Source organism: Chryseobacterium sp. DZ-32 (genome assembly GCF_059587025.1).
In genome coordinates this window covers 230,687-283,859 of the sequence record NZ_JCAIOM010000006.1, presented here as the reverse complement: position 1 = coordinate 283,859, position 53,173 = coordinate 230,687, and the positions used below count along the sequence as shown (strand labels likewise).

Genomic DNA, 53,173 nt, shown 5'->3' with positions numbered 1-53,173 from the left:
TCAGAATAGGAAAATTCCTACTCTGATTTAAGTATATTTGAAATATTAAACTAGTCAACCTTTTTCAGGACTAGTCATATTCAAAAATTTTAGATTACGCTAAAACTTCTTTTACTTTGTTTGCAGCTTCTTCTAAAGTAATTGCAGAGTGTACCGGAAGACCAGACTCGTCAATTAATTTTTTAGCTTCTACAGCGTTAGTTCCCTGTAATCTTACGATCAATGGAACCGGAAGGCTACCCATAGCTTTGTAAGCATCTACAACCCCCTGAGCAACTCTGTCACATCTTACGATACCTCCGAAGATGTTGATCAAAATAGCTTTTACGTTTGGATCTCTTAAGATGATTCCGAAAGCAGTCTGTACTCTCTGAGCATCTGCAGTACCACCTACATCAAGGAAGTTTGCAGGGTTACCACCAGATAATTTGATGATATCCATAGTCGCCATTGCAAGACCAGCTCCGTTTACCATACAAGCAACGTTACCATCAAGTTTTACGAAGTTAAGACCTGCTTCACCAGCTTCTACATCCATTGGATCTTCTTCTCTTGTATCTCTCAGTTCAGCTAAGTCTTTGTGACGGAACAATGAGTTGTCATCTAAAGTTACTTTAGCATCTACAGCGATAATTTTGTTATCGGAAGTTTTTAATACAGGGTTGATTTCGAAAAGAGATGCATCAATACCTGTGTAAGCATTATAAAGAGAACCGATGAATTTTACAAATTCTTTGAAAGCATTTCCTTCAAGACCTAGGTTGAAAGCAATTTTTCTAGCCTGGAATCCCTGAAGACCTAAAGCAGGATCAATGATTTCTTTGTGGATCAAATGAGGAGTTACTTCAGCAACGTGCTCAATATCCATACCACCTTCAGTAGAATATACGATTGTATTTTTACCTTCAGCTCTGTCTAATAGAATAGAAACATAAAATTCTTTAGTTTCTGACTCACCTGGATAATATACATCCTCTGCAACCAAAACAGAATTTACTTTTTTACCTTCAGCAGAAGTTTGTGGAGTAATCAACTGCATTCCGATGATGTTCTGAGCGTTTTCTTTAAGCTTATCCATGTTTGGAGAGAACTTTACACCACCGCCTTTACCACGACCACCTGCGTGGATCTGAGCTTTTACTACCCACCCTTGAGCGCCAGTTTCAGCAGTTAGTTTTTCAGCAGCAGCTACAGCTTCATCTACATTGTTTGCAACGAAACCACGTTGGATAGCTACTCCATACTTTGATAAAATCTCTTTTGATTGATACTCGTGAAGATTCATATTATTTTTATTATTTTATTTTAATATTTAAAGGTTGACAAATTTACTAAAAAGACACGGAAGTTCAAGTTTATTGACTTAAAAATTAAAGTCTGGCTGACTTGATTTTTAACATATCTTCCTGTTTTCCCTTATTCTTTCGCTAATTTCTCAGATTGAACAGGTTGAATGTTCGTATGAGCCGTCTTCTTCTGTTAATTTTTATTTCCTAAATTCTGTTTTTGGCAAAATATAAGATCAGCATTCCCCAGCTCAAGATCATCATCAGACCTCCAAGCGGAGTGATAGGGCCTAAGAATTTAAGATTCATTCCCCAATAATCCTGCATACTTAAGAAATAGATGCTTACTGAGAATAAAAATGTTCCTGCAATCATTAAAATGGAAGTCCATTTTTCAGCAGATGTTTCGAATTTTAAGATATACCCGATGATCAACAGGAAAAAAGCTGCATACATCTGATATCTTACTCCTGTTTCAAAACTTTCCAGTCTTTCCACAGCTAATATTTTCTTTAAAGCGTGTGCTCCGAAAGCACCCAGGATTACAGAAACCATTCCGTAAACTGCTCCAAAAATTAATGTGATTGTTTTCATTTTATAACTCTTCTAATTCTAGGGTTAAATATTTTTTTGTTTTATCATCCTGCCAGGTTCCTGAAATTGTATTTCCATTCATATCTGCTTCTACAAAAGCTCTTGGGATCCATTTGCCCGCAGCTTCATCATAATGATCATTCTCAATAATGGAAATATGATTTCCTTTCATTTTACCGTCCCATGGGATCAGCTTTTTATTTTTATCATACCAATACAATGCAGTAAAGGAGCTTGTATCGTTTTCTCTTTCTCCTTTATATAAACGGCTGATAAAAACAGTGACAGGATATTTCCCATCTATTTTCCCTTTGTACAGCTTATTTCTGAAACTGGTTTTTTCTGTTTTTTCAGAACCTGAGATTAAATTTCTCGCGTAAGGACTCCAGTATTTTTCCAATTCCTTAAAAGAAAATTCTATTTCATGGCTGTCAAGATCATCCAGAGCTCTCATGGCATGGTTGGAACATCTTCCGGCAATAAATGTCAGTTTATCTTTTACAAAGAAATATCTGATATCTTCTAAAGTATGTTCTGTAAAACAGTCTTCATACATTGCAATCTGATCTTCAGTTTCCTCAGATGGATTTTTTTCTGCTTTCAGCTTGACCAGAAAGTCGGCAATTCTTTTCTTTACTCTTTTCTGAATGATACTTTCAACCATTTTCACGGAATTAGGTTGAAATAAATCTTCAGCATTGATAAAATTTCCTGTTCTCAGATCAAAGTTTTTCCAGATTAAAAACCCTTCCGGATAAGCACCTGAAGCTTCGCCGTCTATGGCAATGCTCAGGATATTTTCAGGAGTTTCAATTTTATCCCAACTATAAAAATAAAGATAGTTGGAATAGGAATTGGTTGCTGTAGATGCCAGTTTAAAAGGGTTTCCGCCAGATCCGGGAACATATTCCAGCTGATCCACCTGCAGAAATGTATTGATTTTATTTTCTACCCGTGGATTTTCAGGATAGGAAACAACCGGAAAAACGGTATCTTCAGTTTTAGGCTGCAGATTGCTGACTTTCACTTTTTGCTGCTGTGAAAAACTTAACCCGGAAATCAGTAAGAAAAATACAATACCCTTTTTCACTATTTTGATTTTAAGTACATTAAAATGAACTTGGCAACCAGTGTAGAAATCCCCAGTATGATAAACATATTGGCGAATTTTTTGGAACTTCTGAAACCTTCATTGTTTGTTTTCTTCAGAAAGAATCCAAAAAGAAGGAATACGATAGGCAAAATGATCTGTAGCATTAGTTTCCTCTCATTCTGTTAAATTCATTGATCACCTCATGGTGGCTCACCGTCTTATCTTTAAAATACGTTACAAAGTGCTGTTTTTCTTCTTCAGTAGCGCCCAATTGGTTCAGAATATTCAATAAGTGCATCTTCATATGTCCTTTCTGGATTCCTGTGGTCACCAGAGAGCGTAAAGCCCCAAAGTTTTGTGCAAGTCCTGAAACTGCCATGATGCTCATCAGCTCTTGTGCGGAAGGTTTCCCAAGAAGTGCCAGTGAGAATTTTACCAAAGGGTGAAGATTGGTAAGTCCTCCCACAACTCCAACAGAAATAGGAAGATCAATCCAGAATCTGAAGATTCCGTTATCTGTTGTACAGTGTGTTAAAGATCTGTATTGGCCATCTCTCGCAGCATAAGCATGTGCACAGGCTTCCGTAGCTCTGAAGTCATTTCCGGTAGCAATTACAACGGCATCTACTCCATTCATTACTCCTTTATTATGAGTAGTCGCACGGTAAGGTTCTATTTCTGCAATGGTAACGGCCTGCTTGAATTTAGAAGCAAATTCTTCCGGAGAAATTCCACTGTCATCTTTTAAATCTTCCATTTTACATGAAACCTCAGCTCTCACAATACAGTCAGGGGTAAAGTTGGAAAGAATATTCATCACAATCTGTAGTGAATTCTTTTCTTCCTGAGTAAAATCTTCGCTGGTAGCAACTTCCTGTCTCAAAGTTTTTCCAAACTGCTCAAGACATGAGTTGATAAAGTTCGCTCCCATTGAATCCACAGTATCAAAGCTTGCTTTCAACTGGTAATAATTCGGCATTTCTGCTGTTTTATCCACCAGGCTGATGTTTAAAATACCTCCGCCGCGTTTTCTCATATTCGCAGTGATATCTTCTGTAGCTTCAAATAATTTTTTCTTTAAACTGAAATTAAAGAAATGCAATAATTTATGGGGTTCTACATTAAAAATAAAGTGGGTGTGCCCTAGCTTTTCAGTGTTGATAATGGTTGTTTTAAAACCTCCTTTATCGATCCAGAATTTGGCAGCTTTGGAAGCAGCCGCTACTACTGAACTTTCTTCAACTGCCATTGGAAGCGCCAACAGTTTTCCATCGATTAAAAAGTTCGGAGCAATTCCGTACGGCATATAAAAATTGGAGATGGTATTTTCAGAAAACTCTTCGTGAAGCTTCTGAAGATCTGCATCATCATTCCAGTATTGTTTTAATATATTTTGATATTCCTGGTTTCCTTCAAGATATTCGTTTACGAGCCATTCGATTTTCCCCTGCTTTGGAAGCTTGGAAAAACCTTCGATTGGTTTATGATTCATGATATAAACTTTAATGAGCCGTAAATATAATGATTTTGAGACTCTTTTTTGTGGATAACTTACATGAAAAAAGGTTGACTTTTATCAATTTTGGAACTAATTTTGAACAATATTAAATTACAATTCAGATACAAAACATATCAAATCATTTTAAATATGAATTTTGACCGTCTTAAAGAAAAGCTTGAAATCCTTGCTGATGCAGCGAAATATGATGTTTCCTGTTCATCAAGCGGAGGTACAAGAAAAAATAAAAAAGGAGCATTGGGAGATAGTTCTGCAAGCGGGATCTGTCATACCTATACAGAAGACGGAAGATGTGTTTCTCTGCTTAAAATCTTATTGACCAATCACTGTATTTATGATTGTGCTTACTGCGTTTCCAGAAGTTCCAATGATATCAAAAGAGCTGCTTTTACAGTAGAAGAAGTGGTAGACCTTACCATCAATTTTTACCGCAGGAATTATATTGAAGGGTTATTTCTAAGCTCAGGAATTTTTAAAAACGCAGATACCACAATGGAAAGACTGGTAAGAGTTGCCAAAAAGCTGCGCCTGGAAGAAAATTTTAACGGATATATTCATTTGAAATCTATTCCGGGAGCAAGTGATGATCTGATGCAGGAAGCTGCGTTGTATGCAGACCGTTTATCCGTTAATATTGAAATTCCTACGGAGAGTGGATTAAAATTATTGGCGCCTGAAAAAAACAGACAGGATATGATCAGCCCGATGCGGTATATTCAAAAAGGCATCATTCAATATAAAGATGAAAAGAAAATCCTTAAGAAGGTTCCGAAGTTTGCTCCGGCCGGACAGTCTACACAAATGATTGTGGGAGCAACCAATGAAAATGACTTACAGATCATCAAAGTGGCCGATCATTTTTATAAAAATTTTAATCTGAAAAGGGTGTATTATTCCGGATATGTTCCGGTTCTGGAAGATCAAAGACTGCCCTCTTTAACCACAGAAGTCCCTATGCTTAGGGAAAACCGACTGTATCAGTCGGACTGGCTGATGAGATTTTATGGTTTTAAAGCAGAAGAAATTTTAGATCCCAATGTTCCTTTTCTTGATCTGGAAATGGATCCGAAATTAAGCTGGGCATTACGGAATCTGGATCAGTTCCCGGTGAATCTCCAGACTGCCGAATACCGGATGATTTTAAGAATTCCCGGAATCGGAGTGAAAACAGCGCAGAAAATTGTGAGTGCAAGACGTTTTCAGATTTTAACGATGGATCATTTGAAAAAACTCGGAGCGGCTGTCAACCGGGCAAAATATTTCATCGATTTTAATGCTGGGAATGCCTACCTGAAATACTTAACGGATAAAAACTTCAGAAAGCTGCTCATAGGCGGAAGCTCATCCAAATTTCATAACCAGTTTTCGCAACAGCTGACTTTGTTTTGATTTTAAACACAAATGACACCATATTTTCACAAATGGACACTAATTTATAATACAACACGACTGTCATTCTGACGAAGGAAGAATCTCTAGATTCTTCACTTCATTTTATTTCGTTCAGAATGACAAGCACACACAAATTTTAATTCAACACATGACAACTCTACTCTACGATGGAAGTTTTGACGGTCTTTTCACAGCAGTATTTGAAGTTTTCGAATATCGTTATAAAGATGTAGAAATTATAAGCAGGGAAAGGTTTCATCAGGAAAATATTTTTGCTGAGATTCACGAAGTCATTACCCAAACAGATAAATCTGAAAGGGTTTTGAATAAATTAGAACAGAATATTGGAAAACAGGGCGTTTACAAACTTTTAAAAGTTTTTTTATCGGAAGATCCGGAGCTGGAAAGCCTTATTTTATCTGCGGTAAGACAGTCAGTGAAGAATCCAGAAAATAATATTCTTGAAAACTTTGCCGATAATGATGTTTTAAAAATTTCAAAAATCTGTAAATCAGTAGACCGGGAAAGACACAGAATGACGGCTTTTGTCCGATTCGAAAAAATGCAGGATGGTGTTTTTTTCTCCAAAATAGATCCTGACTTCAATGTTCTTCCTTTAATCAGAAAACATTTTCACGACCGATACCAGGATCAGAAATGGATGATCTACGATCTCCGGAGAAACTATGGACTTCTGTATGATCTGAACGATTGTGAGTTTTTCTATCCTGATGAAAAAATTAATCTCCATAATTATCAGCAGAAATTTCATGATGAAGAAAACAATTATCAGATACTCTGGCAGCGATATTTCACAAAAACCAATATCGTGGAAAGAAAAAACATGAAACTCCATATTCAGCATGTTCCCAAAAGATACTGGAAATATCTGACTGAAAAATGGTAGCCGTAATTCCATATTGTGGATAACTTTTTATTTGGATGATAAAAGCTGCGATTTCAAATTATTTTTTGACCCATATTTTTTAATCTCTTCATTTTACGGAAGATAGAATCCACATTAATAGAAAACCCATATTGTGGATAACTTTTTTGAGTTAACATACCGTTAACATTGAAAATAGTTCAACATCAATTTTCTTATAAAAATGGAGGAAATAAAGCCAGTTCCAGGAAGTAAAGGAATATAAAAATATATTATAAACCCATGTAAATCTGTGACCTACAGATTCAAAAACTAAATCAACATTTCCAGTTTGTGGATAACTCTCACTTTCTGATGGTCCGTAACGCTTTTTTTACAATATACTGCGTTTCTTTTGTCGGACTTTCCCGAAGCCATTCATCACAGATTTCCACTACAAATTCGGGTTGTGATTTGCTGGCATCATTCAGCCAGTTGCCTACGCTGTCCTGTACATATCTGGAGGAATCTGATCGTAAAGGTTCCAGAATTTCCAGTCCGAGTCCCGGATTTTGTTTTAAAGCATCGATATGTTCACACCATACCCCTCTCGGTCTTGTAGATTCACTGGCAAAACGTCTTACGTTCTCATTGTCATGTATGGTCCACGTTGATAATATGGATACACTTTCTTCCAGGTTTCTGGAAATATCCGGACGCACTGTCATCCAGCAGATTTCCCTTACCCCAAAATGAGAGTCAAAAGCGAAAGGCTGAATTTTTTCTAATTTTTCTCTGAGTTTTAAATCGTTGTTTCTTCCAATCGTATAAGCTGCCCAGCACCGTACCAAATCTGCGGGATGAACTGACAATTTAAAAAGAAATTCGTCATCCTTATTTTTCAAAGCCAGATTAAGAAGCCCAACACCAATTGCTTCATTAATGGTATTGACAGTTTGCTTTTTCAGCTGGTTTACATTTTCTAAAACGGGTGTCAAATATTCCTTACGATCATTCTGTAAAAGCAGATTTTCCAACAGCAATCTTTGATCTACAGCCAGCCATTCCGTAAGATTGGCGGTTTCAATTTCTCCTCTGTTCAGCTGATCCAGAATATCCGCTGGAATATCTTTGATGGAGCGGGCTCCTTTTCGTTTTTCTGTCATACTATTTAATGATTACCTTTACAAAAGTCTGAAAGTGGGCGGAGAAAAACAATACCGCACATTTTTACCACATAGGGATAAAAAAGTCAATTTTATGGAAACAAAGGGAAGAGCTGAAGAAAATAAAATATGTCCGTTGGAAGTTGCTGTCAATACTATCAGTGGAAAATGGAAAATTCCCATTGTCTGGCAGATTAATGAAGGCAAAAAACGTCCCAGTGAGTTTTTACGCGGGATTGCAAAAGTGGACCGCAGGGTTTTGAATCAGCAGCTGACTGAAATGGTAGATGATGGCATTTTAACAAAACAATCCTTTAATGAACTACCTCCAAGGGTTGAATATACCTTGACAGAACTTGGGGAAAAACTTGTGAAGATCCTCTGGCAGCTGAATGATTGGGGTAAATTGTTGATTCCTGGAAAAGAGGAGTCGTTGAACCGATAAATTTTCAAATAAGATATTGGCGGATAGGTGAAAAAAAATGATATTTGTGTTCACTAAAACGCATGAAAAAAGTTATCACAGGAATCATTGTTATTCTCATTTACATAGGCTGTACAAAAGAAAAAATATCAGACCGTTTATTACCTGAACCAGATAAAAATGAGCATTTAATTGCTGAAAATGCTTTAAAAATCAATAAAGGTAAAAATACCATCAGGCAAAGATTTTCACCTCCGGAAGGGTATGAGTGGATGGAAGAAAAACCTGGCTCTTTCGGGCATTTCATTGAGAATTTCAAACTCAAACCTTACGGCAGCCAGATTGTAAAATATGACGGGACACCTATTTCTACCCAGCATCTTCATGAAGCGGTTTTTGATATTGATACCGGAAATAAGGATCTTCAGCAATGTGCTGATGCAGTCATCCGAATGAGAGCTGAATATCTTTATAAGGCAAAAAAATTTAACGAAATTAAATTTCATTTTACAAGCGGTGATCTTTTCAGCTGGAATGATTATAAAAACGGAACGAGAGCTTTTGTCAGCGGAAATTCTGTCAACTTCAGAAGAGCTGCGTCTTTTGATGATTCTTATCAAAGTTTCAGAAATTATCTGGATGTCATTTTTAATTATTCAGGAACGATTTCATTAAATAAAGAAACAAAACCGGTCAATAAAAATTCAGATCTGAAAACAGGAGATATTTTAATCACACCGGGAAGTCCCGGACACATTGTTTTTATTTCCGGTGTCTGCCGGAATAAGGAAGGAAAAAGATTATTCTTATTAAGTGAAGGATTCACCCCGGCGCAATCAGTTCATGTACTTTCAAATCCGTTTAATCCCTATTTTACGCCCTGGTATGACCTTGACATCCATGCTGAGGAGACCAAAACTGCACGATATTTTTTTAAACCTACAAACTTCAGAAGCTTTTAATAATTTATATTCAAAACTATTGGAAACTTACTACGATAATCTGAACTTGTTTTTGTAAATTTGTTTTCGAAATTTTTTACTTGATGAAAGAGAGTGCTGTAAAAAAAATTGCAGTTCTTACTTCAGGAGGTGACTCTCCGGGTATGAATGCGGCGTTAAGAGCGGTAGTAAGAACCGCCAATTACTATAATATCGAATGCTACGGAGTGAGGGAAGGTTACAACGGCCTTATCAATAATGATTTCCTGAAAATGGGAGCCCGTTCCGTAAAAAATATAATCAACCAGGGTGGAACCATTCTAAAATCTGCCAGATCTGCTGAGTTCAGAACTAAAGAAGGCCGTCAGAAAGCTTACGACAACTGTATAAAGCTGGGAATTGACGGATTGGTATGTATCGGAGGTGACGGAACATTTACCGGTGCCAAAATCTTTAATGAAGAGTTCGGAATCAGAGTAATCGGTATCCCGGGAACGATCGACAACGATATTTTCGGAACTGATAATACGATCGGATACGACACTGCATTGAATACGGCAATGGATGCCATTGACAAAATCCGTGACACGGCAACTTCCCACAACAGGGTTTTCTTTGTGGAAGTAATGGGTCGTGATGCTGGTTTTATTGCTTTAAACAGTGGATTGGCAACAGGAGCTTTGGATATTTTAATTCCTGAGAAAAAAGACAGTATTGATGAGCTTTTCACGAAATTCAGGGATGCGGAAAAAACCGGAAAGGCATCAAGCATTGTGGTGGTTGCAGAAGGTGAAAAACTAGCCAATGTGTATGAACTTGCAGAAAAAACCAAACAGACCTTCCCTGATTATGACATTCGTGTAGCGATTTTGGGACATATGCAGAGAGGTGGTTCTCCAAGCTGTGCAGACAGAGTTTTGGCAAGCCGACTGGGCTATGGAGCCGTAACCGGATTAATGGAAGGACAAACCAATGTAATGGCAGGAATGCGTTCCAACGATCTGACGTATACGCCAATTGAAGAAGCCATTAAAAAACATAATGAAATCAATAAAGACCTTTTACTGATTTCAGAAATTTTAGCAATCTAATTATTTTTATAATCTAATAAAAACAAACTATTATGTCAACAATTAAAGTAGGTATCAACGGTTTTGGTAGAATTGGACGTCTTGTTTTCAGAGCAATGACTGAAAGAGACAACATTGAAGTTGTAGGAATCAATGACCTAATCAATGCAGAATACATGGCTTACATGTTAAAATATGACTCTGTACATGGTATTTTCCCAGGTGAAGTTTCTGTAGAAGGAAATGATCTTGTAGTAAACGGGAAAAAAATCAGAGTAACTGCTGAAAAAGATCCAAGTAACCTAAAATGGAATGAAATCGGTGCTGATTACGTAGTAGAATCTACCGGTTTATTCCTTGATAAAGACAGCGCTGCAAAACACCTTGCTGCAGGTGCTAAGAAAGTAATCCTTTCTGCTCCTTCTAAAGATGACACCCCAATGTTCGTAATGGGGGTAAACCACAAAGAGCTTACTGATGATATCAAAATCTTATCAAATGCTTCTTGTACTACAAACTGTTTAGCTCCTTTAGCTAAAGTAATCCACGATAACTTCGGAATCGTAGAAGGTTTGATGACTACTGTACACGCTACAACAGCTACTCAGAAAACTGTTGACGGTCCTTCAATGAAAGACTGGAGAGGTGGTAGAGCTGCTCTGAATAACATCATCCCTTCTTCTACTGGTGCTGCTAAAGCAGTAGGAAAAGTAATCCCTTCACTAAACGGAAAATTAACAGGTATGTCTTTCAGAGTACCAACTGTTGACGTTTCTGTAGTAGATTTAACAGTGAGAATTGAAAAAGCGGCTTCTTATGAAGAAATCTGTTCAGTTATCAAAGCTGCTTCTGAAGGTGAATTGAAAGGTATCCTAGGATATACTGAAGATGCAGTAGTATCTCAGGACTTCGTAGGAGATAAGAGAACTTCTATCTTCGACAAAGATGCTGGTATCATGCTTTCTCCTAACTTCGTGAAACTTGTTTCCTGGTATGACAACGAAATGGGTTACTCTAACAAGTTAGTAGATATGCTTGTACACGCTGCTTCTTTATAATCAATAATGAGCGATAAGCAATAAGTAATATAAAACCTTCCCGATGGGAAGGTTTTTTTATAAATACTATATTTGTCATTTAGTACTTTTCCTTTCCAATTGTTTAAAAGTTTGTTGAGATTTATTTTTTTGTATTGTCATTGCCATTAGAAAATAAATTATAAGTTACAGCAAAGAAAATAGCTGGTTTATACATTTCAGAATAGGAAACATCTAAATAATTAGGATTAATAAAATTATCATTAGCATCTAAATTATTTCTATTAAGTTTTTTTACATTTACAAAAGAAAGGCCTCCTGTAAAAACAAGTCTGTTCTTTTCTAAAAATGCAACAGAAGGTCCAGCATAAAAATTGAGTTTAGCATCCGTATTAATACTAATTCCCGATGAAATACCAAACATTGCCGTTTTTCCAAAATCCCAAAATACATGAGCTAAAACTCCAACTGCATGTGTAATACTATTTTTTTCATTTTCGTAAACACCACTACTTTTACCATCACTACTATATTTTAAAAGATAATTATCATCTCCTATAAAACTTAACATATAACCAGTACTGAAATTAACTTTTACTCCACCAAATGTTGTAATTTTTATAGGCTCAAATTTCTCTAACTCTTTATTATCTTTTCCTAAAAGAACAGGAGTTATCACTATTTCATCATCTGTTAATTGAGTTGCCTTAGTAAATGTAACGAAATCATCATTTTTTATAGTTTCATATGTTTTTCTCCCCACAAACGCTTTATTTATTATTTCATTTTTTTTCTTTTCTTCATTAACTATATCGATAATATTTTTTGCAGAGTTCATTTCTTCTTCAAACATAACATTAGTAGAACTTACCTTTACATCATTAATTTTTGCTTTAGAACCATTAACACTAATTGTACCTAACAAAGAAATATTATCGGTTCTTGAATTAACATCTTTATAAAGTTTTTTCAATTCCAAATATGATTTCTGTAATTCCAATATGTCTTTTTCTATAGGAGTATCTATTTCATATGTGTTTTCATATATTTTTTTTGCAAGAGCTTTAACTGAATCAACATTCTTTATAAAGTTATTATCTCCAAGTAATTCAACCAAAATATTATTTAGATTTGCTTTTCTCTCTATATTGGATGCTTTTTCTATTAAAACCTGATATTCAGCAATAAAATCTTCCTTAGGATTAAAAGAACTTGAAGCAGGATTTCTTCCTTTATTCTTATTTTCTTCACTTTTCTCTTCATTTCCTATAAAACTATCACTTATCGACTTTGGAATTTCAAATTGAAAATTTTCACCTTTAGCTTCTATATTACTACCTATTACTTTTAAAGGATTAACATTACTAATAACAAATTTTATAGTACTTCCTTTTTTTAATTTAAATCCAGCAGGATAATTATCCTTATTAAACGGTTTAATAAATATTTCTAGAGAATTTCCATTTTTTTCGGTAGAAGAAACCGAACAATTTTGTCCAAAAGCCATCCCCACCCAACCGAGCAGAAACAGTAATACAATTTTTGTTTTCATGATTATATATTTTTTAGATTAACCCTTTAGTTATTAATTTTATATAAAGCTACAATGGCTTATTATGATCTGAAATAACCCAAAAGGGTAATTTTTAAGCTTAAAAAATCGAAATCAAAAAGAATTTTTAATTGATGCCGCTTCCTGACAAATCTCACCAAAATATTTCAGCATAAAACTTGTATTTTTATAGGGAAAGGAATGAACATGATACAACCCCGTTTTAAAGACGCTCCCCATTTCAGGAAATTTTGGGAACATGGCAACGGAAAGCAGCTTATAGAATTTTCCGGGGCAGAAGTGAGTTTTGAAAAATTTGAAAAATTTGCTCCCTATTTTCATCATACGGATGAGATCGGTGACGAGGTGGTAAAAGATATTTATTTCACTAAAAAATTTCATGAGGCTTCCAGGGAAATTGAACTTTACATCAGAAATGGAGTTTCAGAAACTGATGATGTTCCTGAAAGTATAAAAAAAATGTTCAGCCAAACTCAAAAAGTTCCGGACTGGCTGGATTATAACCTGCTCAAAAGCGGAGCTGAACTCTGCATGAGAAGCAATCTTGATTCATTAATTTCATTAAGGGATTACTGTCTGATTGGTGGTTATGATTATGCCTACCTCAACAAACCTTTAATTGTTACAGAAGCTTTGAAGAAAGGAGCTGTGAAAAGGCTTTCTGAAACATTGGACTTTTGGGTGAATGCTACCCGGTACAACGCATTGGAAATCCATGCAAAAGGATATGAATTTGCCATAAAAACCCGTTTGATTCATTCTTACGCAAGGCTTTCCATTAAAAAACATTATAAAGACTGGAACACTGAAAATTGGGGAGAGCCTATCAATTCATGGGACATGATGGCAACGTATATCGGGTTTAGTCTGGTATTCCTTCATAGTCTTAAAAAGCTGGGAAATCGTTTTTCTGTTGAAGAAGAACAGGGAATTTTCCATCTTTGGAAATACGTGGGTTACCTTTTGGGAATTCCGAAGCAGCTTCTTCCCGATGATAAGAAACAGGCAACGGAATATTTTTATTTATGGACTTCCGTTCAGCCGCCTTCTGATAAAGATTCTGTTCTTCTGGCTCATTCTCTGCTGGATGAATCTCTCGAAAATCCTATTTTAAAATTTGAATTTCAGAGAAAAAACTTAAGATATCTGCACATCTGCTGTACATGGTTTTTGTTGGATGACGAAGTGTGTAAAAGATTACAAATTCCGGAAGTTCCTTACAGAAATCTGTTTCCAAAATCGAAAATACTTTTCAACACAATTTATGACAGCCTTATAAGCCGCAATGCCAGAATAAAAAGAGGAAACAAAGATCAGATGAAAGTACTGGAAGATTATCTTGCCATCACTAAAAATTCAAATTTTCATTAAAATCAATTGTTGGAACTCGCAAAGGCGCAAAAATTTCAAGACATTGCAAAAGTTTTTTAGTACGCAAGAAAATCGAAGATTTTCAGCACGGAATATATAATTTCAAGTAAAATTCTTGCAATCAACGATGATACAGGTTTTCATTAATATCTGCGTTATCTGCAAAATCCACGTGGGGTAAAAAATACATATACTACTCAATTTTATCGGAGATAAAATCCTTGCGCCTTAAAGCATAATCTATATTAAAAGAATGGCGCCTTTGCAATTTCCAGCAAAAAAAACTCATCTTAATAAAGTAATAAGCATAAAAAAAATACTTTAGATACAGCATTCCGCATCTGCTTCGTTATGAATGAGATCAGTAATAAAATTTTATCATTTTTTAACTCTTAAAACAGCTTTCAGAAACAAATAATATTAGCTTTTGATCTATAAATTATGTATTTTTGAGAAATTATTTTAATAGAGATGAGTAACATTGATGATAAGAAAAAAGCACTCGCTTTAGTGCTTGACAAGCTAGATAAAACATATGGAAAGGGAACGGTAATGACTTTAGGTGATGAATCTATAGACAATACCATAGAAGTAATTCCTTCCGGTTCTTTAGGTTTGGATATTGCCCTAGGTATAGGCGGATATCCAAAAGGAAGAATCATTGAAATATATGGTCCTGAATCTTCAGGTAAAACAACGTTGACCCTTCACGCTATTGCTGAGGCTCAAAAAGCAGGTGGTATTGCAGCATTCATTGATGCAGAGCACGCTTTCGACAGAACGTATGCTGCGAAATTAGGAATTGATCTTGAAAACCTGATCATTTCTCAGCCGGACAACGGTGAGCAGGCTTTAGAAATTGCAGATAATTTGATCCGTTCAGGAGCTATTGATATCGTTGTTATTGACTCTGTGGCAGCTCTTACTCCAAAAGCAGAAATCGAAGGTGAAATGGGAGATTCCAAAATGGGTCTTCATGCAAGATTAATGTCTCAGGCATTAAGAAAGCTTACCGCTACGATTTCAAGAACAAAATGTACCGTGATTTTCATCAACCAGTTGAGAGAAAAGATCGGTGTCATGTTCGGGAACCCTGAAACCACTACCGGAGGTAATGCACTGAAGTTTTACGCTTCTGTAAGAATTGATATCAGAAAAGCAAGTGCTCCTATCAAACAAGGTGATGAAGCAATCGGTAGCCGTGTGAAAGTGAAGATTGTGAAAAACAAAGTAGCACCTCCATTCAAGCAGGCAGAATTCGACATCATGTATGGTGAAGGTGTTTCTAAAGTAGGAGAAATTCTTGATACCGCTGTAGATATGGGAATTGTGAAGAAAAGCGGATCATGGTTCAGCTACGAAGAGACTAAATTGGGTCAGGGACGTGATGCTGTAAAAGATGTTTTAAGAGATAATCCGGATCTTGCTGAAGAATTGGAAGCTAAGATTAAGGAAGAAATGAAAAACAAATAATTTTTCAGAAAATATAGAAAAGGCAGTCTTCGGATTGCCTTTTTCTGTTTTTAAAGTAAAGATTTTTCTAACGCAAAGGTTTCATCTGTATGCTGTAATATTTTTAAGGGAGCAAAGAGCTGAATCAATTTCATTGATTCTTACTAAGCAAATGCATCATTTACCACAAAGCTCCATCAACGATGCGTTTAAATAAATGAAGGGTCAGAAAATAAAAAAGAGGTCATTCCGTAGAACAACCTCTTTGAGATTTTATATTTTTTAAAAATTATTCAGCAATTTTACCCTGCAGCTGAAGTGCTCCGGTCACTTTCATTCCTTTTGTAAGCGTTTCCATTCTCATGTTCTCTTTGTTCACAAAAGCATCAATGGTGAAGAAATCTTCATTCTCTTCATTCGTGATCAATTTCAACTTCAAAATATATCCTTTAACACTTCTATCTTCAAGCAATTCTGTTTCTTTAAAGTCTACTACCTGACCAATAAAATCGAAACATGCATAATTAGGCAGGTCCTGACTTGGTGCATAGGTAGTAAAATCCTCACTCATTTTGGTTCCATCCGGTAAATCAGTATTGGTTTGAACATCAAGGATGAAAACAATTCCGCTGACATTCACCTTCAGATGAGGCTGAGTCATGTAGGTATTTCTGTTTTCAGCATAATCTGTTGCAAAAAACCAAACACCAAAAGTATCTCTGGCAGGTCCTGCTACAATTGCCTGTAAATTCAATGCATTTTCCCATTCTCTGATTGATCTGGTTTCAAAATCCAGAGTATAATCCGTTTTTACTTCCGGAATTATAGTACTCAATTCATCTGTAACAATGGTTTTAAATCTTACATCCTCAAATTCAGTTTTATTTCTGGCCTCTCCTGTCGGATCAGAAACAGTGGACTGCATTAAAACTGCGCTAAGATACTGCCCGTAATCTTTAGTCTGAAAGTTCTGATGTCCAAAAACGCCACTCCATGTATTCACAAGATTATGAACATTGGATTTTCTGATAATTATCCCAGCTTCATTAGTGGTTTCAGGAGCCGCAATCCCTACTGTATTCTGGAAATAATTTTGTCCCTCAATCAACTGATGGTTCATGATCGCATTATTTTCTTCATGAGAAAACTCTGCAAAACCTTTATACGTAATATTTTGGTTTTCGAAAATATAAGGCAATCCTGTTTTCTTCTTTTCATCACCGGCAAAGTGATAAGCAAGTGAAATTCCCTTAAATTCCCCTTCCTGAATAGCCGGAGTGTGATTACCGTTATGATCAAACTGAGAATGATATAGTATCATATAAGATTTAATCTTCCCTTCCTGAAGCTCACTTTCAAACTTTTCTTCCATCTGTGCAATCGCCTGTTGTGGAGAAAGCGCATAAGCATCTTCAGTAACCATATATGCAAAGCCTTCTACCCCGCCATTTTCTTTTTCAAAAGCAGAAAGCGGTGTATACTCACCTCTTAGCTGAAGGGCTATAGAATACACGATATAATCATTATAGATCCTGATTTTTTCATATTCTTCATTTACTTTTGGTTCTTCTACCGGCTGTGAAGGGATTTCCGGTATTGTTTCCACAACTTCTTCCACCACTTCCTCTACTATTTTTTCTTCCGGCATTTCCATTTCCTGAACCGAAGTACTTACATTTTCCTGACTGTTATTTTTCTTCTTAAAAAAATCAAAGATTCCCATACTGTTATTTATAATTGGCGGTAAATATAATAAAAGTGCTCAACAGACCCATCATAAAAAAAATGCCATTGTGTCAGTGTGCTCCTTATTGCTTTTATAATGAAAAATTCCGGCGGAGCCAAAGGCTCCGCCGGAATTTTGTTAATTAGGTTTATCATCTGTCAGTTCAAATCCCCAATCCTTTCCTTTTTGGGTTGCCGGGATTCCTTTTGTCATCCAGACCGGAGCTTTAGCACCTTTAAGATAATAATCAAAAAACTGTTGTTCGCGGATTTGAATATCTTTTCTGTTCTGACGTTTCATAAGGTTATGATCATCTCCATTATAATTCAGAAGCCATACCGGTTTTCCAAGGCGGCGTAATGCTGTAAACATTTCAATCCCCTGATACCATGGCACAGCTCCATCTTTATCATTACTCATAATAACTACCGGAGTCTGTACTTTATCAATGGTAAAAAGCGGTGAATTTTTAATATAAAGATCCGGTGCTTCCCATAAGTTTTTGCCCAATCTGCTTTGTGATTTTTCATACTGGAACTGCCTGTTCATTCCTGAAGTCCATCGGATTCCTCCATAGGCAGAGGTCATGTTGACAACGGGTGCTCCACTCCATGCAGCTGCATACATATTGGTATGAGCAATAAGATAAGCAACCTGATAACCTCCCCAGCTTTGTCCCTGAATTCCTATTTTTGCACCGTCTACCCATGCATTTTGCTTTAACTTTTCAACTCCGGAATTAATGTATTCCATCGCAGATTCTCCAGGGAAACCATCTGTATATGAAATATCAGGTGTGAAAACCAGATATCCGTTGCTCACAAAATAAGAAATATTTAATCTTGAAGGCGTTGGAGCTGGTGCAACATAACGGTTTAAATTGTCTGACAGTTTTTCGTAGAAATAAACAATCATCGGATATTTTTTATTCGGATCAAAGTTTTCCGGTTTGTATAACACTCCTGTAGAAGTATTTCCTTTTGGTGTTGTCCAGTTTACCAATTCGTTTGTTCCCCAGTTATATTGATTTTGCTGAGGATTGGTATTGCTCAGTTTTTGTTGTTCTGAAAAATCTGATGTTGCAAAAATATTGGGAGAATCCGTGTATGATTCTTTTACCAGAATATATTCCTCAGCTTTTTTTGCTTTTTGAAGGGTTCTGTATCCCCATACATTTTCCACCTGAATCTTTACCGGATCAGCGTTTGACTGAACAGATGTTTTAAAAATTCCGTTGGCCTTGGATGTATTATCAAATGCGGATAAATAAATGACTGATTTTCTGTTTAAGCTTTTATTATCCTTATCCAGATCATAGGTATCAAATGTTATTTTATGCTTACGTCCGAATCCATTGGTCATATTTCTCGGCTTTTTTGAACTGTTCAGGAAAAATTCCCAAAGATCGTAACGGTCTCTGATAATTACAGATTCATCATTATCTGTCCAGGATGCAATACCATAAGAATTTGGAAAATCCGGCATATCAAATTCTTCATCAACGAAGGAAACAGGTAGACCTGTATTCAATGGCAGGGTTTGTTTTGTCTTCACATTATAGCTCAGCCATTTCCCTTTTTCTCTGTCAAAGATCACAACAAATTTTCCCAGCGGAGATACAGCCGCTGCTCCATTGAGGTTTTTAATAATTTCGGTTCTCTCTCCTGTTTTATTGTCAATCAGAAAATAGGTCTTCTTTGTTGCCCCTTCCCATTGTGAAGAAATCCGGTTATTGATACTGGTAATTCCCAGCGCAAATTCTGCATTTCCTTCGTTCACCAGTCGTAAAGTATCCAAATCTTCTCCGTCAATATTGGTGAAGAAATCCGGTTTTTCCGTTTGCATAACTGCAGCGTAGGATTTTTTCAGATCATTTTTCAACTCTTTTAGCTGTACCGTTTGCAGATAATCGTCCTTATAATTCCAGATATCCACAACGGCATGATCATTTGCAATCATGGCAGTATCTTTTGCAATTGGCTTCGGAGCAACACCGAAATACAACTGTTTCCCATTTTTACTAAACAGCGGCAACCGGTTTTCGGAAATTACCCAGTTTCTCTTCATCTGTGCATTCTCATTGGTAACAATTGCTTTTTTGTTTCCTTTAAAATTAAAGTAATATAGCTGATACAACTTCACCAGATCATTCTGTGCAGAAGAAGTTCCTACATAAGCCAGCTGATTTCCTTCTTCGTCAAAAGACAATTGTGAAAAGTCTCCCTCCATTTCAGAAATTGTATTGACGGTTCCTTTTTGCAGATCAACTACCTGCACGGTTTGCAATGCATATTTCTTGGGTTTAGACTTGTCTGTATCTTTTTTATCCGAAGATTTTTCATCTGTTGAATCCTTTCCTTCTTTTTTATCTTTCTTTTCGTCCGGCTTCTTAGTCACAAAAACAAGCTGCTTCCCGTTTTTACTGAACTCGTAGCGTATGACATTATCATATGTTGTACTTTTTCCATCCAAAAGGTTTTTCACCACAAGCTGTAATGGTTTTACATTTTTTTCTTCCTCTTTATTTTCTTCCCCATCTTCTTTGTCGGAAGCATCATCAGAAGATTTATCTTTTATATTTTCAAGAAGATAAGCAACGTAAGAACCTGCTTTTTCGGGAATTTTAAATGATTTTACATTCGGAATTTTCTCTGTTTTATCATTAAAAAAATCAACAATGGCAAGGCTGTCTTTTGTTAATTTATTTTTCTTCAGTTTTTTATCTTTTACCGCTTTTATATCTTTATACTGCGGTCGGATCTGAAAAACAGCAAACCTGGAATCATTGGTAAAATCCACTTTTGCCGCTCTTGCAAACTTCTTTGTTGTCTTATTTTTAACGGAATATAAAGAAAGGTCAGAATTTCCTTCCTGAGCATCTACCGAATAGGCAATCCACTTTCCATCATTTGAGATTTTTCTTGATCCGATATTTTGCCAGCTGTCGTAAACAGAATGGTTTAAAGGCTTCTTCTGCCCATATACCCAGAAGGTCATGATGAGCAGCATAAAAACTGTACATTTCAACTTCATTTTTAAAAATATTTTAAGATTTAAAAGTAAGGCATTTCTTTGACAAATCCATATAACAAGATCTTTTCAATTTGAAAAAATGACATTCTGTCACTTTCTCCTGCATGGTATTTTTTTTGAGAAAGAATTTTAAATTAAAAATCTAAAATATGATGACTAAAGGAAATATTAATGTATCTGTGGAAAACATTTTCCCGCTTATTAAAAAATTTCTTTACAGTGACCACGAAATATTCTTGAGAGAATTGATCTCCAATGCAACGGATGCTACTTTAAAATTAAAACACCTGACAAGCATTGGTGAGGCAAAAGTGGAATATGGAAATCCAAAACTTGAAGTTAAAATTGATAAAGACCAGAAAACATTACGCATCATCGACCAGGGAATTGGTATGACCGGCGAAGAAGTTGAAAAATATATCAACCAGGTCGCTTTTTCAGGTGCTGAAGAGTTTTTGGAAAAATACAAGGATTCTGCAAAAGATTCCGGCATTATCGGACATTTCGGTCTTGGATTCTATTCTGCGTTCATGGTGGCTGAAAAGGTGGAAATCCTTACAAAATCTTATAAAGATGAGCCGGCAGTACGTTGGATCTGCGACGGAAGCCCGGAATTCACCCTTGAAGAAACTACTGATAAAACAGACAGAGGAACGGAAATCATCCTTCATATTGCTGAAGATTCTGTAGAGTTTCTGGAAGAAGGAAAAATCCGTGAACTGCTATTAAAGTATAACAAATTTATGCCTGTTCCGATCAAATTCGGAACGAAAACCCATACACTCCCTTTACCGGAAGATGCTCCTGAGGATGCCGTAGCTGAAACAGAAGAAGTAGACAATATTATCAATAATCCGGTTCCGGCATGGACCATCGCTCCAAGTGAACTGACCAACGAGGATTATATGAAGTTCTATCATGAACTGTACCCAATGCAGTTTGAAGAACCGTTATTCAACATCCACCTGAATGTTGATTATCCTTTCAACCTTACCGGAATTTTATTTTTCCCGAAATTGAGCAATAATCTGAATATCGACAAAGATAAAATTCAGTTATATCAAAACCAGGTATTTGTAACGGATGAAGTAAAAGGAATCGTTCCGGATTTCCTGATGTTATTAAGAGGTGTAATTGATTCTCCAGATATCCCATTGAACGTTTCCCGTTCTTATCTTCAGGCAGACGGTGCTGTAAAGAAAATTTCATCGTATATCACGAAAAAAGTTGCCGACAAAATGGCTTCTTTAATTAACGAAAACCGTGAAGATTATGAGAAAAAATGGAATGATATCAAGGTTGTAATCGAATACGGAATCATTACAGAAGAAAAATTTGCTGAAAAAGCAGACAAATTCACATTGTATCCTACCACAGATGGCAAATATTTCCTTTGGGATGAACTGGTAGAGAAAATCAAGCCAATACAAACTGATAAAGACAACAAACTGGTTATCCTGTATGCTACCAATGCTGATGAGCAGCACAGCTACATCCAGTCTGCCAAAGATAAAGGATATGAAGTTCTGTTATTGGATTCTCCTATCATTTCACACGTGATCCAGAAACTGGAAACTTCAAAAGAAAATATTTCATTTGCAAGAGTAGATGCTGATCATGTTAATAACCTTATCAAAAAAGACGAGCCGGTAATTTCAAAATTGAATGAAACGGAAAAAGAATCATTGAAAAAGAATGTAGAAGAAGCTATTCAGGATTCTAAATTTACGGTACAGCTTGAAGATCTTGACAGCAATGATGCTCCGTTCACGATTACCCAGCCTGAATTCATGAGAAGAATGAAGGAAATGCAGGCTACAGGCGGAGGCGGTATGTTCGGAATGGGAGGTTTCCCGGAGATGTATAATCTTGTGGTGAACTCCAACAGTGAGCTTTCCAGCCAGATCTTAAAGACTGAGAATGCTGAAGAAAAAGAAAGCTTAATCAAATATGCTCTTGATCTTGCCAAGCTTTCACAAAACTTACTGAAAGGAAAAGACCTGACAGATTTTATACAGAGAAGCTATAAGCAGCTTGAAAAATAATTTACAAGAGACTGTTTCATTTTGAAGCAGTCTTTTTTGTTTAAAAAGTATAAATTGTAAATAGATAATCCAAACCTTACAGTTTTTAGAAACCTGTAAGGTTTAAATCTTTCTCTTATCAGAAGTTATTCTGAAAGAAAATTTTCAACAATTAAATCAGATAACCCTTCTGTTTTTAAATTTAGTTTCATTTTATCTTTAATTTTATTCTTTAGCACCTATTTTTTTCTACTTTTTATTGTATAGCTTCTCCTTTTTTGCCATTTTTGTATAAAATGTCGGTCATGCAAAAAGAAAAATTACGTCTCATCAGAAAGCAAAAAGGTTATACTCAACAACAGGTAGCTGATTTTATCGCAACAGATGTATCTAATTACAGCAGAAAAGAAAGCGGTGATGTGAGGATCGTAAAAGATGAGTGGGATAAACTTGCCCGTTTTCTGGATGTACCCATTGAGGACATTTATGAAGAAGAGGAAGCTACAGTAGTTGTTAATAATGATCATCCTGTATTTAATGATAGATCTGCAGGAGTTATCAGTAACCAAAATAATTATGATAATATCCCTGGCGACATCATTAAAAACCTTCAAAACTATATTGCTCTATTAAAAGAGGAGAACGAAAAGCTGAAAGAAGAACTAAAAGATCTCCCAAGAGGAAGAAAATAATACAGTTTCAAACTGTAGAAAATATTGATGTCACTTCATATTAATGTATGGAGTGACATTTTTTTACGGAGGTTTTTGAGGTGAACGCTTTTTTAACGCCAAGGATTGATGATCCTTATGTTTTATTTCAGGAAGCGAAGAGTTGCGACTTTGTCACTGATGAAGCTTTATGATGAATGATACGTTTGCTTAGAAAGAATCAATGAAATTGATTTCTTCTTTGCTCCCTTAAAAATATTAGAGTTTATAAATAGAAACTTTGCATTAAAAGAATTCTTTGAAATTTACAATTCCTCCAACGGATCCCAGAACAGTTTTTTGAAATTCTTTATTCTGAGGTTTTCAACAATGATTCCTTCTGCTTCCAGCTTTGGCTGAAATTCGGGGACAGATAATACTCCTGAGCTTGAAATCACGCGGTGTGCAGGAACATCTTTCGGACATCCTCCCATCGCTTTTCCTACATGTCTGGAATGATTAGGATAACCAACAGCTTTTGCTATGGCGCCGTAAGTAGATACTCTTCCTTTGGGAATAAGTCTTGCCACTTCGTATACCTGTTGTTTGAAAATTTCGTCCATATCAAAATGATTATTTTAAGTCGGTTCTCTTTTTGCATCATTTTTGAACTCTTTTCATCTCAATGATGTTTCATTAAAAGATAAAGATATGAAAAAATCATTTTTCAGGCTGTTGAATGCCATTAATAAAAAAATACTTCCGAAGTTGAGTAAGAAAGATCCTAATCATCTTACTAAGATAGAAAAGGGAATTCTGGCGTATCGTTATTTTGTGCTGGTGAATTCTTTGGATTGATTTTTATTTTCCTGCAGATCGCGCAGATTTTCACAAATGTTTATGTATATTTTTGGGAAAACGCAAAGGCGCAAAATTATTTTAATACTATGTGTTGTAAGGCGCGAGGATTTTATCTCCGATAAAATTTCATACGACATAGTTTTATCTCCCGCAGATTTTGCAGATCGTAAAAATCTGTTCAATTCGTGTAATCTGTGGGAATACTTTATACTATTTTTTAGCCATTAAGAAAAATGAAGATGGGAAGAATAATTAGTTTCATCTTTGATGAAAAGTAAAGCATGCGGATAAATAAAATAGCTTTAGCTATTTCTCTTAATGCCCTTTAAAACTTAAATAATCTTAATGGTTCAAATTATTTTTAGTTTTCAAAACAATTCTATTTTTACATCCTAAAACAAAAAGCGCTTCAAATCAATTGAAGCGCTGATATTATAATCTCCAGTGAGATGTTTTTCTTAAGCGTTTTCCAAGATATAAGAGAACATCAATGGCGCACAGATAGTCGCATCACTTTCAACGATAAATTTCGGTGTAGTGATATCCAATTTACCCCAAGTGATCTTCTCATTTGGAACTGCTCCAGAATATGAACCGTAAGAGGTAGTAGAGTCAGAAATCTGGCAGAAATAAGACCAGAAAGGAATGTCATGCATTTCCATATCCTGATACAACATCGGAACTACACAAATTGGGAAATCACCTGCAATACCTCCACCAATCTGGAAGAATCCAACTCCTTTTCCTCCTGAGTTTTTAGTATACCAGTCAGCAAGGTAAGTCATATATTCGATCCCAGATTTCATTGTCGTAGGCTTAAGCTCTCCTTTGATGCAGTAAGAAGCGAAGATGTTACCCATTGTAGAATCTTCCCATCCCGGAACTACGATTGGTAAATTAGCTTCTGCAGCAGCAATCATCCATGAGTTTTCTCTAGGAATTTCATAATACTGCTCCAATACTCCTGAAAGGATCATTTTGTACATGAATTCGTGAGGGAAATATCTTTCTCCCTTAGCTTCAGCGTCTTTCCAGATCTCTACGATATGTTTTTGTAATCTTCTGAAAGCTTCTTCTTCAGGGATACAAGTATCTGTAACTCTGTTCAGACCTCTTTCCAAAAGATCCCACTCATCCTGAGCCGTTAAATCTCTATAATGAGGAACTCTTTCATAGTGAGAGTGTGCTACAAGGTTCATTAAATCTTCTTCAAGGTTAGCCCCTGTACAAGAGATAAAATCTACTTTTCCCTGACGGATCATTTCAGCAAGAATCTTCCCTAATTCAGCAGTAGACATTGCTCCTGCCAAAGTAATCATCATTTTTCCGCCATCTTTAAGATGTGCAACATATCCTTTAGAAGCATCCACCAATGCAGCTGCGTTGAAGTGCAGGTAATACTTTTCTATGAATTCAGTTATCGGTTTGCTCATTTTTTTAATTTTTGCAAAGATAAAACTTAAAAACGGAATGCAGCGAAAGCACTTGAAGAAAGTATAACAGAGGAGCCTTTTTTTATCATTTGTTAAATTGGGAAGGTATAAGTTGGAAAATACAAGGGCAAAGGGTTTTAACACTTTGTGAATATTTTAAGGCCCAAGAAAATCTAAGATTTTCAGCAAGGGAAAGCATCAATTTTGCACAAATTGTACAGATTTTTATTTTATATTATCCTTGCGCCCTTAAAGTAGGAGCCATGTCAAAAAATTTGCGACTTTGCGTTTTCCAACAATAAAAATTTATAAAAAAGCGCGACCCAAATGAGCCACGCTTTCATTAACAATCAACTTAATATTATTCATCAAAGATTTATCCTTCCCAGGTTTCCACTTTCAGAATTTCGATTTTTCTTTCTCCGTCTCTGAAAGGCCAGCTGATAACATCTCCTACCTTATACCCTACTACTGCAAGAGCAATATCAGACAGAATGGAGTGTTTGTTCTTTTTAAGCTTTTGTTTTGTGGAGGGTACGAAAATGTATTCATGTTCAAAACCAAGGGTATGGTCTTTTAATGTTACTTTTCTATCAACTGTGACAATATCAGCAGGAAGATCTCTTCTCAGGACCTGTTTTGCTTTTCTGAGCTCTTCGGTCAATCTTTTTTCTTCTTCGATGCTTACTTTTTTTCTTCTCAGTGTATCTTTTATGGCATCATAAATTCCGGTGGTTACAATAATATGATTAGACATTTTCTTCAATTTTTTAATTTAAAATACAGTTGTTCTCTGACGATCCAATGTAGAAGCCAGGCGTACAACAGCCTTCTTCTATAGAAAACTGCAAAAAACAATACATAAAGTTCTAAATGAGTCCCTGCCTTGGATCCTGACAGGGCTTAGATAATGAAGTCCTTGGAACTTTTCAGAAAAGAATCTGTATGAAGATAAAGTAAAGACAGCAGCAATCCTGACCGGCGGTGTTCTGCAGATAAAAAAATTGTTGCTGTCATTATCAATTATTATTAATTCTAACAAATATACGGCTTAAAAACGGAATGTAGCGGCTGCACTTAAAGAAACTCTGTGCAAACCTTCTTTTTGATCATCATCAAATTTATAAGTCACCCCGTTATACTTCATTTTATTCAGGGTTCCGCCACTTAATCCTACTTTTGGCCCTATCATAAAATTCTTGCTTACCTGATATTGATATCCAAGATCAACTTCTGCCCCGAAAGTACTTCCTGTACCTTTTACAGATCCTGTTTTTGTAGTATAAGATAGTACTCCCAACGCCACATCTGCAAATACCTTATGTCTTGTATCCAGATGATTATTTGAAATAAGTCCGGAGAAACCGAAAAATGTAATATGATCCTTTGTCGTTACAGGAACAGATACTGGCATTCCATTTACATAACCAAGCAGAAATCCGTCGCTAGATGCACTGTAGTTGGAATATTTCACTCCGAATCCAAGACCGTTTTTCACTTCATAATGGGCTGTAATATCAATGTTCAGTCCATTTTTCAGGTCTTTTACATATTCTTTTTCTTCTTTGCTAAGGCCGGGAATTGTCTTTGCAGTTCTCCATGCATATCCTATGGAAGGTCTGATAGAAAATTTCTGAGCGAAAGACATGATGGAGATTGAGAACACTCCAGCTACGATTATTTTTTTTATCATGGTTTTAAAATTTCCGACAAAAATAAAATTTTCTACCGGAGAAACCTATTAAAACCTGAAACGTCTGCTTTCTTTTTTATCTGAAAGCTTTTTCTTATTATCCAGTCTTGTTTGTTTCTGACCTTTTGAAGGCTTGGTTGCTGTTCTTTTTTTCGGAACAATGAGTGCTTTGTTTACCATTTCAATTATTTTTTCAATGGCTTTATTTTTATTCATCAGTTGTGTTCTGCTTTCAGAAACTGAGAGGAATAAAAAACCGTCCGCATTGATCCTGTTTTTCAGTTTAAGCTGAATCAATACTTTTTCGTCTTCATTAAAAAATTCTGATGCATCTACTTTCCAAAGTACGGTAACGGCAGTCTCCACTTTATTGACGTTTTGTCCTCCTGCACCGCTGCTGCGGGAAGTTTTGAAACTGAGTTCTTTTGAAAAATCTTTCATTTTTTTAAGATTTTGAGATACCGGAATCAACTAGAGATCTCCAGTTAAATTTTTATACAATTCCAATCTGTTTACCTTCCCGTTGGGAGTTCTCGGAATTTCTCTGATGAAAATAATGTCTTTCGGCCTGTGGAATTTTTTTTCAAATGGTATTTCTGAAACTTTCCTTTTTACCTCATCAGATTCATTTCCTTCTATAATCAATATCAATTTCTGGCCCAAACTTTCATCCGGCAACCCTGCAAATATGGCCTCATTTGGGAGTTCTTTTTTTACCAGGGCTTCCAGGGCTTCAGGAAAAATTTTTGCTCCTCCGGAATTAATCACATTATCAATTCTTCCAAGGAATTTAAACTGTTTTCTACTCTTAATCTCAACTAAATCATTAGTTTGCAACTCTGAAGTATTTACATTGGGAGCAAAGATCTTCAGACAACCTCTGTCATCTAAAGAAATGGACACATTTTCAAAAACGGTAAAATACTCTTCCTGTTGCGGCATTAATTGTTTCAATCCGATATGAGAAAGGGTCTCAGACATTCCATAGGTTTCAAAAATACGGTTTGAAGGACTAAGGTTCATATGCCGGATTTTATTTTTCAGACTTTCTGAAACGGCAGCACCACCAATGATCAGGTTTTTAATCAGATGAAGCTTTTCCAGTGAGTTTTCTACCTGAAGGGGTGTCATGGCACAAAAATCTACTTCTTCATTCAGATTTTCAAGAGGCTTTAAAGAAGGATCAGTAACTTTTAATTGTAATTTTCTTTCTATAGAACGGACAACCATCATTTTTCCGGAAATGTATTCTACAGGCAGGCAAAGTAATGCCGTATCGCCTTCTTTTAATCCTAAAAAATTACAGGTCATCACTGCTGAATTGACCATTTTCTTTTTTTCAATTTCAAAGATTTTGGGTACTCCGGTAGAACCCGAAGTCTGGACATTTACTCCTGTTTTTTTTGAAAACCATTCTTCCAGAAAATCTTTTACTTTCTTTTCAAATTCTGTAGAGAATGATAATTGATTAATATTGAGATTATTGAAGTCTATCAGCATGTTTTCCGTGAATAAATTCTACAGTAAATTTAAAAAAAAATTCAAAAAGTTCTTGTATATAAAGAAAAAAGCTGTAAATTTGCACCACTAAAACAAACAGAGACTCATGGTGTAGCGGTAACACTACTGATTTTGGTTCAGTCATCTGGGGTTCGAATCCCTGTGAGTCTACAAACCATCCTTTTTTAAGGATGGTTTTTGTTTTTATTATCATCTTTTATTTCTGAGTGAAATCAGAATAAACAATTTAAAACTATAGCTATGAAAAAACACTATTTCTTATTATTTTCTATTTTCACCATTTTTTTGAATGCGCAAAGCTTCAGTTTGGACACTACTTTTGGAAATGGCGGATATTGCATGTATGATAATTTCAGAGAAACATCAGATGCGGTGATACTTCCGGATGGCCAATTCATTACTGCAACTTCCACAGGCTCTATCACCATAAGAAAGGTAAACCAAAGCGGAATTCTTGATAGCTCCTTCGGAGAAAAGGATTATGATATGGGCAGCAATTCATTGGATAAAAGCGAATCTATCAAAAAAATTATTTTAAATAATAATAAAATATTGATTTATGGAAGGGTAAATGCTACTCCAACCCACAGCTTATATGATTGGTTTTTAACCAGAATTAACCTGGACGGATCTCTGGACACCAGCTTTGGCACCAATGGTTTTACCACTCAATCTGTAAGTCAAAACGGTACAGCAGATGATTTTGCAGTAGATCAGAATGGAAACAGTTACCTTCTTATTTCCAACATGGGTTCTTATATGGTAAAAGTAGATTCCAACGGAGTCATTGATAACAATTTCGGAACCAATGGAAAGTTATCGCTTAATACGTTTTATCCCAAAAAGTTTTATATTCAGAATGATGGGAAACTTGTAATGGCCGGTACAAAAACCAATACACTAACTTACACAGAAGACTCTTACATTGAAAGAAGACTGCCTGACGGCACGTACGATTCTACATTTGGTACTAATGGTTCTGTTTTTATTCCTGATACGCAAGGTTCTGTTGCCAGAAATTTTGAATATAATTATACTGATAATTCCATCTTAGTGCTGCATAGTAAAAATACGATATATGGGGGGACTTTCTTTTTATCTAAAATTCAAATTTCAGATGGCGCCTCTGTTTCCGGATTTTCCAATAATGGAAGAACACCTGATTATAGCTTTACCACTGCAAAGCAATTGTCTTTGGGCCAGATTACCGTATTGCCCAATTCAAAAATAATAGTAACAGGAGGTATAACGAATATGTATAATGGCACGCCGAATCTTATTGCTCAATTATTTGTGACAAGACTGAATGCTAATGGAACTGTAGATTATACTACATCAAGTGCCGGTTTTCAGTATTTTATGGCCGCACCTCCAACTACATCGCTAAGAGCTGACTATATTAAAAAGTTATTTAACCTGAATGACGGCTCACTTGTTCTTGCTTATTCCGGCGGCAGTGTAACACATGGCTCCAAATCTTTTCTGACAAAGTTTAACAGTGGTTTTCTTGGACTGGATGATGTTTCTGCAAAAGATCATCATACTTTTACCCTTCATCCTAATCCGGCAGGGGATCATATTACCATACAATATAAAAAACAGGGTAATGAAAGTTTTGACTACAGTATTTTTGATATGTCCGGGAAAAAAATTCAGAGCGGTTCTTCAATATTCAATGAACAAATCAATATTCAGAAATTGGAAAAAGGAAATTATATTATTCAGTTTGAGACTAAAAAAAGAGACAGACAATCGTTAAAATTAATAAAGAAATAAAAACAGATGTTTGCCTTACTTAGTACGAATTTCGGAAGTGGATTCTGGACCTTTACTCTATTTTTAATAATAAAAACTCCCATCTTTTGACGGGAGTTTTCTATTCTTCTAAAGAAAGACAATACATCTCAAAATCAGACTCTGCATTTACTTCTTTTATAAAAGCATTATATTTTTATCAAAATAATAGCATGTTGTACTTGTATGTTCAGTAAAAACTAAAAAAGTCTTGTAAGGATCACTTTATACTGTAAGCTTGCATCTCCATTGTTAGTAAGATCTATTGTTCCGGCTGCGGGCATTGTTAATGTATAATTAAATGCAATGTTAGTACCTCCTGCAGCACAATTTGGAATGCCTGACCAAACAACTGATGTCGTATATCTGTTTACTTCGGTAAAAGCAGGGGCTTTATCAGTGGTGTCAGTGTTTAAACTTCCATCCATTCCTTTAATAGAGAAAGAATTGTTAAGAGCATTATTAGTGACGTAATATTCTGCAATACCAATACGCCCACAAGTATTGCTGACATTGACCACAGCTTTATATACCGCATTATTGGCAAGTCCTGCAATCAAAGTATTTGTAGCACCTGGTGCTATGGTAACGGTGTTATTAATAACCGTTCCATAAATATTATCAACAGCTTTATTCAGGACACCATTTGCGTCTGAATATACCGGCGTAATAAGGGTAGCGCCTGCAGCTACATCTATGGTTCTTACTCTGGTACTACCGGCAACATCCAAGGTATTGGTAGGAGTATTGGTAGCAACACCTATATTACCCAGGGTTAGATCCATTGCCCAATCACTTCCCCCAGGAATACGGGAAATAATAAATACCCCGTTATTCCCGTTGAAATTAGGATTTATACCCATTACTGCCTGTTTTACTCCCGTAGTTCCCGTAGTTCTTAAGATCGATAATAAGGAGTTATTGGCGATAGGATTTTCTATCAGCAATCCCGTATTGGTAGCTTCACCTCCTCCAATACCTGTGGCTGTTCCCTTATTTTTTATATGGAGATTCGATAAGGGTGTGAGATTACCGATACCTACATTTCCTGCCGAGGTTACTGTGAAGTCATTGGCTTGTTGTACGTCATTAGGAACACCGGTTGCAGGATTATCTTTTGCCCCATCTACATGGAGCATGCCTTGAGGGTTTGATGTATTTATCCCTACCTGTGAAAACCCAATGACAGAAAACAATATCATTGCCAAAGAGATTAAATTTTTTTTCATTTTTTAAGATTTAAAATGGTGTAATTTGAGTATTTAATTCAATACATTTATTTATGCTTTTCATTCAAATAAACATATATTAAAACCAAATTTACACTTTTTAAGCATTTATAATATTAAATTAACATAAACAACTTGCGATATAAATAATATTCACAACGCAACAATTATAATTTACAATAGACCTACGCTATAGCAACTCCAGATCTCAAGAGGTAGTATTTTATATTTTGGGAAGTCCATAGTGTATTGTTTTAATTTTTTCGAAAATCGGGTCTTATTATAAAAACAGAGGTTACCGTTATAATCAATATTCCAACTTCTAATAATAGTCCCCATAAACCCGCGATAAAACACCTCAAAATAATTTCGGCTGTAAATTCTGCAGGGTTAGTATCTTTGTTGTACGTCATCCAAATCAGGAGTTCTCCCTGATAGGTAAAGATTCCAGCCCTATAATCCTTGAACACTGCACCTATTTCCTGGTAAAAAATTGATGCAGAACAAACTGTCATATACACACCTATAAGAATAAAAGGAAGAGAGATTAAGAAACTAGAATGTTTAATCTGCTGATTCGTGATATTTCTCTTTAAAATAAACAACAGTTTCCAGATCGGAATAAAGCCGAGAATAAGAAATTCAATTTCAATAAGGATTAAAAAAATCGAAATACAAAGCAAAAATTCGCTGGCATTAAAAAATATTGCTGCCACCAGAGGGACTAAAAATACAAACATTGCAACGGTATTAACGCAAAGTATTATATCTGACAATCCAGTGTTTCTTTTCACTCTAAAGCTCTTATTGTTAATATTTCTAATATTCTGTTTTGTACACGGGTATATTCTTTGTATCTGTCAGGAAAAATAGTAAAACAATAAAAACTACTTTTTCCCAAAACACCTTGAAAAAAAGTAGTTTAAGGCATTAATTGCACTTTATACCATCTGATAAATATAAAATATCCTGAACCTGATATCCTTTTATATTAATTTACTGCAACAGCATAAATCGCATTTTCAGACCATACTCCTCCCACTTTACCCAATCCGGCCCCTGTCACAGTACCACTAGCCTGAGTATTCCCTACAATATATCTATACGTTTTGGTTGTCCCGGATGTATTATTAATTTGTACTGTACCCGTAGCAACACTATATTTTTGTCCACCATTAAATGGTCCTTCCAATTGAAAACTCATTAAAGTAGGTCTTATGACATCTGCTGACTGAGTGCCTGTTTGTCCAATGGTTGTAAGATTTGCTTCTGAGAAAGTACTTCTTACAAACATCCAGTCACTTGCTGTAATTGTTCCCTGCGGTATTAATAATAATGAAATGGTAACCATCCATCTTCCCGGAGGTAAAGTAATGGAAGAACCTGTATATCTAAAATCAGAAAATTGAGAAAATGGTACATCATACCCTCCACCCAATGTTCCTACAGCAACATTTGATGCAGCTCTCTGCCATGTTGCCACTCCATTGGCATCAGAAGTTAATATTTTATTGGCCCCTTGTGTACCATCTACAATTTTCAATGCACCATTCGTTGAGGAACGAACATCCAGCACATTTGTGGGCGCCGTTGTACCAATACCTACTCTGCCATTTTTATTCAAAGTCATTAACGGGTCTCCTGCAGCCGGAGCTCCTGCAAACAACTGTAATACATTAGCAGCATTTCCCAATCCATAAAAATCATCTCCTGCGGCACTGTTCCATAATGCCAGTTTTTTTCCGTTACCGCTTCCCAAATCCAACATATTCTTAGGAGTTGTTGTTCCTATACCCACTCTGTTGGTAACTGCATCTACCGAAAATGTACTTCCATCCACTGAAAAGTGATTGGTTCCTGCGGTAGCAGTACTTGTAAAGGCTAAAGAACTGGTTCCCTGAGCTACTGTACGGGATCCTGTAAGTGTTCCGTTTGAATTGTAAATATTAGTATTTGCAGGAAGGTCCTTCCATGTTGCAACACCATTCGCGTCTGATGTTAAAACTTTGGCATTTCCCTGTGTTCCATCGACAATTTTTAGAGCTCCATTGGCTGTAGAGCGGATATCCAATTTATTGGTAGGGTTTACTGTTCCTACTCCGACATTTCCGTTACTGAGCACTGTAAAATCATTAGCCTGCTGAGCTGTAGTTGGAACTCCTGTTGAAACATTATCTTTGCCACCATCCACATGAAAAGAGCCTTGAGGATTTGGAGTATTTATCCCTACCTGAGAGAAGAATAAATTTGAGAAAAGCATTCCTGATGAAATGATTATTTTTTTCATTTGTTTACGTTTTAAAAAAGGTTTGATGTTAATTTTTTTTCTTGTGTGCATTTAGAATCGTACTGAAAAATATGACCGGTCTGAAATTTTCCAACGTTCGAATTAGATGATGCAAACTTACTGCCTGCAAATAAAAAAAATTCTACATCAAAGACACGTCAAAACACAACTAACTTAAAAACAACAAATTACAACCAACATGAAGTAACTTTGAAGCAAGTAAAAAAAGTGAATTATTAGCTCTTCATGAACAAAATTCAGAGATAAAGAAGGAAATTATAAAGCTCTGTAACTTCAATGGCTTTATCCTTAAAAGGCAGGGACATTACTATCCCCGCCCAAAACACAAACACTTAAGAATGAAAAAAATTTTCGTAGTAAATGTATCAATATTATGTACCCTGATTATTACTTCAAAAATACTTCACAACTCAATGAATTAAAAAACAACATTTTATATATTCAATGGAGTATTTTTGAAGTGTATCTTTTATGAATATTCCAGGTAAAAATTTTTGTTATTGCTTAATTTTTTAAAACATATTCATAAAAAAGTTATTTTTGTTTTAATAATTTTAAAAAATATGTTCCCCAATTTTAGAATTAAAACATTATACCTGATTTTCTTTTCTTTCTCTGCATTTTTTGATGCTCAAGACTATTCTTTTCAGCCTGAACCTATAAAAACAACATGGGAATATAAAAGTAAAGGTGATTTCGAAGGTGCTTTAAAATATAATACCAAGGCTCTTACCCAATATGAAGCGAATGGTGACACCAAAGGAATCATTATGGTATACACGAATATTGGCGGCATATTATGCAATTTCAGCAGATATAAAGAAAGTCTGGAATATCTTGACAAAGCTAAAAAGGAACTTAAAAATATCAGTTCTCCTCTTCTGATAGGAAATTTATATAATGAGTATGGTAAAAATTATACTCAACTGGGATTACTAGAACAATCTAATGCTGCATTCAACAAAGCGGAATATTATATTAAAAAGCTCACTGACAAACGTCAGAGAAAAGCCATTCTGTTTTATAATTATTCTTGGAAGCGTGCGAATTTTGTAAGGATGAAAAATCAGGATTCTTTACAGCATATAGAGAAAAAAATGCTGGCTGTTAACCCCGGAATACTTACTTATACGAGGATCGCTGATGGCTTTATAGCCAAAAAAAAACACCTGGATTCAGCAGAATTCTATATGAATAAGGCCATGCACAGCTTCAGTACTGCAAGAAGAACTGAAAAAGGGATCGCTTTATTTAGTTATGGAGATCTTTATAATGTAAAAGGTGATCAAAAGAAAGCATTAGAATATTATTTAAAAACCATTGATTTCTTCAAACAAACAAAAAACAAAACGGCATTACTTACCGTTTATGACACCATTTCCAGTGTCTACAAATCCCTCAATGAAATTGAAAAATCAAATGACTATTTAAGGCAATACACAGCTCTTAACGACAGTCTCAACAACAATGAAAAAGAAGCTGTAAATCTTGCTGTGAATACATTGGTAGAATTAAATAAAGAAGAAAAAGAAAAAGATAGAAAGACATTTTATGCAATAGCTCTGGTTATTATCGTCATATTTTTAATAGTATTCTATTTTATCCGAAAAATCTATATTCAAAAAGAACTTAAAAAAGATAAAATTATTGAAAAGAAGATTCTTGAAACGGATGTTCTTAAATCGAAAGTAAATGATTCATTTGATGAAATTATACAGCTGATGGAGAACAGAAGTCCCTTGTTTCTGATGCGTTTTAAAGAAGTGTATCCTGAATTTTATGAAAAATTAATTACCCATACCCCCGAACTTACAGAGCATGATGTAAAATTCAGTGCATATATCAGATTAAATCTTACGAATAAAGAAATCTGCCAATATGAAAACATTAGTTTGCGGGGAATAGAGACAAAAAGGTACAGACTTAAGAAAAAACTGAAGCTACCCTCAAACATTGAACTTCAGAAGTGGATTCTGGAGCTTTAAGATATTTTGCTTGATTAAAAAAAGACCTCTATTCGAGGTCTTCTTTTTTTTATATGTAAATATGTATTATTTTTTGAGCTCATCAATTTCTTCCTGTATCGATTTGATTCTATCCCTTAATTCCTGACTTACTTTCCCTGGAATTTTTTTGACTTTTCTTAAGTCTAAAGCCAGCATAATGGAAGCTATTCCCATAAAAATAAAGGAAACACTGGTAAGGGTAACTAATGAAATTCCCGTAAATACCGGATTGAAAATCAGCAGCAGGGAAAATATAATGCCTCCCACACTGGCAAGAGCAACATTTCCCCAGCTCATTATCCTCATGCTTTTCAGATCAAATGCAAAACCCAGTAATTGAAATGAACGGAACAGCAAAGTAAATCCGATGACAAAAGGAAGTACTGCCATAGAAATCTGAGGATTTGCGATAAGATAAATTCCTACTGCAGTGGTTAATAATCCACTCACTAGAAACCAGCCCCAACCCTGCAGGGATTTGCTGTTCTGTAAGGAAAAAAATATTTCTGTAATTCCTGAAAATAAGAATGAAACACTGAAAAAGATGGAGAGTGTAACATACGTTGCCAGCGGCACACTGAATACATAAAAACCACAAATAAGGAAAAGAATTCCGAAGATTAACGGGATGTACCAGTGCTTTACGGTATTGGTAAAAGTTTGAAATAAATTGGCCATAAGAGTGTTTTTTGGTCATGCCTACTTTTTTGTAACGGTTTTCGGCTTCTCCGCAGGTATCATAAACAGATTATAATTTTCACCTGAATTTGAAATATAACGTCTTACTAATATATGAAAAATAAGCGGAAATACGAAGTACTCACTCAATGAATGTTGCATTTCTTCTTCACTTAGAAAGTATCGCTAAAAATTTTCAGAAACAAAAAAGGTGAAAATCTTGTAATTTTCACCTTTCCAAAAACATATTTTTAAATGTCTTTACTATTTAATTCGGTTTATATAATTTATACATCACGAACAAAAAGCCAATCCATATCGGGATCAGAATTACCTGAATTTCCATACCTGTAATACTCATTAACCCTAAAATCAGAATTAAAAATGCAATACAGATATAGTTGGATACCGGATAAAATATAGATGGGAATTTTGAATGTATTCCTTCTGCATTTATTGATTTTTTGAACTTTAAATGGGTGTAGCATATCATCAGCCAGTTGATGATCAGTGTAGATACAACTAAAGCCATCAAATATTCAAAGGCTTTCTCCGGTACCAGTTTATTGATGATAATACAGATTCCTGCGAAGCATGAAGATATAATGATCGCATTGGTAGGAACTGAGTTTTTGTTCAGTTTTTTCAGGAATTTCGGAGCATTTCCCTGCTGAGCCAATCCGAAAAGCATTCTGCTGTTGCTGTAAACGCTGCTGTTGTACACTGACAACGCTGCTGTCAGAACGATCAGGTTAAGAACATTCGCTATTAATGTATTGAACTGAATCACTTTCCCAAAAAGGTTGAATTCGAGACCATTCAGATTTTGAAATACCATTACAAACGGGCTGGATCCTTCTGTAATATCTCTCCAGGGACTCAAAGAAAATAAAATAACCAACGCTCCTACATAGAAAATAAGGATTCTGTAGATCACCTGATTGGTTGCCTGTGGAATCGTTTTCTCCGGATTTTTAGCCTCTGCCGCCGTAATTCCGATAAGCTCAAGTCCTCCGAATGAGAACATGATCATTGCCATGGCTGCAAATAGTCCTGAATATCCGTTTTCTGTTTTGTTAAATAATCCTTTTGGAAAAAAACCTCCGTCATTCCACAGATTGGTAATTGTCGCTTTTTCTCCTCCTGTCCCACTTATCAAAAGATAGACTCCGAAAATGATCATCGCAATAATAGCCACCACTTTGATAATGGAAAACCAGAATTCTGTTTCTCCATAAACTTTTACGGATGCCAGATTAAGCGCATTGATTACCACAAAGAAGAATAAACTGGAAACCCAGAGTGGTATTTCCGGCCACCAAAAATGGATGTAATGTCCGATTGCCGTAAGTTCTGCCATACTCACCAGAATATAGAGAATCCAGTAGTTCCATCCAGAAGCAAATCCCGGAAAATTCCCCCAATATTTATAGGCAAAGTAGCTAAAACTTCCCGAAACGGGTTCCTGAACGACCATTTCACCCAGCTGACGCATAATAAAAAAGGCAATAATACCTGCTAAAGCATAGCCTAAAATTACGGACGGTCCAGCCAGTACTGCTGCCGGTCCGATTCCCAGAAATAACCCTGTTCCGATGGCTCCACCAAGGGCAATTAATTGTATATGTCGATTTGTTAATCCTCTAACTAAAGTCTCGTTTTGTCCTGTTTTATTTTCGTTGCTCATTAAATGAATTATTCGGTCGCTAAATATATAAAAACTTTTCAGAGAAATTCACATTCTCAGGGGTAAATTGAGAATTCGGCCTCATCCGTATATTTTCTTTTTACATCATTCTAGATAAAGTTCGGAATACAGTTACAAAAATAGTTTTAACGATTGTAGTTAAGATTCTATTTTAGCCCGTCAACATTAATATTTAACATCTCATTCAGATCAAAAAAAATGATCTCTTTCTATTTTTTGAAAAGAGATCATTCTTAAAAAATTATCTAAGCAATTAAGGTTTATAAAAATTCTTTCGGAACGGAAATATTATTCTTTTTCATGTATTCCAACAGACTTTGGTATTTATCTTCATATTCATCGTTTCCGCACTTATGCGAAATACTGCAGATGTCAGATGGCTTGATTTCTAAAATATCAGATATTTTAGTCAGTATTTCCAGGTTGATCTTCACCTTGGAATTCTCAATATCGGAATATGCCTTTTGGGAAATGCCCATTTCAAAGGCCATGTATTCCTGCGTAAGATCTTTGCTCCTACGTATTTTCCTGATATTTTGTCCACATACTTTCATCGTTTTTGTTTTAGTAGTTTTCGGTATATTTTAGAAGATTATCTATTAGCCTCTAACAAAGTTAATAAATACCTTTGGCAAAACATTACACACGTTACATGATATTTATTTTCAACATAGAAAAGGTTTAAAAATACGCCTTTTTCAGAGAAAATATCACTTCGGTAAACACTATTGGAATTTATGGAGACGCAAAAATTTAATTATGACAATAATATTGTCAGAGCATTCCTCTATGCGACTATCGCATTCGGACTTGTAGGATTTCTGCTGGGGCTTACAGCTGCATTGATGCTTTTTTATCCTGAATTGCCTGAATTTTTATTCGGTACGGATGATACAACTATTAAAAGCTTGGCTTCAGGTAATATTCAGGGGCTAATCAATACACAGGGAGCAATGGGCTTCGGAAGAATCAGAATGCTTCATACCAGTGCCGTAATTTTTGCTTTTGTATGTAATTCCTTTTTCTGCGGTGCTTATTACAGTATGCAGAGGCTTCTTAAAACCAGAATGTATAGTGATACCCTTTCATGGATTCATTTCTGGTCATGGCAGCTGATGATCGTCAGTGTGGTTATTACATTCCTTATGGGAATCAATACTTCTAAAGAATATGCCGAACATGAATGGCCCATCGATATCTTAATTGCATTCTCATGGATCATTTTCGGAATCAATATGTTCGGAACTATTGCCAAAAGAAGAGTAAGACATTTGTACGTAGCCATCTGGTTCTATATGGCAACCTGGCTTGCTGTAGCAATGCTTCACATTTTCAATAACCTGGAAGTTCCGTTATCTTTCACAAGCTGGAAATCTTATTCTGTATATGCAGGTGTAAAAGATGCATTAGTACAATGGTGGTATGGGCACAATGCGGTTGCATTCGTATTAACCACCCCTGTATTAGGTCTTATGTATTACTTTATGCCAAAAGCAGCTCAGCGACCGGTATTCTCATACAAACTATCCATTATTCACTTCTGGTCGCTGATCTTCGTATATCTTTGGGCCGGGCCTCACCACCTGCAATATACAGCTTTACCGGCATGGGCTCAGGCGGTAGGAACAGGGTTCTCTATTATGCTTATTGCTCCGTCATGGGGAGGAATGCTTAATGGCCTTCTTACCTTAAGAGGAGCCTGGGATAAAGTAAGAGAAAATCCTATTCTTAAATTCTTTGTAGTAGCGGTTACATGCTATGGTATGGCTACTTTCGAAGGACCTTTACTCGCTACAAAATCATTAAATAAAATTGGTCACTATACAGACTGGGTTATCGGACACGTACACATTGGTGCACTCGGATGGAATGGTTTTATGGCATTCGGAATTGTTTATTACCTGGTTCCAATTATGTGGAGAACATCTCTCTGGTCTAAAAAACTGGCCAACTGGCACTTCTGGCTGGGAACTTTAGGAATTATCTTCTATGCAGTTCCAATGTATATTTCCGGATTTACGCAAGGATTGATGTGGAAACAGTTCAACCCGGACGGAACCTTATTATGGAAAAACTGGCTGGATACTGTAACAGCTGTCATTCCTTACTATAAAATGAGATTCTTAGGAGGACTATTCTATCTTTCAGGGGCTATCCTGATGGTTGTCAATGTTATTAAAACAATCAAAGCCGGTTCATTCCAGAAAGAAGTGCCTGCAGAAGCTCCTGCCTTAGCCAATATCGGAAGTTCAAGAAAAGAAGGTGAAGGCTTCCACCTTTGGCTGGAAAGAACGCCTACTCTTCTTTCTGTATTAGCTTTCATTACAGTAGCAATTGGTGGATTGGTGGAGATTGTTCCTACACTGTCACTGAAGCAAAGTGTTCCGACAATTACTGCTGTAAAACCATACACGCCACTGGAACTGGAAGGTAGAGACTTATATATCCGTGAAGGATGTAACTCATGCCACTCACAAATGATCAGACCGTTCCGTGACGAAGTCGTAAGATTTGAAGGGAAAAACGGACAGTACTCCAAAGCAGGAGAATTCGTATACGACAGACCATTCCTATGGGGATCTAAAAGAACAGGACCGGATCTTCACAGAGAAGGAGGAAGAAACCCGGATTCATGGCACTTCAAACACATGTACAACCCAAGAATTACTTCTGCTGGTTCCATTATGCCACGTTTCCCATGGTTAATCAGTAATAAACTGGACAGAACACAAATGGTGGATAAAATGAAACTGATGAAAAATGTCTTCGATGTTCCTTATACAAAAGCCCAGATAGATTCTGCCAACCAATGGGCGGACAACCAGTCCAAAGCAATTGTACAGAGAATTTATTCTGAAGCAACGGATGTAAAAGATCAGATGACCAAAGAAAAAACAGCAAAAGGATCTGCCTATGTTCCACTTGAACAAAGAGAAATTGTAGCCATGATTGCTTACCTCCAGAGATTAGGTACAGACATCAAAACAACACAGGTACAAACCGCAAGCGTAGAGTAACATTTAAAATTAAACTGCAATGAAAACGAGAACCCCCATTTCAATATATATCGCAACAACGATAGGTTTAACGATCATGGCCTTTGAAATGTTCGCCGGAGATTCAGGATATTTTTCTTCTCCTTTTTTCTGGGCGCTGATACTAATTGCCATTATCCTGCTGCTGATCATGAATTCGATTGGTGACCTGGTAGAAAATGAAAGTTTCAACAGATTATCCGAGGAAGAAAAAAAACAATATCTGGAAGAAAAAAAGATTCCTTATTACCAGAAATTATGGAACTCTGCGTTCAAAAAACAAAGCGCTACAGAAGAAAAAGATATTCTTATCGACCATGGTTTTGATGGAATTACAGAGCTGGATAACTCGCTTCCGAAATGGTGGATTGGCTTATTCTGGTTCGGATGTATTTTCTGTGCCGTATATCTGGTAGCCTTCTCTTTTACAGATTATGCCCATCCGGATGCAGAATACACGAAGGAAACAAAAACCATGCTGGCTTCCATAGAAGAGTATGAGAAAACGGCGCCTCAGATCAATCTGGAATCTGCAAAATACAGTGCTGATAATATTGCCGAAGGACAGGAACTTTTTAAAACAAATTGTGTGACCTGCCACGGAGACGGAGGAAAAGGAGGTATAGGTCCGAACCTTACCGATACCCACTGGATCAATATTAAAGAAAAAAGCTTATTTAAAAATGTATTCTGGATGCTTGAAAACGGCTCTCCGAACAATCCTACCATGAGACCTTTCATTAAAGAAGGAACCATTACCGGAAGAGATGCAGAGAAAATTGCCGCTTATATTTATCACATCAATCAGGAAACCGCTCCTATCACAACGGCACAAGGTGGTGCAGCTCCTCAGGGAGAAGAAGTGAAATGGGAGAACGGAAACAACTAAAATTATTATTATCTATCAATAAACCATGCCACGCCCCCTTCACAACTACTAACATTTGAATTTCATTTTTGCTAACTAACCTTTTCAACATTAAAAAATGATAAAAGGGGGCGTTTTTTAAACATAATAATCCCTGCCTTGACTCGTCTTACTCAACTATTCACTTGACAACTACAAACTAAAAATTCCATAATAAGACAGCCAAGGCAGGATTTTTGCATTCGCAAAGGGTACCACAACAAAGACCAAGTAAAATAGTATTGTTATCTTTGTTAGAAACCTCATCGCATTTGAAACTGAAAATCAACACCACAAAACTCTTAAGGCGTATTGCAATAACCTTTATTTCGATATTGGTTCTTCTTACCCTGTTGATACTAAGCTTAAGGCTTCCAGCCGTTCAAAATTTCATCAAAGACAAACTCATTGTTTACCTTGAGAAAAAAATCAAAACTCCCGTAAGCCTGGAAAGAGTCTACATAGGATTCCCGAACAGCCTTGTCATGGAGAACCTTTATCTCAAAGGACAGGACGTAGATACTCTTCTGGCAGTGAAGAAACTGGATGTAGGTTTACATATGCTGAAGCTTCTTAATTCTACGGCAGATATTACTTCTGTTGAAATGGAAGGAGCACGTGCCAATGTAGTGAGGAAACCGGATGGCAAATTCAATTTTGATTATATCATTGATGCTTTTGCTTCCAGTGATAAAGAAGAAAGTCCCTCCAAACCCTTTATTATTTCCCTTGATAAAATCAATTTAAAAGATGTTGGGGTAACATTTAACGACCAGCAATCGAAGAATGATATTCAGCTCTATTTTAAGTCATTCGATACCAGAGTTAAAACTTTTGATCTTAACAAAAACAACTATGCTGTTAATGATATCAATCTCGACGGTTTAAAATTAAAGTTAAAGCAGGGACTTGTAGAAGAAGTTGCCAACAAGGTGGAGAAAAAAGTAGATTCTCTTAATGAAAAAAAGCCTATGAATATTGGCTTAAGAGGAATAAAACTTACTCATTTCGACATTGATTACGGCGATGAAAATACAAAGACATTCGCAAAAGTTATCTTCAAAGAACTGAGTACAAAGGTTAATAAACTGGATCTTGAAAACAACGCTTTCAACGTAGCGAATGTATTTCTTTCGGGGGCAGACATTAATGCCAACCTTTATCTTCCCTCTCAGAATGCCAACCCAAAAAAGACCAAAGAACCTGAAATTTCAAAAGTTTCCGATCAGGATAAAGCCATGAAACTTCTCTTAGGAAAGCTTGTTTTGAACGATGTAAAGGTCAATTATAACAATACCGCTATCGCTCCTACTAAACAGGGAATGGACTTCAATCACCTTAATTTTTCAAAGATGAACGTGGAGGTGAGAAGCTTCAAAATGGAGAACAACACCTTTGCAGGAACAGTAAACTCAGCAGAAATCAAAGAAGGCAGAGGACTGGATATTCAGAAGTTCAATACGGATTTTGTGTATGCTGAAAAGGAAGCTTATCTTAAAGATCTTTATCTGCAGACTCCAAAAACACTATTGCGTGATGAGGTTATTTTAAACTATAATTCCATTGACCAGCTAAGCTCAAACTTAGGCGCCGTAAAAATTTCAGCCAATATCAAAGATTCAAAAATAGGGTTTTCCGATATTCTGAATCTGGTTCCGACATTGAGAAATACGGTTCCATTCAATAAATACCCGAATGCTATCCTGAATGTAAACGCCAATGTAAAAGGAAGCGTTAACGATCTTTTAATTCAGGATCTGAAAGTTTCAGGTTTGGATCAACTGAGAGTAATGGCCTCCGGAAAAATCAAAAATGTGATGAATCCGGATCAGTTATATTATGATCTGAGAATCGGAGAGTTTTCATCCAATGCCAAAACAATATTCAATCTTGTCCCTAAAAATACAATTCCTTCGAATATTTCGCTTCCTTCCCATTTCAGCATCAAAGGAAATGCAAAAGGAACAACGAAAGTGGTGAATACAGATCTTAACCTCTACTCTACTTTGGGGAACGCTGCCATCATCGCTCAGGTAGACATGCGCAGAAAGAATCATGAATTGTATGATGTGAAAGCCAATCTTCAGGGTATACAGGTTGGGAAAATCATTCAGAATAAAGATATTGGTCCTGTTACAGCACAAATTGCCGCCAAAGGAGAAAGTTTTGATTTCAAAAATGCCAATGCCGACTTAAAAGGCCATGTTGCTTCCGCAGTCTACAAAGGATATCGTTACCAAAACATGAACCTTACCGGAAAGATCAAAAAAGGAGCTTATCATGTGATTTTGGATTCAAAAGATCCGAATGCCAGTCTGCAGCTGACCGCTTCCGGAGTTTATGATGAAAAAAATCCTACGGTAAAAGTGAATGGAGAAGTCATCAAACTGGATGTCAACAAACTTGGTTTCTATGAAAAGCCGATGATCATTGCCGGAAAAATTGATGGAGATTTTACTAGTTTAGATCCGAATAATCTGAATGGATATCTCAACCTTAAAGATTTTGCATTCTCGGATACCAAAGAAGTGTATCCTGTACAGGAAGTTAATCTGAAAGCTTCCTCTACACAGGATTCCACACAAATTGTTTTCAACTCTCAGGTGGCAGATGTGGAGCTGAAAGGAAAATACAAGCTTACCCAGATTTTTGGTGCTTTAACGCAAACGGTCAATCAGTATTATCAGTTCCAGAAGCCGGATAAAAGCCAAAAAATTGATCCGGGGCAGCATTTTAACTTTACTGCAAAGATTAAAAATGACGATCTGATCAGAAAATTTGTTCCGGATCTGAAAGATTTTGAAACCATTAATCTTGTCGGGAATTATGATGCAGATTCTCAGAAAATTGAAATTGACGGACAAATTCCAAGGTTATTATATGGTGAAAATACCATTGAAAAAGGTGCTTTAAAGGTAACGAATGAAAATCAGGCATTACAATACAGCCTTAATGTAGCGGCTTTAAAAAGCTCAAGCTTTTCTTTAAATAAAATCAATATTGACGGAGATGTTGCGGACAATACCATCCGGTACAACGTTACTACAAAAGACGAGAAAGATGCCACTCAGTTCCTGATTGCAGGAAATGCAAAATCGTTGAATGACATTACCGAAATATCTCTTAACCCGAACGGACTTAAGCTCAATTATACGGATTGGAATGTTGCAGAAAACAATAAAATTCAGATCAGCAACAAAGGAATTCTGGCGGATAATTTCATTCTTTCCAATGGCAGCAGTGAAATCGCTGTTCAATCTGAAAGCAGCAGCCCAGGCAGCCCTTTGAACATTTCATTGAAAGATTTCAAGATTGAAACCATTACGGAACTTATCAAAAAAGATACAGTTCTGGCTAGAGGAACCATTAACGGGACAGCACAGCTTCGGGATATTACTAAAAATATGACCTTCACTTCCGATCTGAATATTTCCGACCTGATTGTCTATGGAAGTCCTGTCGGAAACCTTGCTGTAAAAGTAAACAATGCTTCACCGAAGGTTTTAAATGCAGATATTGCCCTTTCCGGAAATAACAATGACGTAAAAATCCTTGGGGATTACAATACCTCTTCCAGTACTTTCGACCTGAATATGGCAATTAATCAGCTTCAGATGAAGAGTATTCAGGGATTCTCCATGAATGCCATTACCAATACGGAAGGTTATCTTTCAGGAAACTTAAAGATTACCGGAACGAGTGACAAACCAAATATTTTAGGAAAAGTAAAATTCAATGATGCCGGATTGGAAATTGCCAAAACGGGAAGTGATTTCAGACATCTGAGTGATGAAATAGACTTTACCAGTCAGGGAATAGAGTTTGATCAATTTAAAATCAAAGATAAAGACGGAAATGCCCTTGTAGTGGATGGGCAGGTTCTTACGCAGACCTATAGGGATTTTGCTTTTAACCTTAATGTAAATGCAAAAGATTTTAAAGTAGTTAATTCGGAGAAATCCAATGATGCGATCATGTATGGTATTCTGGCCATTGATGCCGGACTTCATATCCGCGGAAACCTTGATCTTCCAAAGGTAGACGGAAGGTTGAGCGTGGCAGACAACACCGATTTCACTTTTGTTCTGCCTCAATCCAGCCCTTCTCTGCAGGAGAGAGATGGTATTGTAGAATTTGTGGATCAGGATCAGGTGGTTTTAAACAAAACGATCAAAGCCGATTCTCTTAATGCCCAGAGCCGTATCAAAGGAATGGACGTAAGCGTTAATATTGAAGTCAGCAAAGAGGCAAAACTATCGCTGATCATTGATAAAGCCAATGGTGATTTTGTACAGCTTCAGGGTGAAGCAGAATTAACCGGAGGAATAGATCCGTCAGGCAAAACCACATTGGTAGGTGTATATGAAGTGGAAAAAGGAAGCTATGATCTTTCGGTGAGTTTCCTGAAGCGTAAATTTGACATCCAGAAAGGCAGTACCATTACATGGACAGGTGAACCTACGATGGCTCAAATGGATATTACCGCCGTATATAAAACAGAAGCTCCGCCTATTGACCTTGTGGAGCAGCAGATCAGTGGAGAAAGTGCCTCAACGATGAATCAGTTTAAACAGAGGGTTCCTTTTAATGCCTTGTTAAAAATGAAAGGTGAATTATTGAAACCTCAGCTTACTTTCGATATTACTACAGATGAGAAAAATAATTCTGTATCTACGAATGTAAAAGATGTTGTTGATCAGAAGCTTGCCCAGATCAGAACGCAGGAGTCTGAGCTGAACAAACAGGTATTTGCCTTATTGCTTCTGAACCGTTTCATCGGAGAAAATCCATTTGAAAGCGGTGCCGGAATGTCTGCGGAGACCATGGCAAGGCAGAGTGTAAGTAAGATCCTGTCACAGCAGCTGAATAATCTTGCAGCAGGGCTGATTAAAGGAGTAGATCTTAATTTTGGTCTTGATTCTTCAGAAGATTATTCCACCGGAGAAAAAAATACCCGAACTGATCTTAACGTCGATATCAGCAAAAAACTGTTGAATGACCGACTGAAAGTAACGGTAGGAAGTAATTTCGGACTGGAAGGCCAGGCCCGCCAGAATGAAAATATGACCAATATTGCTGGTAACGTTTCTGTAGATTACAGTCTTTCCAAAGATGGAAGATATATGTTACGGGCGTATCGTAAGGATGAATATCAGGTAGCTCTTCAGGGCCAGATCATAGAAACCGGAGTTGGATTCATTATTACATTGGATTATGACAAATTCCGGGAGATTTTCCAGAAATCTAAAGAGAAGAAGCCGAAAAAAAATCAAAATAACCAAGTGGTAGAATTTAAATAATGAATAGTAAGTTCCATATATATTGTAAGTATCTGTTGGTTTCCGGAATGGCATCCACGGTAATCTCGTGCAGCAACACCAGGTTTTTGAAAGAAGGCCAGATGCTCTATACGGGAGCCAAAGTAAAGATTGAAAATGATACGATTTCCAAGAAAGAAAAAAAAGATCTTGAGTCTGCACTGGAAGCAAACCTCACCCCAAAGCCTAATTCTACATTTCTGGGATTGCGCCCAAAGCTGTATTTCTATAACATAGCCAAGGAACCTAAAAAAGACAAAGGTTTTAATTACTGGCTTAAGTATAAAGTGGGTGAAAAACCAGTATTATTGGGAGATGTGGATCGTGAGTTCAATAAAGATATCATTGAAAATTATTCTGAAAACAAAGGATATTTCAATGCCAGAGCAACTTATGACACCGTTTCAAAGAACAAAAAGGCTCAGGTTATTTATACAGTAAGACCTGGCTCAAGATATCTGATAGACGGTGTAAAATTCCAGAAAGATTCTACACTGGTTAACCAGGAAATTCAAAACCTTACGGATAAAACTCTTCTTAAAAACGGAAGACCATTTGACCTGGACGTCATCAAAGCAGAAAGAGAAAGAATTGACAACAGGTTAAAGGAACGAGGTTTTTATTATTTCCATCCTGATAATATTATCGTGCAGGCCGATAGTACGGTGAGTAAGAATCATAAAGTTGAGCTTAATGTAAAATTGAAGGATAACACTCCTGATTTAGCAACACAGCAGTTCAGTATTGATAATGTTATTGTATTTCCCAATTACAATATTCAGGATGTAAAAGATGGTAAATACAGCATCCCGATGGATAAAGATTCTCTTTCCAAATATCGTTTTGACGATATTTATGTCATTGATCCGCAGCATAAATTCAAACCGAAGATTTTTGACAGAGCCTTATATTTCAAAAAAGGAGATCTTTACAACCGTTCCAACCACAATCTTACCCTGAACCGATTGATCAGTCTGGGAGTATTCAAATTTGTAAAGAACGAGTTTATTGTATCTGATTCTTTAAGCCATAAATTTGATGCGTATTATTTGTTGACTCCAAGACAGGTACAATCGCTCCGTCTGGAAGCTTTGGGAAGAACCAATTCCGCCAACTATGCGGGTAGTGAGCTGAACCTTAACTGGACCCACAGAAATTTCTTCAGAGGCGCAGAACAGTTTAAAGCAGCCATCTACGGAGCTTTTGATTTCCAGATGGGAGGTGCCCAGAATGCCAATAATATTTTCCGTGCAGGAACAAACGTACAGCTTTCAATTCCGAGAATTGTAGCACCATTCCGTTTTCATTCTTCCAGTGAATTTGTTCCCAGAACGAATATCACATTGGGATATGAATTCCAGAACAGAACACAATATTATACCCTAAATAATTTCACGGGATCATTCGGATATGTGTGGAAAGAAAATGCAAGGAAAGAACATGATCTGAAAGTGATTGATATTACTTTGGTATCGCCAGCAAATGTTACAGATGAATATAAAGCTAAATCTGCCAAAAATCCTGCTATGCAGCGAATTGTCGATAAACAGTTAATTTTTGGCCCAACCTATTCTTATACCTATACCAACACCATGCTGCCAAAGACCAATACCGTTTATTATAAAGGAACGCTGGATCTGGCAGGAAATATCACGGGATTGGTTACCGGAGCTGATGTAAAGAAAGATAAGGAAAAGAAAATATTCGGAATTCCTTTCAGTCAGTATGTAAAGATTGAAAATGATTTCAGATTCTATCATAAGTTCACTGAAAAATCTTCATTGGCTACAAGATTTATCGGAGGAATCGCCTATCCATACGGAAATTCAGAATTTGTTCCTTTCTCCAAACAGTTTTTCTCAGGAGGAAGTAACAGTATCAGAGCATTCCGTGCGAGAACATTAGGTCCGGGTAGTTTTGACCCGAGAACGATAGAACCGGGTGCTTATTTTGACCAGTCCGGAGATATTAAACTGGAATTAAATGCAGAGTACCGTGCCAATCTTTATAAGTTCTTAAATGCTGCCGTTTTTGTAGATGCCGGAAATATCTGGCTGCTACATGATGATGAAAACAGACCCGGGGCTAAGTTTTCAAAAGATTTTTTAAATGAAATTGCGGTGGGTGCCGGAGTAGGTCTGAGACTGGATTTTTCTATCCTGATTTTGAGACTGGATCTTGCCATGCCACTGAGAGTTCCTTACTATCAGAAAGGGGACAGATGGGCCTTCGATAAAATTAACTTCGGAGACTCAAGCTGGAGGAAAGATAATCTTGTTCTCAATATTGCCATCGGATATCCATTTTAATATGATTAAAACTGCCAAATTTTTCTGGGAAGTTCTGAAAGACACCTTTACAGAATGGAACAATTCTTCCGCATCAAAAGATTCGGCAAGCCTTGCGTACTATGCCATTTTTTCTATTCCGGGTTTATTGATCATTATTATCTGGGTACTTGGAAATTTCTTTGGGGAAGAAGCCATTCGCGGGCAGATCAGCACCCAGATCAGTGGTATTATGGGACCGGATGTGGCTAAAAGTATTGAAGGTATGCTCGCCGGTGCTTTGATTGACAAAAAGAATATTTTTATGAAGGCAGTAGGGGTAGGATCATTGGTTTTCGGTTCTACTACGCTTTTCTTTCAGCTGCAACATTCATTAAATACACTTTGGGAAGTAGAAGCTGCTCCCAAAAAGGCATTAGTCAAATTTTTACTGGACAGAGCGAATTCTTTGGGAATGATTCTTATTTTAGGATTTCTTCTGATGATCACCATGATTTTATCTTCTCTGATCAGCCTTTTTAATACAATTATCACCCAATATTTTGGTTTTGAAACGTATATGCTGGTAGAGTTTGTCAACTTCGCCGTCGGCTTTGGTCTTGTGATGCTGTTATTTGCCTTAATGTTTAAAGTACTGCCTGATGTTTTGATCAGCTGGAAACCGGTATGGAAAGGAGCATTTCTGACAACGGTTTTATTTACCCTCGGAAAATTTTTATTAAGTCTTTATTTTAACCAGGTAAAACCTACTTCAGCCTTTGGCGCTGCCGGAACAGTTATTCTGATTATGATGTGGATCAATTATTCGTGTATGCTGATATTCTTTGGTGCAGAATTCACTAAAGTGTATACCTACAAAAAGGGCTATAAAGTAGTTCTTTCCAAACATGCACGATGGACTCCTGCTAAGTTGTACGCGGATAGTCTGAAACAGATGCAGGGTGAAAGTAGTGATAAAGTGTAAATTTGGGTTGCGAGGTTCGGGTTGCGAGATTTTGAGATCCGGGATATTTCTGATGCGAGATTATTGATATATAAAAAATAGAAAGAAAGCCTCCTGAAAAATTTCAGGAGGCTTTCTTTCTATTTTTACATTCTGTTTACGGTTCCGATTCCCAAGAGTTCCAACGATTTTTTAATCGTCTTTGCTGTGAGATCTGAAATATTCAAACGGAATTGTTTTACATTTTCATCTTCCAGTTTCAGAATAATATTACTTTGATAGAACGAATTATAAGATTTAGCCAGATCATAAACATAATTGGCAATCAGGGCTGGGCTCAATGCTTCTGCTGCTCTTTCAACAATTGTTTTGTAACTGGTCAAAAGCATAATCAGTTCTTTTTCATACTGGTTTAAAGTTACATCCGATATTTCTTTATACTGGTAATCTGCTTTTGCCAGCAAAGACTGCGTACGAGCGTAGGTATATTGAATAAACGGTCCCGTATTTCCATTAAATTCAATACTTTCTGCCGGATTGAACAACATCTTTTTCTTAGGATCCACTTTCAGCATGAAATATTTGAGTGCTCCCATTCCAATGATTTCATAAGAAGCTACTTTTGCTTCTTCTGAAAGACCTTCAAGTTTTCCTTGTTCTATAGCTTTTAATTTTGCCGTTTCATGCATTTCTGCCATCAGGTCGTCTGCATCTACTACAGTTCCTTCACGGGATTTCATTTTACCTTCAGGCAATTCAACCATTCCGTAAGAAAGGTGAAACAACTGATCTGCCCATTCATATCCTAATTTTTTCAGGATTTTAAATAAAACCTGAAAATGATAATCCTGCTCGTTTCCTACAGTATAGATGAGTTTTTGAATATTATTTTGCTTAAAACGTTCCACTGCCGTTCCAAGATCCTGAGTCATATAAACAGAGGTGCCATCTGAACGTAACAACAGCTTCTGATCAAGACCTTCATCGGTAAGGTCACACCAAACAGAACCGTCTTCTTTCTGATACAAAACGCCTTTATCCAATCCTGCCTGAATAAGATCTTTTCCTAAAATATACGTATTGCTTTCATACTGAACCTGGTCAAAGTCAACTCCCAGTCTTTTATACGTTTCATTAAAACCTTTGTAAACCCATGAGTTCATTTCTTCCCAAAGTGCTCTTACAGTTTGATCTCCATTTTCCCAATCCAACAGCATCTTCTGAGCTTCTTTCATCACCGGAACGTCTTTTTTAGCCTGCTCTTCTCCTACCCCTTGTGCTACAAGCTCTGCAATTTCTTTTTTATAATTTTTGTCAAATTCTACATAATAGTTTCCAACAAATTTATCGCCTTTGGTATCGGTTGTTTCAGGAGTTGCTCCGTTCCCGAATTTCTCCCATGCCAGCATAGATTTACAGATATGAATACCTCTGTCATTGATAATCTGGGTTTTGATTACATCATATCCAGCCTCTTTTAAAATCTGAGCAACTGAGAATCCTAATAAATTATTTCTGATATGCCCTAAGTGCAATGGTTTGTTGGTATTCGGTGAAGAATATTCTACCATTACCGTAGCATTTTTCTTTTCTATAGTGGAAAAATTCTTGCTTACAGATCTGAAGTTGTCCACAAACAGCTGGTTTTTCACTTTAACATTCAGGAAACCTTTCACTACATTAAAGCTTTCGAAAAGTTCCGTCTGTTCTGTTAACGCTTCACCTAATTCAACCCCGATACTCTCAGGATTTTTCTTCAATTGTTTGACCAACGGGAAAGTGACAATGGTGAAATCACCTTCAAATTCTGTTTTATTTTCCTGAACTTCCAGTTTGATGTCTTTTAACTGATACACATTTAAAATAACCTCTGAAAGTTTTTCTTCTATAATATCTTTAATATTCATGTTTCTAAATTCTCTTTTTAATGCTTATCGCTGAAACATTTTTACAGTCTGTTTCAGCTCAAAATCTGAGTTACAAATATACGGAAATAAAAAAACCGCCCGAAGGCGGTTTAAAAATTTAAATGGTCCTAGTTATCCCACCAAACGGGTATACTTACATCACTCACGACTGCTGCATTATTATTTAATGTTCTTTCAGCTTTAGGAGTTATTAATCTCAAAGGTATTTTTTTAGATTGGCTATTCTGATTAGGCGTTAATACAGGGAAACCTGTACGTCTCCAATCATTATAAGGCTCCATTGTGGTAAACAGGGAAGAATATTTTT

41 protein-coding genes and 1 tRNA gene (1 of these 42 only partly in view) are annotated in these 53,173 nt (G+C 36.3%); 19 read left to right on the top strand and 23 right to left on the bottom strand.

Going from position 1 to position 53,173, the window contains the following annotated elements; all coding sequences use genetic code 11:
- Nucleotides 1–94: 94 nt before the first annotated feature.
- The 5 genes from sucC to AC59HC_RS09175 form a co-directional block, all read right to left on the bottom strand.
- Nucleotides 95–1,285 (bottom strand): ADP-forming succinate--CoA ligase subunit beta, encoded by a 1,191-nt coding sequence (sucC, locus tag AC59HC_RS09195; RefSeq protein ID WP_062676270.1) that lies wholly within the window; start codon nt 1,283–1,285, stop codon nt 95–97.
- Nucleotides 1,286–1,493: 208 nt separating this feature from the next.
- The gene (locus tag AC59HC_RS09190; protein WP_202841306.1) at nt 1,494–1,880 is read right to left on the bottom strand and encodes a DUF423 domain-containing protein; all 387 of its coding nucleotides are present in this window, start codon (nt 1,878–1,880) and stop codon (nt 1,494–1,496) included.
- Between the two features lies 1 nt (nt 1,881).
- Nucleotides 1,882–2,970 (bottom strand): hypothetical protein, encoded by a 1,089-nt coding sequence (locus AC59HC_RS09185; RefSeq protein WP_343641426.1) that lies wholly within the window; start codon nt 2,968–2,970, stop codon nt 1,882–1,884.
- On the bottom strand, nt 2,970–3,137 hold the full coding sequence (locus tag AC59HC_RS09180; RefSeq protein WP_181397917.1) for a hypothetical protein: 168 nt from the start codon (nt 3,135–3,137) through the stop codon (nt 2,970–2,972). The genes AC59HC_RS09185 and AC59HC_RS09180 overlap by 1 nt, the downstream gene beginning before the upstream one ends.
- Nucleotides 3,137–4,465 (bottom strand): hydroxymethylglutaryl-CoA reductase, degradative, encoded by a 1,329-nt coding sequence (locus tag AC59HC_RS09175; RefSeq protein ID WP_202841309.1) that lies wholly within the window; start codon nt 4,463–4,465, stop codon nt 3,137–3,139. The genes AC59HC_RS09180 and AC59HC_RS09175 overlap by 1 nt, the downstream gene beginning before the upstream one ends.
- Nucleotides 4,466–4,621: 156 nt before the next feature.
- Here AC59HC_RS09175 and AC59HC_RS09170 point away from each other — a divergent pair, with 156 nt between their 5' ends.
- Nucleotides 4,622–5,881: a putative DNA modification/repair radical SAM protein gene (locus AC59HC_RS09170; protein ID WP_280213827.1), complete on the top strand. Its 1,260-nt coding sequence runs from the start codon at nt 4,622–4,624 to the stop codon at nt 5,879–5,881.
- 151 nt (nt 5,882–6,032) lie between these two features.
- On the top strand, nt 6,033–6,791 hold the full coding sequence (locus AC59HC_RS09165; protein WP_482399607.1) for a TIGR03915 family putative DNA repair protein: 759 nt from the start codon (nt 6,033–6,035) through the stop codon (nt 6,789–6,791).
- A gap of 323 nt (nt 6,792–7,114) precedes the next feature.
- On the opposite strand, the gene AC59HC_RS09160 is transcribed toward AC59HC_RS09165, so the two are convergent.
- Nucleotides 7,115–7,915 (bottom strand): DNA alkylation repair protein, encoded by an 801-nt coding sequence (locus AC59HC_RS09160; RefSeq protein ID WP_429812708.1) that lies wholly within the window; start codon nt 7,913–7,915, stop codon nt 7,115–7,117.
- A gap of 94 nt (nt 7,916–8,009) precedes the next feature.
- Here AC59HC_RS09160 and AC59HC_RS09155 point away from each other — a divergent pair, with 94 nt between their 5' ends.
- The 4 genes from AC59HC_RS09155 to gap all read left to right on the top strand — a co-directional run bounded on the left by AC59HC_RS09155 (nt 8,010) and on the right by gap (nt 11,408).
- The gene (locus tag AC59HC_RS09155; protein ID WP_411413456.1) at nt 8,010–8,360 is read left to right on the top strand and encodes a winged helix-turn-helix transcriptional regulator; all 351 of its coding nucleotides are present in this window, start codon (nt 8,010–8,012) and stop codon (nt 8,358–8,360) included.
- Nucleotides 8,361–8,422: 62 nt separating this feature from the next.
- The gene (locus tag AC59HC_RS09150; RefSeq protein WP_202841320.1) at nt 8,423–9,301 is read left to right on the top strand and encodes a DUF4846 domain-containing protein; all 879 of its coding nucleotides are present in this window, start codon (nt 8,423–8,425) and stop codon (nt 9,299–9,301) included.
- A gap of 83 nt (nt 9,302–9,384) precedes the next feature.
- Nucleotides 9,385–10,371: a 6-phosphofructokinase gene (gene pfkA / locus AC59HC_RS09145; protein ID WP_120232866.1), complete on the top strand. Its 987-nt coding sequence runs from the start codon at nt 9,385–9,387 to the stop codon at nt 10,369–10,371.
- A 32-nt stretch (nt 10,372–10,403) separates the two neighbouring features.
- Nucleotides 10,404–11,408, top strand: coding sequence for a type I glyceraldehyde-3-phosphate dehydrogenase (gene gap / locus AC59HC_RS09140; RefSeq protein WP_110008110.1), 1,005 nt, complete (start codon nt 10,404–10,406; stop codon nt 11,406–11,408).
- Between the two features lie 121 nt (nt 11,409–11,529).
- On the opposite strand, the gene AC59HC_RS09135 is transcribed toward gap, so the two are convergent.
- A complete protein-coding gene (locus AC59HC_RS09135) occupies nt 11,530–12,939 on the bottom strand; it encodes a hypothetical protein (RefSeq protein WP_429812701.1) in 1,410 nt (469 codons plus the stop codon).
- A 201-nt stretch (nt 12,940–13,140) separates the two neighbouring features.
- Here AC59HC_RS09135 and AC59HC_RS09130 point away from each other — a divergent pair, with 201 nt between their 5' ends.
- Nucleotides 13,141–14,331 carry an oxygenase MpaB family protein gene (locus AC59HC_RS09130; RefSeq protein WP_496558473.1) on the top strand — a complete coding sequence of 397 codons (1,191 nt, stop codon included), beginning with the start codon at nt 13,141–13,143 and terminating at the stop codon, nt 14,329–14,331.
- A 471-nt stretch (nt 14,332–14,802) separates the two neighbouring features.
- On the top strand, nt 14,803–15,804 hold the full coding sequence (gene recA, locus AC59HC_RS09125) for a recombinase RecA (protein ID WP_062676286.1): 1,002 nt from the start codon (nt 14,803–14,805) through the stop codon (nt 15,802–15,804).
- A 268-nt stretch (nt 15,805–16,072) separates the two neighbouring features.
- Here the strand turns inward: recA and AC59HC_RS09120 are convergent, their stop codons facing one another.
- Together AC59HC_RS09120 and AC59HC_RS09115 are read right to left on the bottom strand one after the other, a co-directional pair.
- The gene (locus AC59HC_RS09120; RefSeq protein WP_496558472.1) at nt 16,073–17,506 is read right to left on the bottom strand and encodes a hypothetical protein; all 1,434 of its coding nucleotides are present in this window, start codon (nt 17,504–17,506) and stop codon (nt 16,073–16,075) included.
- A gap of 141 nt (nt 17,507–17,647) precedes the next feature.
- A complete protein-coding gene (locus tag AC59HC_RS09115) occupies nt 17,648–20,542 on the bottom strand; it encodes an alpha/beta hydrolase family protein (RefSeq protein WP_496558471.1) in 2,895 nt (964 codons plus the stop codon).
- Between the two features lie 152 nt (nt 20,543–20,694).
- Here AC59HC_RS09115 and htpG point away from each other — a divergent pair, with 152 nt between their 5' ends.
- Both htpG and AC59HC_RS09105 read left to right on the top strand, forming a co-directional pair.
- Nucleotides 20,695–22,587 (top strand): molecular chaperone HtpG, encoded by a 1,893-nt coding sequence (htpG, locus tag AC59HC_RS09110; RefSeq protein ID WP_496558474.1) that lies wholly within the window; start codon nt 20,695–20,697, stop codon nt 22,585–22,587.
- A 284-nt stretch (nt 22,588–22,871) separates the two neighbouring features.
- Nucleotides 22,872–23,258, top strand: coding sequence for a helix-turn-helix transcriptional regulator (locus AC59HC_RS09105; protein WP_110008116.1), 387 nt, complete (start codon nt 22,872–22,874; stop codon nt 23,256–23,258).
- Nucleotides 23,259–23,542: 284 nt separating this feature from the next.
- Here the strand turns inward: AC59HC_RS09105 and AC59HC_RS09100 are convergent, their stop codons facing one another.
- The gene (locus AC59HC_RS09100) at nt 23,543–23,839 is read right to left on the bottom strand and encodes an MGMT family protein (RefSeq protein WP_110008117.1); all 297 of its coding nucleotides are present in this window, start codon (nt 23,837–23,839) and stop codon (nt 23,543–23,545) included.
- Between the two features lie 88 nt (nt 23,840–23,927).
- On the opposite strand from AC59HC_RS09100, the gene AC59HC_RS09095 reads away from it, so the two are divergent.
- Nucleotides 23,928–24,074, top strand: coding sequence for a hypothetical protein (locus tag AC59HC_RS09095; RefSeq protein WP_202841328.1), 147 nt, complete (start codon nt 23,928–23,930; stop codon nt 24,072–24,074).
- Between the two features lie 461 nt (nt 24,075–24,535).
- On the opposite strand, the gene AC59HC_RS09090 is transcribed toward AC59HC_RS09095, so the two are convergent.
- The 5 genes from AC59HC_RS09090 to AC59HC_RS09070 form a co-directional block, all read right to left on the bottom strand.
- Nucleotides 24,536–25,510 carry a deoxyhypusine synthase family protein gene (locus tag AC59HC_RS09090; protein WP_002976594.1) on the bottom strand — a complete coding sequence of 325 codons (975 nt, stop codon included), beginning with the start codon at nt 25,508–25,510 and terminating at the stop codon, nt 24,536–24,538.
- Nucleotides 25,511–25,886: 376 nt separating this feature from the next.
- Nucleotides 25,887–26,267 carry a GreA/GreB family elongation factor gene (locus AC59HC_RS09085; protein ID WP_202841330.1) on the bottom strand — a complete coding sequence of 127 codons (381 nt, stop codon included), beginning with the start codon at nt 26,265–26,267 and terminating at the stop codon, nt 25,887–25,889.
- A gap of 294 nt (nt 26,268–26,561) precedes the next feature.
- A complete protein-coding gene (locus AC59HC_RS09080; RefSeq protein ID WP_411413450.1) occupies nt 26,562–27,203 on the bottom strand; it encodes a DUF2715 domain-containing protein in 642 nt (213 codons plus the stop codon).
- A gap of 48 nt (nt 27,204–27,251) precedes the next feature.
- A complete protein-coding gene (arfB, locus tag AC59HC_RS09075) occupies nt 27,252–27,644 on the bottom strand; it encodes an alternative ribosome rescue aminoacyl-tRNA hydrolase ArfB (protein ID WP_202841332.1) in 393 nt (130 codons plus the stop codon).
- A gap of 30 nt (nt 27,645–27,674) precedes the next feature.
- A complete protein-coding gene (locus AC59HC_RS09070) occupies nt 27,675–28,703 on the bottom strand; it encodes an AMP-binding protein (protein ID WP_496558470.1) in 1,029 nt (342 codons plus the stop codon).
- A gap of 100 nt (nt 28,704–28,803) precedes the next feature.
- Between AC59HC_RS09070 and AC59HC_RS09065 the strand changes: the two genes are divergently transcribed.
- A tRNA-Gln gene (locus AC59HC_RS09065) sits at nt 28,804–28,874 on the top strand.
- A 90-nt stretch (nt 28,875–28,964) separates the two neighbouring features.
- Nucleotides 28,965–30,500 carry a T9SS type A sorting domain-containing protein gene (locus AC59HC_RS09060; protein ID WP_496558469.1) on the top strand — a complete coding sequence of 512 codons (1,536 nt, stop codon included), beginning with the start codon at nt 28,965–28,967 and terminating at the stop codon, nt 30,498–30,500.
- A 218-nt stretch (nt 30,501–30,718) separates the two neighbouring features.
- Here the strand turns inward: AC59HC_RS09060 and AC59HC_RS09055 are convergent, their stop codons facing one another.
- The 3 genes from AC59HC_RS09055 to AC59HC_RS09045 form a co-directional block, all read right to left on the bottom strand.
- Entirely contained in the window at nt 30,719–31,747 is a 1,029-nt protein-coding gene (locus tag AC59HC_RS09055) for a hypothetical protein (protein ID WP_496558468.1), read from the bottom strand.
- Nucleotides 31,748–32,001: 254 nt separating this feature from the next.
- Nucleotides 32,002–32,541 (bottom strand): hypothetical protein, encoded by a 540-nt coding sequence (locus AC59HC_RS09050; protein ID WP_202841336.1) that lies wholly within the window; start codon nt 32,539–32,541, stop codon nt 32,002–32,004.
- Nucleotides 32,542–32,738: 197 nt separating this feature from the next.
- Entirely contained in the window at nt 32,739–34,034 is a 1,296-nt protein-coding gene (locus AC59HC_RS09045; RefSeq protein WP_202841337.1) for a hypothetical protein, read from the bottom strand.
- A 584-nt stretch (nt 34,035–34,618) separates the two neighbouring features.
- Between AC59HC_RS09045 and AC59HC_RS09040 the strand changes: the two genes are divergently transcribed.
- Nucleotides 34,619–36,040, top strand: a complete 1,422-nt coding sequence (locus AC59HC_RS09040; protein ID WP_496558467.1) for a tetratricopeptide repeat protein — start codon at nt 34,619–34,621, stop codon at nt 36,038–36,040.
- Nucleotides 36,041–36,106: 66 nt separating this feature from the next.
- Here AC59HC_RS09040 and AC59HC_RS09035 read toward each other — a convergent pair whose 3' ends face one another.
- The 3 genes from AC59HC_RS09035 to AC59HC_RS09025 form a co-directional block, all read right to left on the bottom strand.
- Complete coding sequence (locus AC59HC_RS09035; RefSeq protein WP_482399612.1) at nt 36,107–36,739, bottom strand: HdeD family acid-resistance protein; 633 nt, start codon at nt 36,737–36,739, stop codon at nt 36,107–36,109.
- A 268-nt stretch (nt 36,740–37,007) separates the two neighbouring features.
- Nucleotides 37,008–38,426 (bottom strand): amino acid permease, encoded by a 1,419-nt coding sequence (locus AC59HC_RS09030; RefSeq protein ID WP_411413428.1) that lies wholly within the window; start codon nt 38,424–38,426, stop codon nt 37,008–37,010.
- 281 nt (nt 38,427–38,707) lie between these two features.
- Complete coding sequence (locus tag AC59HC_RS09025; RefSeq protein ID WP_202841343.1) at nt 38,708–39,001, bottom strand: helix-turn-helix domain-containing protein; 294 nt, start codon at nt 38,999–39,001, stop codon at nt 38,708–38,710.
- A gap of 183 nt (nt 39,002–39,184) precedes the next feature.
- Between AC59HC_RS09025 and ccoN the strand changes: the two genes are divergently transcribed.
- The 5 genes from ccoN (at nt 39,185) to AC59HC_RS09000 (ending at nt 50,959) form a co-directional block, all read left to right on the top strand.
- Nucleotides 39,185–41,464 (top strand): cytochrome-c oxidase, cbb3-type subunit I, encoded by a 2,280-nt coding sequence (gene ccoN / locus AC59HC_RS09020; protein WP_343643115.1) that lies wholly within the window; start codon nt 39,185–39,187, stop codon nt 41,462–41,464.
- Nucleotides 41,465–41,483: 19 nt separating this feature from the next.
- Nucleotides 41,484–42,371, top strand: a complete 888-nt coding sequence (locus AC59HC_RS09015; protein ID WP_110008128.1) for a cbb3-type cytochrome c oxidase N-terminal domain-containing protein — start codon at nt 41,484–41,486, stop codon at nt 42,369–42,371.
- Nucleotides 42,372–42,661: 290 nt separating this feature from the next.
- The gene (locus AC59HC_RS09010; RefSeq protein WP_496558466.1) at nt 42,662–47,689 is read left to right on the top strand and encodes a translocation/assembly module TamB domain-containing protein; all 5,028 of its coding nucleotides are present in this window, start codon (nt 42,662–42,664) and stop codon (nt 47,687–47,689) included.
- Entirely contained in the window at nt 47,689–50,016 is a 2,328-nt protein-coding gene (gene tamL / locus AC59HC_RS09005) for a translocation and assembly module lipoprotein TamL (protein WP_496558465.1), read from the top strand. Before AC59HC_RS09010 ends, tamL begins: the two co-directional genes overlap by 1 nt.
- A gap of 1 nt (nt 50,017) precedes the next feature.
- Complete coding sequence (locus tag AC59HC_RS09000) at nt 50,018–50,959, top strand: YihY/virulence factor BrkB family protein (RefSeq protein WP_496558464.1); 942 nt, start codon at nt 50,018–50,020, stop codon at nt 50,957–50,959.
- A 125-nt stretch (nt 50,960–51,084) separates the two neighbouring features.
- Here AC59HC_RS09000 and argS read toward each other — a convergent pair whose 3' ends face one another.
- Together argS and AC59HC_RS08990 are read right to left on the bottom strand one after the other, a co-directional pair.
- Entirely contained in the window at nt 51,085–52,845 is a 1,761-nt protein-coding gene (gene argS, locus AC59HC_RS08995; RefSeq protein ID WP_496558463.1) for an arginine--tRNA ligase, read from the bottom strand.
- A 128-nt stretch (nt 52,846–52,973) separates the two neighbouring features.
- Nucleotides 52,974–53,173 carry the end of a SusD/RagB family nutrient-binding outer membrane lipoprotein gene (locus tag AC59HC_RS08990; protein ID WP_411413423.1) on the bottom strand. The gene runs 1,165 nt beyond the window's last position, so the window shows 200 of its 1,365 coding nt (coding positions 1,166–1,365); the start codon falls outside the window, past its right edge; it ends in the stop codon at nt 52,974–52,976.

What these genes read in the sequence shown, in the direction of transcription:
- sucC (WP_062676270.1), bottom strand. Translation starts at nt 1,285, where the DNA reads ATGAATCTTCACGAGTATCAATCAAAAGAGATTTTATCAAAGTATGGA.
- AC59HC_RS09190 (WP_202841306.1), bottom strand. Translation starts at nt 1,880, where the DNA reads ATGAAAACAATCACATTAATTTTTGGAGCAGTTTACGGAATGGTTTCT.
- AC59HC_RS09180 (WP_181397917.1), bottom strand. Translation starts at nt 3,137, where the DNA reads ATGCTACAGATCATTTTGCCTATCGTATTCCTTCTTTTTGGATTCTTT.
- AC59HC_RS09175 (WP_202841309.1), bottom strand. Translation starts at nt 4,465, where the DNA reads ATGAATCATAAACCAATCGAAGGTTTTTCCAAGCTTCCAAAGCAGGGG.
- AC59HC_RS09170 (WP_280213827.1), top strand. Translation starts at nt 4,622, where the DNA reads ATGAATTTTGACCGTCTTAAAGAAAAGCTTGAAATCCTTGCTGATGCA.
- AC59HC_RS09165 (WP_482399607.1), top strand. Translation starts at nt 6,033, where the DNA reads ATGACAACTCTACTCTACGATGGAAGTTTTGACGGTCTTTTCACAGCA.
- AC59HC_RS09160 (WP_429812708.1), bottom strand. Translation starts at nt 7,915, where the DNA reads ATGACAGAAAAACGAAAAGGAGCCCGCTCCATCAAAGATATTCCAGCG.
- AC59HC_RS09155 (WP_411413456.1), top strand. Translation starts at nt 8,010, where the DNA reads ATGGAAACAAAGGGAAGAGCTGAAGAAAATAAAATATGTCCGTTGGAA.
- AC59HC_RS09150 (WP_202841320.1), top strand. Translation starts at nt 8,423, where the DNA reads ATGAAAAAAGTTATCACAGGAATCATTGTTATTCTCATTTACATAGGC.
- pfkA (WP_120232866.1), top strand. Translation starts at nt 9,385, where the DNA reads ATGAAAGAGAGTGCTGTAAAAAAAATTGCAGTTCTTACTTCAGGAGGT.
- gap (WP_110008110.1), top strand. Translation starts at nt 10,404, where the DNA reads ATGTCAACAATTAAAGTAGGTATCAACGGTTTTGGTAGAATTGGACGT.
- AC59HC_RS09135 (WP_429812701.1), bottom strand. Translation starts at nt 12,939, where the DNA reads ATGAAAACAAAAATTGTATTACTGTTTCTGCTCGGTTGGGTGGGGATG.
- AC59HC_RS09130 (WP_496558473.1), top strand. Translation starts at nt 13,141, where the DNA reads ATGAACATGATACAACCCCGTTTTAAAGACGCTCCCCATTTCAGGAAA.
- recA (WP_062676286.1), top strand. Translation starts at nt 14,803, where the DNA reads ATGAGTAACATTGATGATAAGAAAAAAGCACTCGCTTTAGTGCTTGAC.
- AC59HC_RS09120 (WP_496558472.1), bottom strand. Translation starts at nt 17,506, where the DNA reads ATGGGAATCTTTGATTTTTTTAAGAAGAAAAATAACAGTCAGGAAAAT.
- AC59HC_RS09115 (WP_496558471.1), bottom strand. Translation starts at nt 20,542, where the DNA reads ATGAAGTTGAAATGTACAGTTTTTATGCTGCTCATCATGACCTTCTGG.
- htpG (WP_496558474.1), top strand. Translation starts at nt 20,695, where the DNA reads ATGACTAAAGGAAATATTAATGTATCTGTGGAAAACATTTTCCCGCTT.
- AC59HC_RS09105 (WP_110008116.1), top strand. Translation starts at nt 22,872, where the DNA reads ATGCAAAAAGAAAAATTACGTCTCATCAGAAAGCAAAAAGGTTATACT.
- AC59HC_RS09100 (WP_110008117.1), bottom strand. Translation starts at nt 23,839, where the DNA reads ATGGACGAAATTTTCAAACAACAGGTATACGAAGTGGCAAGACTTATT.
- AC59HC_RS09095 (WP_202841328.1), top strand. Translation starts at nt 23,928, where the DNA reads ATGAAAAAATCATTTTTCAGGCTGTTGAATGCCATTAATAAAAAAATA.
- AC59HC_RS09090 (WP_002976594.1), bottom strand. Translation starts at nt 25,510, where the DNA reads ATGAGCAAACCGATAACTGAATTCATAGAAAAGTATTACCTGCACTTC.
- AC59HC_RS09085 (WP_202841330.1), bottom strand. Translation starts at nt 26,267, where the DNA reads ATGTCTAATCATATTATTGTAACCACCGGAATTTATGATGCCATAAAA.
- AC59HC_RS09080 (WP_411413450.1), bottom strand. Translation starts at nt 27,203, where the DNA reads ATGATAAAAAAAATAATCGTAGCTGGAGTGTTCTCAATCTCCATCATG.
- arfB (WP_202841332.1), bottom strand. Translation starts at nt 27,644, where the DNA reads ATGAAAGATTTTTCAAAAGAACTCAGTTTCAAAACTTCCCGCAGCAGC.
- AC59HC_RS09070 (WP_496558470.1), bottom strand. Translation starts at nt 28,703, where the DNA reads ATGCTGATAGACTTCAATAATCTCAATATTAATCAATTATCATTCTCT.
- AC59HC_RS09060 (WP_496558469.1), top strand. Translation starts at nt 28,965, where the DNA reads ATGAAAAAACACTATTTCTTATTATTTTCTATTTTCACCATTTTTTTG.
- AC59HC_RS09055 (WP_496558468.1), bottom strand. Translation starts at nt 31,747, where the DNA reads ATGAAAAAAAATTTAATCTCTTTGGCAATGATATTGTTTTCTGTCATT.
- AC59HC_RS09045 (WP_202841337.1), bottom strand. Translation starts at nt 34,034, where the DNA reads ATGAAAAAAATAATCATTTCATCAGGAATGCTTTTCTCAAATTTATTC.
- AC59HC_RS09040 (WP_496558467.1), top strand. Translation starts at nt 34,619, where the DNA reads ATGTTCCCCAATTTTAGAATTAAAACATTATACCTGATTTTCTTTTCT.
- AC59HC_RS09035 (WP_482399612.1), bottom strand. Translation starts at nt 36,739, where the DNA reads ATGGCCAATTTATTTCAAACTTTTACCAATACCGTAAAGCACTGGTAC.
- AC59HC_RS09030 (WP_411413428.1), bottom strand. Translation starts at nt 38,426, where the DNA reads ATGAGCAACGAAAATAAAACAGGACAAAACGAGACTTTAGTTAGAGGA.
- AC59HC_RS09025 (WP_202841343.1), bottom strand. Translation starts at nt 39,001, where the DNA reads ATGAAAGTATGTGGACAAAATATCAGGAAAATACGTAGGAGCAAAGAT.
- ccoN (WP_343643115.1), top strand. Translation starts at nt 39,185, where the DNA reads ATGGAGACGCAAAAATTTAATTATGACAATAATATTGTCAGAGCATTC.
- AC59HC_RS09015 (WP_110008128.1), top strand. Translation starts at nt 41,484, where the DNA reads ATGAAAACGAGAACCCCCATTTCAATATATATCGCAACAACGATAGGT.
- tamL (WP_496558465.1), top strand. Translation starts at nt 47,689, where the DNA reads ATGAATAGTAAGTTCCATATATATTGTAAGTATCTGTTGGTTTCCGGA.
- AC59HC_RS09000 (WP_496558464.1), top strand. Translation starts at nt 50,018, where the DNA reads ATGATTAAAACTGCCAAATTTTTCTGGGAAGTTCTGAAAGACACCTTT.
- argS (WP_496558463.1), bottom strand. Translation starts at nt 52,845, where the DNA reads ATGAATATTAAAGATATTATAGAAGAAAAACTTTCAGAGGTTATTTTA.